Source organism: Gloeomargarita sp. SRBZ-1_bins_9 (assembly GCA_039794565.1).
Classification (GTDB): domain Bacteria; phylum Cyanobacteriota; class Cyanobacteriia; order Gloeomargaritales; family Gloeomargaritaceae; genus Gloeomargarita.
In genome coordinates, this window is sequence record JAUQVX010000001.1 from 275,788 (window position 1) to 331,022 (window position 55,235).

General features: G+C 60.7%; 62 protein-coding genes (2 of these 62 only partly in view). 29 read left to right on the forward strand and 33 right to left on the reverse strand.

Going from position 1 to position 55,235, the window contains the following annotated elements:
* On the reverse strand, positions 1 to 1,265 hold the 5' portion of the coding sequence (locus tag Q6L55_01535; protein ID MEN9257400.1) for a phosphodiester glycosidase family protein. Its footprint begins 340 nt before the window's first position; only the first 1,265 of its 1,605 coding nucleotides appear in the window; it begins with the start codon at positions 1,263 to 1,265; the stop codon falls past the left edge of the window.
* Between the two features lie 508 nt (positions 1,266 to 1,773).
* Here Q6L55_01535 and Q6L55_01540 point away from each other — a divergent pair.
* From Q6L55_01540 to Q6L55_01575, 8 genes are all read left to right on the forward strand, one after another.
* Entirely contained in the window at positions 1,774 to 2,037 is a 264-nt protein-coding gene (locus Q6L55_01540) for a tetratricopeptide repeat protein (protein ID MEN9257401.1), read from the forward strand.
* A 121-nt stretch (positions 2,038 to 2,158) separates the two neighbouring features.
* Complete coding sequence (locus tag Q6L55_01545) at positions 2,159 to 2,620, forward strand: GNAT family N-acetyltransferase (GenBank protein ID MEN9257402.1); 462 nt, start codon at positions 2,159 to 2,161, stop codon at positions 2,618 to 2,620.
* Positions 2,617 to 3,261, forward strand: a complete 645-nt coding sequence (locus Q6L55_01550; GenBank protein MEN9257403.1) for a YqiA/YcfP family alpha/beta fold hydrolase — start codon at positions 2,617 to 2,619, stop codon at positions 3,259 to 3,261. Before Q6L55_01545 ends, Q6L55_01550 begins: the two co-directional genes overlap by 4 nt.
* Positions 3,258 to 3,953 (forward strand): M15 family metallopeptidase, encoded by a 696-nt coding sequence (locus Q6L55_01555; GenBank protein ID MEN9257404.1) that lies wholly within the window; start codon positions 3,258 to 3,260, stop codon positions 3,951 to 3,953. The genes Q6L55_01550 and Q6L55_01555 overlap by 4 nt, the downstream gene beginning before the upstream one ends.
* Before the next feature lie 32 nt (positions 3,954 to 3,985).
* A complete protein-coding gene (locus Q6L55_01560; GenBank protein ID MEN9257405.1) occupies positions 3,986 to 4,807 on the forward strand; it encodes a cyanophycinase in 822 nt (273 codons plus the stop codon).
* Positions 4,808 to 4,817: 10 nt separating this feature from the next.
* Positions 4,818 to 7,442 carry a cyanophycin synthetase gene (gene cphA / locus Q6L55_01565; protein MEN9257406.1) on the forward strand — a complete coding sequence of 875 codons (2,625 nt, stop codon included), beginning with the start codon at positions 4,818 to 4,820 and terminating at the stop codon, positions 7,440 to 7,442.
* On the forward strand, positions 7,442 to 10,246 hold the full coding sequence (polA, locus tag Q6L55_01570) for a DNA polymerase I (protein MEN9257407.1): 2,805 nt from the start codon (positions 7,442 to 7,444) through the stop codon (positions 10,244 to 10,246). The genes cphA and polA overlap by 1 nt, the downstream gene beginning before the upstream one ends.
* A 208-nt stretch (positions 10,247 to 10,454) precedes the next feature.
* Complete coding sequence (locus tag Q6L55_01575; protein ID MEN9257408.1) at positions 10,455 to 10,997, forward strand: rubrerythrin family protein; 543 nt, start codon at positions 10,455 to 10,457, stop codon at positions 10,995 to 10,997.
* A 56-nt stretch (positions 10,998 to 11,053) separates the two neighbouring features.
* On the opposite strand, the gene Q6L55_01580 is transcribed toward Q6L55_01575, so the two are convergent.
* From Q6L55_01580 to Q6L55_01630, 11 genes are all read right to left on the reverse strand, one after another.
* Positions 11,054 to 11,806, reverse strand: coding sequence for a photosystem II S4 domain protein (locus tag Q6L55_01580; GenBank protein MEN9257409.1), 753 nt, complete (start codon positions 11,804 to 11,806; stop codon positions 11,054 to 11,056).
* A 1-nt stretch (position 11,807) separates the two neighbouring features.
* Positions 11,808 to 12,884, reverse strand: coding sequence for a pentapeptide repeat-containing protein (locus Q6L55_01585; protein ID MEN9257410.1), 1,077 nt, complete (start codon positions 12,882 to 12,884; stop codon positions 11,808 to 11,810).
* 134 nt (positions 12,885 to 13,018) lie between these two features.
* Positions 13,019 to 13,735 carry a pentapeptide repeat-containing protein gene (locus Q6L55_01590; GenBank protein MEN9257411.1) on the reverse strand — a complete coding sequence of 239 codons (717 nt, stop codon included), beginning with the start codon at positions 13,733 to 13,735 and terminating at the stop codon, positions 13,019 to 13,021.
* 3 nt (positions 13,736 to 13,738) lie between these two features.
* Positions 13,739 to 14,425, reverse strand: a complete 687-nt coding sequence (gene purQ / locus Q6L55_01595) for a phosphoribosylformylglycinamidine synthase subunit PurQ (GenBank protein MEN9257412.1) — start codon at positions 14,423 to 14,425, stop codon at positions 13,739 to 13,741.
* Complete coding sequence (gene purS / locus Q6L55_01600; GenBank protein ID MEN9257413.1) at positions 14,422 to 14,679, reverse strand: phosphoribosylformylglycinamidine synthase subunit PurS; 258 nt, start codon at positions 14,677 to 14,679, stop codon at positions 14,422 to 14,424. The genes purQ and purS overlap by 4 nt, the downstream gene beginning before the upstream one ends.
* A complete protein-coding gene (locus Q6L55_01605) occupies positions 14,676 to 14,909 on the reverse strand; it encodes a hypothetical protein (protein MEN9257414.1) in 234 nt (77 codons plus the stop codon). The genes purS and Q6L55_01605 overlap by 4 nt, the downstream gene beginning before the upstream one ends.
* Before the next feature lie 25 nt (positions 14,910 to 14,934).
* Positions 14,935 to 16,173, reverse strand: a complete 1,239-nt coding sequence (locus Q6L55_01610; protein MEN9257415.1) for an ABC transporter permease — start codon at positions 16,171 to 16,173, stop codon at positions 14,935 to 14,937.
* Positions 16,174 to 16,175: 2 nt separating this feature from the next.
* Positions 16,176 to 17,237 carry an ABC exporter membrane fusion protein gene (locus tag Q6L55_01615; protein ID MEN9257416.1) on the reverse strand — a complete coding sequence of 354 codons (1,062 nt, stop codon included), beginning with the start codon at positions 17,235 to 17,237 and terminating at the stop codon, positions 16,176 to 16,178.
* 141 nt (positions 17,238 to 17,378) lie between these two features.
* Positions 17,379 to 17,708, reverse strand: a complete 330-nt coding sequence (locus tag Q6L55_01620) for a ribulose bisphosphate carboxylase small subunit (GenBank protein MEN9257417.1) — start codon at positions 17,706 to 17,708, stop codon at positions 17,379 to 17,381.
* A 30-nt stretch (positions 17,709 to 17,738) separates the two neighbouring features.
* Entirely contained in the window at positions 17,739 to 18,116 is a 378-nt protein-coding gene (locus Q6L55_01625; GenBank protein MEN9257418.1) for a chaperonin family protein RbcX, read from the reverse strand.
* Between the two features lie 75 nt (positions 18,117 to 18,191).
* Positions 18,192 to 19,613, reverse strand: coding sequence for a form I ribulose bisphosphate carboxylase large subunit (locus Q6L55_01630; GenBank protein ID MEN9257419.1), 1,422 nt, complete (start codon positions 19,611 to 19,613; stop codon positions 18,192 to 18,194).
* Between the two features lie 362 nt (positions 19,614 to 19,975).
* Between Q6L55_01630 and Q6L55_01635 the strand changes: the two genes are divergently transcribed.
* Positions 19,976 to 20,620 (forward strand): ComF family protein, encoded by a 645-nt coding sequence (locus Q6L55_01635; GenBank protein MEN9257420.1) that lies wholly within the window; start codon positions 19,976 to 19,978, stop codon positions 20,618 to 20,620.
* Here Q6L55_01635 and Q6L55_01640 read toward each other — a convergent pair.
* Positions 20,564 to 21,580 (reverse strand): extracellular solute-binding protein, encoded by a 1,017-nt coding sequence (locus tag Q6L55_01640; GenBank protein ID MEN9257421.1) that lies wholly within the window; start codon positions 21,578 to 21,580, stop codon positions 20,564 to 20,566. The genes Q6L55_01635 and Q6L55_01640 overlap by 57 nt on opposite strands.
* A 98-nt stretch (positions 21,581 to 21,678) precedes the next feature.
* On the opposite strand from Q6L55_01640, the gene dctP reads away from it, so the two are divergent.
* The 8 genes from dctP (at position 21,679) to Q6L55_01680 (ending at position 31,259) form a co-directional block, all read left to right on the forward strand.
* Positions 21,679 to 22,770: a TRAP transporter substrate-binding protein DctP gene (gene dctP, locus Q6L55_01645; protein MEN9257422.1), complete on the forward strand. Its 1,092-nt coding sequence runs from the start codon at positions 21,679 to 21,681 to the stop codon at positions 22,768 to 22,770.
* A 113-nt stretch (positions 22,771 to 22,883) separates the two neighbouring features.
* Positions 22,884 to 23,237, forward strand: coding sequence for a DUF4189 domain-containing protein (locus Q6L55_01650; protein MEN9257423.1), 354 nt, complete (start codon positions 22,884 to 22,886; stop codon positions 23,235 to 23,237).
* Positions 23,237 to 23,932, forward strand: a complete 696-nt coding sequence (gene pyrF / locus Q6L55_01655; GenBank protein ID MEN9257424.1) for an orotidine-5'-phosphate decarboxylase — start codon at positions 23,237 to 23,239, stop codon at positions 23,930 to 23,932. Before Q6L55_01650 ends, pyrF begins: the two co-directional genes overlap by 1 nt.
* Before the next feature lie 258 nt (positions 23,933 to 24,190).
* Positions 24,191 to 25,315 carry a response regulator gene (locus tag Q6L55_01660; protein MEN9257425.1) on the forward strand — a complete coding sequence of 375 codons (1,125 nt, stop codon included), beginning with the start codon at positions 24,191 to 24,193 and terminating at the stop codon, positions 25,313 to 25,315.
* A 10-nt stretch (positions 25,316 to 25,325) separates the two neighbouring features.
* Complete coding sequence (locus tag Q6L55_01665) at positions 25,326 to 25,703, forward strand: response regulator (GenBank protein ID MEN9257426.1); 378 nt, start codon at positions 25,326 to 25,328, stop codon at positions 25,701 to 25,703.
* Complete coding sequence (locus tag Q6L55_01670; GenBank protein MEN9257427.1) at positions 25,693 to 26,160, forward strand: chemotaxis protein CheW; 468 nt, start codon at positions 25,693 to 25,695, stop codon at positions 26,158 to 26,160. Before Q6L55_01665 ends, Q6L55_01670 begins: the two co-directional genes overlap by 11 nt.
* 3 nt (positions 26,161 to 26,163) lie before the next feature.
* Positions 26,164 to 28,773: a methyl-accepting chemotaxis protein gene (locus Q6L55_01675; GenBank protein ID MEN9257428.1), complete on the forward strand. Its 2,610-nt coding sequence runs from the start codon at positions 26,164 to 26,166 to the stop codon at positions 28,771 to 28,773.
* Positions 28,770 to 31,259: a response regulator gene (locus Q6L55_01680; protein ID MEN9257429.1), complete on the forward strand. Its 2,490-nt coding sequence runs from the start codon at positions 28,770 to 28,772 to the stop codon at positions 31,257 to 31,259. The genes Q6L55_01675 and Q6L55_01680 overlap by 4 nt, the downstream gene beginning before the upstream one ends.
* Here Q6L55_01680 and Q6L55_01685 read toward each other — a convergent pair.
* Together Q6L55_01685 and Q6L55_01690 are read right to left on the reverse strand one after the other, a co-directional pair.
* Positions 31,228 to 32,694, reverse strand: a complete 1,467-nt coding sequence (locus Q6L55_01685) for a cobaltochelatase subunit CobN (GenBank protein MEN9257430.1) — start codon at positions 32,692 to 32,694, stop codon at positions 31,228 to 31,230. The two genes, Q6L55_01680 and Q6L55_01685, sit on opposite strands and share 32 nt — an antisense overlap.
* Complete coding sequence (locus Q6L55_01690; protein MEN9257431.1) at positions 32,681 to 33,112, reverse strand: hypothetical protein; 432 nt, start codon at positions 33,110 to 33,112, stop codon at positions 32,681 to 32,683. The genes Q6L55_01685 and Q6L55_01690 overlap by 14 nt, the downstream gene beginning before the upstream one ends.
* A 115-nt stretch (positions 33,113 to 33,227) precedes the next feature.
* On the opposite strand from Q6L55_01690, the gene Q6L55_01695 reads away from it, so the two are divergent.
* A complete protein-coding gene (locus Q6L55_01695; protein MEN9257432.1) occupies positions 33,228 to 34,523 on the forward strand; it encodes a S41 family peptidase in 1,296 nt (431 codons plus the stop codon).
* Here the strand turns inward: Q6L55_01695 and psb28 are convergent.
* The 4 genes from psb28 to Q6L55_01715 all read right to left on the reverse strand — a co-directional run bounded on the left by psb28 (position 34,520) and on the right by Q6L55_01715 (position 38,085).
* Positions 34,520 to 34,861: a photosystem II reaction center protein Psb28 gene (gene psb28, locus Q6L55_01700; protein ID MEN9257433.1), complete on the reverse strand. Its 342-nt coding sequence runs from the start codon at positions 34,859 to 34,861 to the stop codon at positions 34,520 to 34,522. The genes Q6L55_01695 and psb28 overlap by 4 nt on opposite strands.
* A gap of 24 nt (positions 34,862 to 34,885) precedes the next feature.
* Positions 34,886 to 35,362, reverse strand: coding sequence for a R3H domain-containing nucleic acid-binding protein (locus Q6L55_01705; protein ID MEN9257434.1), 477 nt, complete (start codon positions 35,360 to 35,362; stop codon positions 34,886 to 34,888).
* A 270-nt stretch (positions 35,363 to 35,632) separates the two neighbouring features.
* On the reverse strand, positions 35,633 to 37,786 hold the full coding sequence (locus tag Q6L55_01710; protein ID MEN9257435.1) for a glycosyltransferase: 2,154 nt from the start codon (positions 37,784 to 37,786) through the stop codon (positions 35,633 to 35,635).
* 89 nt (positions 37,787 to 37,875) lie between these two features.
* Positions 37,876 to 38,085, reverse strand: a complete 210-nt coding sequence (locus Q6L55_01715; GenBank protein MEN9257436.1) for a hypothetical protein — start codon at positions 38,083 to 38,085, stop codon at positions 37,876 to 37,878.
* Between the two features lie 128 nt (positions 38,086 to 38,213).
* Here Q6L55_01715 and Q6L55_01720 point away from each other — a divergent pair, with 128 nt between their 5' ends.
* The 5 genes from Q6L55_01720 to coaE all read left to right on the forward strand — a co-directional run bounded on the left by Q6L55_01720 (position 38,214) and on the right by coaE (position 41,894).
* Entirely contained in the window at positions 38,214 to 38,798 is a 585-nt protein-coding gene (locus tag Q6L55_01720) for an alpha/beta hydrolase (protein ID MEN9257437.1), read from the forward strand.
* Positions 38,799 to 38,801: 3 nt separating this feature from the next.
* Entirely contained in the window at positions 38,802 to 39,461 is a 660-nt protein-coding gene (locus Q6L55_01725) for a DNA integrity scanning protein DisA nucleotide-binding domain protein (protein ID MEN9257438.1), read from the forward strand.
* A 33-nt stretch (positions 39,462 to 39,494) separates the two neighbouring features.
* On the forward strand, positions 39,495 to 40,247 hold the full coding sequence (locus Q6L55_01730) for an isoprenyl transferase (GenBank protein MEN9257439.1): 753 nt from the start codon (positions 39,495 to 39,497) through the stop codon (positions 40,245 to 40,247).
* Positions 40,248 to 40,351: 104 nt separating this feature from the next.
* On the forward strand, positions 40,352 to 41,314 hold the full coding sequence (locus Q6L55_01735) for a LysR family transcriptional regulator (protein ID MEN9257440.1): 963 nt from the start codon (positions 40,352 to 40,354) through the stop codon (positions 41,312 to 41,314).
* A 4-nt stretch (positions 41,315 to 41,318) separates the two neighbouring features.
* Positions 41,319 to 41,894 (forward strand): dephospho-CoA kinase, encoded by a 576-nt coding sequence (gene coaE / locus Q6L55_01740; protein MEN9257441.1) that lies wholly within the window; start codon positions 41,319 to 41,321, stop codon positions 41,892 to 41,894.
* On the opposite strand, the gene Q6L55_01745 is transcribed toward coaE, so the two are convergent.
* From Q6L55_01745 to Q6L55_01765, 5 genes are all read right to left on the reverse strand, one after another.
* Entirely contained in the window at positions 41,895 to 42,320 is a 426-nt protein-coding gene (locus Q6L55_01745) for a hemerythrin family protein (protein MEN9257442.1), read from the reverse strand.
* Positions 42,321 to 42,344: 24 nt separating this feature from the next.
* Positions 42,345 to 42,743: a roadblock/LC7 domain-containing protein gene (locus tag Q6L55_01750; GenBank protein MEN9257443.1), complete on the reverse strand. Its 399-nt coding sequence runs from the start codon at positions 42,741 to 42,743 to the stop codon at positions 42,345 to 42,347.
* A 194-nt stretch (positions 42,744 to 42,937) separates the two neighbouring features.
* A complete protein-coding gene (locus Q6L55_01755) occupies positions 42,938 to 43,483 on the reverse strand; it encodes an ATP/GTP-binding protein (protein ID MEN9257444.1) in 546 nt (181 codons plus the stop codon).
* A gap of 15 nt (positions 43,484 to 43,498) precedes the next feature.
* Positions 43,499 to 44,275, reverse strand: a complete 777-nt coding sequence (locus tag Q6L55_01760) for a DUF4388 domain-containing protein (GenBank protein ID MEN9257445.1) — start codon at positions 44,273 to 44,275, stop codon at positions 43,499 to 43,501.
* 312 nt (positions 44,276 to 44,587) lie between these two features.
* A complete protein-coding gene (locus tag Q6L55_01765) occupies positions 44,588 to 45,286 on the reverse strand; it encodes an SDR family oxidoreductase (GenBank protein MEN9257446.1) in 699 nt (232 codons plus the stop codon).
* A gap of 78 nt (positions 45,287 to 45,364) precedes the next feature.
* Between Q6L55_01765 and Q6L55_01770 the strand changes: the two genes are divergently transcribed.
* Positions 45,365 to 46,564: an anion transporter gene (locus Q6L55_01770; GenBank protein MEN9257447.1), complete on the forward strand. Its 1,200-nt coding sequence runs from the start codon at positions 45,365 to 45,367 to the stop codon at positions 46,562 to 46,564.
* A 66-nt stretch (positions 46,565 to 46,630) separates the two neighbouring features.
* Here the strand turns inward: Q6L55_01770 and Q6L55_01775 are convergent, their stop codons facing one another.
* From Q6L55_01775 to Q6L55_01790, 4 genes are all read right to left on the reverse strand, one after another.
* A complete protein-coding gene (locus Q6L55_01775) occupies positions 46,631 to 47,269 on the reverse strand; it encodes an L-threonylcarbamoyladenylate synthase (protein ID MEN9257448.1) in 639 nt (212 codons plus the stop codon).
* Positions 47,270 to 47,333: 64 nt separating this feature from the next.
* Positions 47,334 to 48,269 (reverse strand): tyrosine-type recombinase/integrase, encoded by a 936-nt coding sequence (locus Q6L55_01780; GenBank protein MEN9257449.1) that lies wholly within the window; start codon positions 48,267 to 48,269, stop codon positions 47,334 to 47,336.
* Positions 48,270 to 48,452: a hypothetical protein gene (locus Q6L55_01785; GenBank protein MEN9257450.1), complete on the reverse strand. Its 183-nt coding sequence runs from the start codon at positions 48,450 to 48,452 to the stop codon at positions 48,270 to 48,272. It lies immediately after the preceding gene.
* A 121-nt stretch (positions 48,453 to 48,573) separates the two neighbouring features.
* On the reverse strand, positions 48,574 to 49,548 hold the full coding sequence (locus tag Q6L55_01790; GenBank protein MEN9257451.1) for an aspartate carbamoyltransferase catalytic subunit: 975 nt from the start codon (positions 49,546 to 49,548) through the stop codon (positions 48,574 to 48,576).
* Positions 49,549 to 49,586: 38 nt separating this feature from the next.
* Between Q6L55_01790 and Q6L55_01795 the strand changes: the two genes are divergently transcribed.
* Positions 49,587 to 49,871, forward strand: coding sequence for a glutaredoxin family protein (locus tag Q6L55_01795; GenBank protein ID MEN9257452.1), 285 nt, complete (start codon positions 49,587 to 49,589; stop codon positions 49,869 to 49,871).
* Here Q6L55_01795 and plsY read toward each other — a convergent pair.
* The 5 genes from plsY to Q6L55_01820 all read right to left on the reverse strand — a co-directional run bounded on the left by plsY (position 49,855) and on the right by Q6L55_01820 (position 51,821).
* Complete coding sequence (plsY, locus tag Q6L55_01800) at positions 49,855 to 50,484, reverse strand: glycerol-3-phosphate 1-O-acyltransferase PlsY (GenBank protein ID MEN9257453.1); 630 nt, start codon at positions 50,482 to 50,484, stop codon at positions 49,855 to 49,857. The two genes, Q6L55_01795 and plsY, sit on opposite strands and share 17 nt — an antisense overlap.
* Positions 50,484 to 50,744 carry a chlororespiratory reduction protein 7 gene (locus tag Q6L55_01805; GenBank protein MEN9257454.1) on the reverse strand — a complete coding sequence of 87 codons (261 nt, stop codon included), beginning with the start codon at positions 50,742 to 50,744 and terminating at the stop codon, positions 50,484 to 50,486. Before Q6L55_01805 ends, plsY begins: the two co-directional genes overlap by 1 nt.
* Before the next feature lie 7 nt (positions 50,745 to 50,751).
* Positions 50,752 to 51,285, reverse strand: a complete 534-nt coding sequence (locus Q6L55_01810) for a tetratricopeptide repeat protein (GenBank protein ID MEN9257455.1) — start codon at positions 51,283 to 51,285, stop codon at positions 50,752 to 50,754.
* Positions 51,286 to 51,567, reverse strand: coding sequence for a hypothetical protein (locus Q6L55_01815; protein MEN9257456.1), 282 nt, complete (start codon positions 51,565 to 51,567; stop codon positions 51,286 to 51,288).
* Positions 51,568 to 51,674: 107 nt separating this feature from the next.
* Positions 51,675 to 51,821 (reverse strand): chlorophyll a/b-binding protein, encoded by a 147-nt coding sequence (locus tag Q6L55_01820; GenBank protein MEN9257457.1) that lies wholly within the window; start codon positions 51,819 to 51,821, stop codon positions 51,675 to 51,677.
* 89 nt (positions 51,822 to 51,910) lie between these two features.
* Here Q6L55_01820 and Q6L55_01825 point away from each other — a divergent pair, with 89 nt between their 5' ends.
* The 4 genes in view from Q6L55_01825 to der are tightly spaced (at most 54 nt apart) and all read left to right on the forward strand, a layout consistent with a single transcriptional unit that may run on beyond the window.
* Positions 51,911 to 53,116, forward strand: a complete 1,206-nt coding sequence (locus Q6L55_01825; GenBank protein MEN9257458.1) for a GTP-binding protein — start codon at positions 51,911 to 51,913, stop codon at positions 53,114 to 53,116.
* Positions 53,117 to 53,136: 20 nt separating this feature from the next.
* Complete coding sequence (locus Q6L55_01830) at positions 53,137 to 53,442, forward strand: YtxH domain-containing protein (GenBank protein ID MEN9257459.1); 306 nt, start codon at positions 53,137 to 53,139, stop codon at positions 53,440 to 53,442.
* Complete coding sequence (locus tag Q6L55_01835; protein ID MEN9257460.1) at positions 53,435 to 53,872, forward strand: hypothetical protein; 438 nt, start codon at positions 53,435 to 53,437, stop codon at positions 53,870 to 53,872. The genes Q6L55_01830 and Q6L55_01835 overlap by 8 nt, the downstream gene beginning before the upstream one ends.
* Positions 53,873 to 53,926: 54 nt before the next feature.
* A protein-coding gene (gene der, locus Q6L55_01840) for a ribosome biogenesis GTPase Der (GenBank protein ID MEN9257461.1) crosses the window boundary here: on the forward strand, positions 53,927 to 55,235 show its 5' portion. The gene runs 56 nt beyond the window's last position; the window shows 1,309 of its 1,365 coding nt (coding positions 1-1,309); its start codon is at positions 53,927 to 53,929; its stop codon lies beyond the right edge, outside the window.

A 55,235-nucleotide genomic window follows, 5' to 3' on the forward strand; every position in this document is an offset into this window, starting at 1 on the left:
TGGGGATAGTCCTGCAAAAAGGGGGGCGTGACCTGTTGGCGCAGTTGCACCGTCGCCCCGGGGGGAAATTGCCCGGCCAGCCCGTCCCATCCCCGCCCCACCAGTAGGTAGCCGTTGAGGGGAATAGGAATCAACCCACCGCTGATGACGCCCATCACCCGGTCCTGTTCGATGCGAATCACCGTTTCGTTGGGGGTCAAGGGGGTGTAATAGGCGCCCCAGTGAGCCGTGTACCGCGCCAGTCCCCGCTGCACAAACCCCGAGTTCAAAGATTGCAGAGTCACGGGCGGCCCCTGGTTGACGCGGAGCTGTTCCTGGAGTTGCGCCCGGCCAAACACCATCTGTCCCCGGTCATTCCAGGCGGCTACCCCCCGTTGCAGGATGGGACTGCTAAACCACTGCCCTTCGACGCGCAGCGCTCCCAGGGGTAATTGGGTCTGGCGGTTAAAAAATCCCCCGTTGATGGCCGCCACTCCTCGGGCTTGCTGGGCTAGGGCGGGTAAAGAGGAAAGCCCCTGTTGCCCCTGGGTACTATCCCACCTTGGCCGCATGGTGTACCGCCGGGGGTCAATCTCTAGCCAGGTCACCGGAAACCCCTGCACCTGCCCCTGGCGCCACCATAAACCCTCGGCCCAGTGAATCTCTAGGGGTTCTGGGGTGCGGGGTTCGATGACCAAGCGGGGGGGGTTGGGCAAAGTGGTCACCTGCATGGGCCGGTCGAAGGTCAACACCGTTGCCTGGGCACTGAATCGCCCATCGGGAAAGTGTTGCCGCAGTTCGCTACGCCCCGGCGCTAGAATCCGTACCACCGTGCGTTGACCGCCGGTTTGTACCTGAAAGGGCGCCGGTTTATCCATCTCCACCACCAGCCGCCGGGCACTCTGGCGTATCTCCCGAATCTGGGGGACCGGGGCGGTAATGCTCAGCCGATTCCCCTCCACCTGGGTCTGCCAGCCCACAGCCGCCCACAGGTCCGTCACGTCCAAGTAACGCCACAGGTATTGGGGATGCCAGGATACCGCCAAAGACTGCACTGGACTGAACCAGACGACCGGTTGCTCCTCAGGACGCCGGTTAGACCGCAGCCGCACCCCTAGCCGCTGGGTCAAATCCTGGTCACTGACGGCCAAACGGAGACGCCCTTGCCCATCCCGCCAGCATCGCCAAGCTCCTACCCAAGTTTCCCCGTTCCACTGAATCTGCTGGATGCCGGAATCATGCTGGGGAGCCGGTAACGGTACTTGCGCCCAGAAAGCAAACCCCATACCCAAACCCCTATCAACTGTATGTCAATAATGATGGGAAAACAGGACTGAAAGTTGCTCGTCCCCCAGAACCGAGGATGGGAACTTTGCGCGGACAACCCTTAATCAAAACCCCAGTAACTTTACTGACATGCACCCAAACCGGCCTATTTTGAGCAAACACCCGATCTTAACGAAAACCCCTTTCCGTGTGATGACGGTCACCAGCAAACCTTAATACCAGAGGGTTGGGAACAGACGCACCCCAGGTGAACCGTCGCCCCAGATCCCCACCGATTTCTCCCTAGCCCAGCATACGGCTCCAAGCCGAAGGTTTTGACCACGCGGAAAGGCGGGGGATTAACCAAGGGCGCTACGGTTTTTCAGCCAGGCGGTGCAGTGTCAACCCCATTACGGCGCGGCCTATTACCGGTAGAGCTTGCTGCGTCTGCCAACCCATGACTACCAGGGGAGGCGCTGCGGTGGGAACCCCAGGGGGCATTGATTTGCGACCACCGGCGTTCGGGCCGTGACCGAGAAGCAAGCTCTACGGATCAACCCCAATTTCGCCTACATCCACGGCACGGCTTTGAACCCCAGCCGGCAGGACGCGGTGGGCAATGCTTATGACTGGCAGAGGGCGATGACCAACTATAACCAGGCGTTGCGTCTAGACCCTAACTTTGCTCTGGCCTACTGTCAACGGGGAGCTGTGGGAGACATCCGCCGGGCCTTGCTGCTGGATCTGACCCTGGAAATTCCGGCGTTTATGTTGCCCCAGGGGGAAAGTTAAAATGAAGCTGAACTTTTCAGGAAATGGTAGCCCTACGTAACCGATGAGTTGCCTACGACTGGGCTAGGTTAAAAATGGTGATTTTTGCTATGCTCAGTCAAGTTGACACTGTTTTTTGACCATGACCATCACCATTAGCACCGACCTGGCCCGGGTGGATGTGCAGCAATTGCAACACCTGTTGAACATAGGGGCGTTTTGGGCGGTAAATCGGACGGTGGAGGAGTTACAGACGGCCTTGGCCCACAGCGATCCGGTGGTGACGGTGTGGGATGGGGAGAAACTGATTGGCTTTGCCCGGGCGACGTCGGACCGAGTGTACCGGGCGGTATTGTGGGACGTGGTGATTCACCCGGAGTACCGGGGTCGAGGCCTGGGGCGACGCTTGGTGGAGACGGTGTTGGCCCATCCCAGCATCCGGTCGGTGGAGCGGGTGTATCTCATGACCAGCAGCCAGCAGGGGTTCTACGAACGCCTGGGGTTTGAGGAAAACCGGACCACCACCATGGTGCGCTATCACCGGCAGCCGGCAGTGACCTGGCCAACTCTAGAACCCCTGGTGGAACTGGTGCCCGCCCCATGAGACCCCAGCGCGCCGTTTATATCCATGGCTTTGGGTCAAGTCCCCGCTCCGGCAAGGCCCAGTATCTGCAAAAACAACTGGCCCGGGTGGGTATGCCCATGGCCATCCCCGATTTGAACCAGGGAGATTTTACCCATCTGACCTTGACGCGGCAAATCCAGCGGGTGGCGGAAACCCTAACCCCGGAACCGACGGTGTTGATTGGCTCCAGTTTTGGGGGGTTGACGGCGGTTTTTGTGGCGGAACGGTATCCCCAGGTGAGTCATTTGGTGTTGCTGGCGCCGGCTTTGCGGATGCGGGAGTACTGGTTGCAGCGCCTGACGCCTGCCCAATGGGAACAATGGCGCACCCAGGGGACAATCCCGGTCTATCACTACGGCGAAGGGAAGGAGTTGCTCTTGCACTACGGGTTTTGGACGGATTTGCAGACCTATGACGAGAGCCGGTTGCAGCGCCCTGTGCCCACCCTTATTGTGCATGGTCGTCAGGACGACGTGGTGCCGCTAGCGGTGAGCGAAGATTACGCCCATACCCGCCCCTGGGTGACCCTGATCTCGGTGGACGACGACCACACCTTGCACCGCAGCCTGGATTGGATCTGGGGGCAGTTGGTGGCCTTTCTAGGGGTAGCGCCGGCGTGACTTACCGCGACCTGCCGATTCACGAGTGCGGGGAACCCCTGGTGCCTGTGCCGGCGGACCGGTTGGCCCTGGTGCAGCCCCATCCCTACCTGGCCTTGGGGGCACCCTACGGGGAAACTTCACCCTTCTGGTTGCGGCGGGGGGTGATGGCGCGGTTACTCCAGGCCCAAGAGGTCCTGCAAACTCTGCGACCGGGCTGGCGTTTGTGCCTTTATGACGGCTACCGGCCCAACCGGGTGCAGGCGTTTATGGTGGACTATACCTACCGGCAATTGGCCCGCCAGTATCCTGACCAACCGGCCGAGGCGCTGTGGGCACAGGTGTACCAGGTGTGGGCCGTCCCCAGCGATGACCCCCAGCGACCACCCCCCCACAGTACCGGTGCGGCTGTGGATGTCACCCTGCTGGATGCCCAGGGACAGCCAGTGGATATGGGTTCCCCTATCGATGAACCGTCGCCCCGTTCCCACCCCCATTACTACCCGCCCCACAGCCTCTACGGGCAACACCGGCAGTTGCTTTTCCAGGTCATGACCCAGGCGGGATTGGTGCGCCATCCCCGGGAGTGGTGGCACTTTTCCTGGGGTGACCAGTTGTGGGCTTGGGTCAGCGGCGCCGGTATGGCCCATTACGGGCGGGTTGAAGGGCAAATTGCATCCTGGAACACCGTTTGTGGGAACGGCTATGATTAACTGAAGATTAAGAGACGAGCAAGCGACAAAACATGGAGCAAGCCCCAACGTTGGTGATTGGCGGTGCCGAGGATAAGGTGCATCAATTGGAAATTCTCCAGACGTTCTGGCGGCGGGCAGGGGGTTATCAGGCGCGGTTAGGGATTATTCCCTCGGCGTCGGGGGAACCGGCGGTCATCGGCAGTTTGTACCAACGGTTGTTTGAAAATATGGGCTGTCGCTGGGTGCAGGTGCTGGATGTGCGGGAACGGGAGCAGACCGAAGACCCCCGCTGGCACGAGCGGTTGCAGGATTTTACGGGAATTTTCCTCACTGGGGGTGACCAGTTGCGCCTGGCGACGTTGTTAGCGGATTCGGCCCTCCTGGCGGCCTTGCATTATTATCGGGAACGGGGGCAGTTGACTTTGGCCGGCACCAGTGCAGGGGCAGCGGCAATGGGCTATCACATGATTGCTGGCGGCGGCAGTGGGGAATCGCCCCACCCGGCTCTAGTGCACATGGCTGATGGCTTGGGGTTTTTGCCGGATGTGATCGTGGACCAGCATTTCCATAACCGCAATCGGGTGGCTCGGTTGTTCAGTGCGGTGGTGATGCACCCGGATTGTTTGGGGGTGGGGGTAGATGAGGATACCTGTGCCCTGTTTGAGCGGTCGGGGGAGTTGCAGGTGCTAGGGCGCGGTACGGTGATGATTCTGGATGCGGGGGAGGCGGCCTCCTTTTGTGAGTGCCATCCCCATAGTCGCACGCCGGTGAGCATTCACAATTTGCGGGTGCATCTGTTGCGGCGGGGGGACCGGTTTGACTACCGGCGGCGGCGCGTGCTCCCCCCGGTTTACCAGCACTGTCCGGTTTGAGGACGCGACCGTGGAGATCCTGCGCATCCTGACCCTCAACGGCCCGAATTACTGGAGCGTTGACCGTACTAAGTTAATCGTGCTGCGGTTGGACCTGGGCCGGTGGGCGATGGTGCGCACGACGGATATTCCCGGCTTTTATGAACGGTTGACCCGCCTGCTGCCGGGCCTGGCGGAGCACTACTGCGTGGCCCAGCGGTGGGGGGGCTTTTTGCAGGAGGTGCAGCAGGGGACGTCCCTGGCCCATGTGGTGGAACATACGGCCCTGGAGTTGCAGTACATTGCCGGGATGGGGGTGAGTTTTAGCCGCAGTCGCTGGACGAGCACGCCGGGGGTGGTGCAGGTGGTGTTTGAGTACGAACAGCCGGAGGCGGGACGGCTGGCCGGGCGGGCGGCGGTGCGGATTGTCCATACTTTGGCTCAGGAGCAGGACTATCCCCTGGAGGAGTTGATCGAGGATGTGGGAGAACTGCGGCACATCCGGGCGGAGGCGGCCCTGGGTCCTAGCACGGAGGCGATTGTGCGGGAGTGCGAGGCGCGGGGGATCCCCTGGCGGGAACGGGCGCGGGGGATTATTCAGTTGGGCTATGGCTGCTACCAGCGGCGGATTCAGGCAACCCAGACGGATAGCACCAGCATCCTGGGGGTGGAACTGGCCGGCGATAAGGAGAGCACCAAGCAGATGCTCCAGGAGGCGGGTATTCCTGTGCCCCGGGGAACGGTAATCCGACGGGAACGGGAACTGGCGGCGGCCATCCGGGAGGTGGGGGGCTATCCGGTGGTGCTCAAGCCGTTGGATGGCAATCACGGGCGGGGAATTACCTTGGATATCCGCACCTATGAGGAGGCCCTGGCGGCCTATGACCTGGCCATGGCGGAATCCCGGGCGGGACGGGTGATTGTGGAGCGGTTTCACCAAGGACATGACCACCGCATTTTGGTGATCAATGGCCAGGTGGTGGCGGTGGCCCAACGGGTGCCGGCCCACGTAGTCGGGGATGGGATGCATACGATTCAGGAGCTGGTGGACCAGGTCAATCGGGACCCCCGCCGGGGAGAAGGCCATGACAATGTGCTGACGCGGATCAGTTGGGACGAGACGACGGAGCAAATTCTGGCCCGGCAGGGGTACCACGCTCAGACGGTGCTGCCCAAGGGGGCCATAGCCTATCTGAGGCGCACGGCCAATCTCAGCACAGGGGGGACGGCGGTGGACCGCACGGATGATATTCACCCAGAGAATGCCTGGCTGGCGGTGCGGACGGCGGCGGCGGTGGGCTTGGATATTGCCGGGATTGATGTGGTGACGACAGATATTACCCAACCCCTGCGGCAAACGGACGGGGTGGTGGTGGAGGTGAACGCAGCGCCGGGGTTTCGCATGCATTATCGTCCCAGCGAGGGCCTGGCCCGCAATGTGGCGGCACCGGTGGTGGAGGCCCTGTTTCCCCCGGGTCGGCCTTGTCGCATCCCCATCATCGCCATCACAGGCACCAACGGCAAGACGACGACCACGCGCCTGACGGCCCACCTGTTGCGGCAGACGGGAAAGGTCGTGGGATTTACCACCACCGATGGGACCTATGTGGGGGATTACCTGGTGGAGCCGGGGGACAATACGGGACCCCAGAGCGCCCGGTTGATCCTCAACGACCCTCTGGTGGAGGTGGCGGTGCTGGAGTGCGCCCGGGGGGGAATTTTGCGCTCAGGGCTGGCCTTCCGGGAGTGTGATGTGGGGGTGGTGTTGAATGTGGCAGCGGACCACCTGGGCAGTTACGACATTGACACCCTGGAGGAGATGGCCAAGGTAAAAAGTGTGGTGGCGGAGGTGGTGGCGCCGGGTGGGGTGGCGGTGCTCAACGCCGAGGATGAGCGGGTGGCAGCCATGGCGGCGCGGGTCAAGGGGCGGGTGGCCTATTTTGCCTTGCGGGCGGACCATCCCCTGATCCAGGCGCACCGGCGGCGGGGGGGCTTGGCGGCGGTCTATGATCAGGGGGAGTTGTGGCTGTACCAGGGGGAATGGACGCTGCGCATCCTGCGGGCAGCGGAGGTGCCCTTGACCCTAGGGGGGCGGGTGCCGTTTATGATTGCCAATGTGCTGGCGGCGGTCTTGGCGGCCTACAGCCAGGGGGTGACCTTGGCCCAGATTCGCCAGGGGTTGCGGACCTTTAGCGCGTCCACCACCCAAACGCCGGGGCGGATGAATCTGTTGCCGGTGGGGTCCTTCCATGCCCTGGTGGATTACGCCCACAATCCCCACAGTTACGCGGCGGTGGCGGATTTTGTGCGGGCTTGGCAGGAGGGGTTACGCATTGGGGTGATTGGGGGTCCGGGGGACCGGCGGGACGAGGACTTGCGCCAGTTGGGGGAAATTGCCGGGCGGGTGTTCGATTGGGTGATTATTAAGGAGGACGACGATTTGCGGGGCCGGGCGCCGGGGGAGGTGGCCGAGCTAATCCGCCAGGGGCTGGTGCAAGCGGGTACGGCCTGCCGTTGGGAAATCATCCGGGACGAGACGACGGCGATTCGCACGGCCTTAGGTAAGGCCACGCCGGGGAGTCTGGTGGTGGTGTTCCCGGAGAAGGTGCAGCGGGCGCTAGAATTAATCCAACGGCACGGGATGCCCACCCCTTGATGACTGCCCCCTGTTTGTTGCTGGTGGATGGCCATTCCCTGGCGTTTCGGTCCTACTACGCCTTGGCCAAGGGACGGGAAGGGGGGCTGCGCACCAAAACGGGGATTCCCACCAGTGTCACCTACGGGTTTGTAAAAGCGCTGCTGGAGGTCTTAAACCGGCAAACGTTTACCCATTTGGCGGTGGCCTTTGACTGTCGGGAACCCACGTTTCGCCATGTGGCCGATGCCCGTTACAAAGAGGGGCGGGTAGAGGCCCCGGATGATTTCCATCCCGATGTGGCCAATCTCCAGCGACTGTTGCGGGCGTTGCGCATTCCGGTGGTCATGGCCCCGGGCTACGAGGCAGACGACATTTTGGGGACGTTGGCCAGGCGAGCGGAACGGGAGGGTTTTGTGGTGAAAATTCTCTCCGGCGACCAGGATTTGTTTCAGTTGGTGAATGACCGGATCCACGTGTTGCTGTTGTCTAACCAAAATGGGCCGCCGGTGGAGGTTGACCCAGCCGGTGTGGTGGAAAAATTAGGCATTCAACCGGCGCAGGTGGTGGATTTCAAAGCCCTGTGTGGCGACAGTGCCGATAACATTCCCGGGGTACGGGGGATTGGGGCGAAGACGGCGGTCGCTTTGTTGCAGAAATACCGGGATTTGGATGACCTGTACGCCCACCTGGAGGAGTTGCCCAAGGCCCAGCAACAAAAACTGACCGAGGGCAAGGCGTCGGCCTATCATTCCCGCTTTATGGCCACGATTCATGACGATGTGCCCCTGGAGGTCACCTGGGAGGATTGCCGATTGGTGGGGTTTGATATTTTTGAGGTTTTGCCCCTGCTGGAGGAGCTGGAATTGCAATCGTTTCAGCGTCACATTGACCAGCTTTACCGGCAGTTGGGGGGCACCCAGGCCGAGGAGTTGGATTTTTTTTCGGCGGAAGAGACGGCCCACCAGCGCTCCTGGACACCTCCCTTTACCGTCTGGACCATTGGCACCGCGGCTGAGTTGCAACAACTGGTGCAAACGCTCCAGGGCCTGACCACGCCGGTGGCCTGGGATACGGAAACCACGGCTTTGGACCCCCGGGATGCGCAATTGGTGGGGATCGGTTGCTGCTGGGCCGAAAACCAGGTGGCCTATATTCCCGTGGGGCATCATCAGGGGCAACAGTTGGATAGGGCGCTGGTGCTGCAACAGCTCAAACCCATCCTGGAAAGCCCCACCCACCCTAAGCTGTTCCAGAACGCCAAATTTGACCGCAATGTGCTGCGGGTGCAGGGGATTCACCTACAGGGGGTGGTGTTTGACACCCTGCTGGCCAGTTATGTGCTCGACCCGGAGGGCAACCACAAACTGGCGGATTTGGGGGCGAAGTACCTGGGGTTGCAGGCCCAGTCCTACCAGGATTTGGTGCCCAAGCAGCAAACTATCGCCGAATTGCCCATTCCCACCGTTGCGGCCTACTGCGGGATGGATGTATATCTGGTGTTTCGCCTGGCGCCCCTACTGGAGAAGGAGCTGCAAAAAATCCCCAGCCTGTACCGGGTGTTTCGGGAGATCGAGCTGCCTTTGGAACCGGTGTTAGCGGCGATGGAGTACCGGGGGATTGCCCTGGATGTGGCGGTTTTGCAGCAACTGTCCCGGGAATTTGACCGACAATTGCAGGTCCTGGAAAAGCAGGCCCATGCTCTGGTGGGACAGGAATTTAATCTCAACTCCCCCAAGCAGTTGAGCGCCCTGCTGTTTGACACTTTGGGACTGAACAAAAAGAAGGCCAAGAAAACCCAGTGGGGCTATGCCACGGACGCGGCGACCCTGGAGAAATTGCGGGGGGAACATCCGGTGATCGAGGTGATCCTGGAGTACCGGACCCTGGCCAAACTCAAGTCCACCTACGTCGATGCCCTGGCGCAACTATGCCGTAAAGATACCGGTCGGGTGCATACGGATTTCAACCAGACCATGACGGCGACGGGGCGTTTGTCCTCTTCCCACCCCAACCTGCAAAACATCCCGGTGCGCACAGAAATTGGCCGCCAGATTCGCCGGGCATTTATTCCCCAACCGGGCTGGCTGTTGGTCTCGGCGGATTACTCCCAAATTGAGCTGCGTATTTTGGCCCACCTAAGCCAGGAACCGGTGTTGATTGCCGCCTTTCAACGGGGGGAGGACATCCACCGATTAACGGCCCAATTGCTGCTCGAAAAAGAAACCATTACCCCGCAAGAACGCCGCCTGGCCAAGGTGATCAATTACGGGGTGATTTACGGCATGGGACCCCAGCGCCTGATGCGGGAAGCGGGGATTGGTTTTGCCGAAGCGAAAGACTTTATTGACCGCTTTTACCAACGCTACCCGGCGGTGTTTGCCTACCTGCAAAAAACGGAGCAACAGGCGGTGACCCAGGGCTACGTGGAAACCCTTACCGGGCGGCGGCGTTACTTTCGGTTCACCAGTCCTTGGCTGCAACAGTTACGGGGGAAACCCTTGAGCGACAGGGATTGGGCGATGGTGCAAAAGCGGCTCAATGCCGTGGATGCAGGTTTGTTGCGGGCAGCGGCCAATGCTCCCATCCAAGGTTCCAGCGCCGACATCATCAAAATCGCCATGATCCGCCTGCATGAATTCCTACAGGATTACCAGGCCCATCTCCTGCTCCAGGTCCACGACGAATTGGTGTTCGAGATGCCCCCGGACGAATGGCCCCACTTGGCATCTCCCATCCGGCAGATCATGGCCCAGGCCGTGCCCCTGGCAGTCCCCCTGGAGGTGGATATGCACGCGGGCCGCAATTGGCAGGAAGCAAAATAGCCCCCAAGTTCTGTAAAAGTTTGATAAAAATCTTTAGAGAACTTTACTTTGTAGAGTTTGCTGGCGGACGCGTAGTTTTGGGGAGCGGTCTTGTCAAGATTTCCGTAAAAAATTGCAGGATTAGTTGCAACAAAATGAAACGGATTTTCCCGTCGGTATAGGTCATAATGCTGGTGGCAACCTGTAATCCATGTGTAGGAGCGGGAACATGAGTTTGAGCCATTTTCAAGAAGATTTCATGGGGATTGACCGGTTCTTCCAGGAGGCGGTGTACCACGATGAGACGGATTTGAATGCCGCCTCGACGGTGGAAGTGGAGATGTACGAGCACGAGTGCATGTATCCCACCTTTGCGGAGATTGCTCGGCAGGCGGGTCATCCCGAAATCGGGGCGATGTTTGACGCCATTGCCCGGGAGGAAGGGGAACATGCGCAACTGGTGCGCCGGTTGTACCAGCAGTTGGAGGTGAAGGATTCGCCCCAAACCCAAGAGGCCAAGCGCCTGGTGGCGCAAATCCAAGCCCAGATGGAGGTGGTGGCCAAGGACCCTCGGGGGTTGCGGCGGGCATTGGAAACGGCCCTGGAAGTGGAAACCATTGAGAGCGAAAAGACCTATCCCGCGTTTGCGGAGTTGGCCCGGCGGCAGGGGAAGGAAGAAGTGGCCCGGGTGTTTGAAGAAATCGTCCGTTCGGAAACGCGCCATGCGGCTTGGGTGCGGCGGGCCTTGGAGTCCTTGCCGGCTCATGTCTAATCCGGGAAACGCCTGATGGCAGGAGCGGCCCCTGGGCAACCCCTGGGGGTTTTTTGTTAGGTCAAGCGGGTCAGGGCTACCCGGTAGCGGTCCTTTTTAGTCAGGGCAATTTCGCCCACCACCACCCGACCCTTGCCCTGGAGAGCAATCACATCGCCGGTTTTGAGGACATGGCTGGGCTGGGTTACCGTTTGCCAGTTCACCCGTACCTCCCCCTGCTTGATCAATTCCACCATCTTGGCCCGGGATAGCCCAAACCCCGCCGACGCCAGGGCATCCAACCGCAAGGAAGCCTCCACCGTGGTCAATTCCTTGGTGCGGGGGGGTGGGACCCGTAGTTCCGACCAGTCCAGGGGACGCACCGTGACCGGGACAGAGCGCACCTGGGTTAGGTGTAGGCAGAGAAAATCGGCTATCTCGGGGACCACAATTACCTGGGCGCCCCGTTCCCCTAACACCAAAATATCGCCCACCTTCTCCCGCACGATACCCGTGCTCAGGATCGCCCCCAAAAAATCCCGATGGCTGGCCGGGTCGAACAGGAAATTGCCCTCGATCCCCAGCAGCGCTAGAGGAATGTCAGCAGGGGTCAGGGGTATATCCACCGGTGCCAGGGCCACCCGGACCCGTTCCGCTTGGGGATAACCACCCCAACTTTGCCAATGCACCGTGCTTAAACGCCGGCAGTAGGTTTCCACCTGGTGAACTTCGGGGGGACTCAACAGGTCGCTCACCACCACTTGCCAGGTACGCTCAGCGCGGTCAATCCAGTCTTCTAGGCGGGCTTGCAGCAGGTGGGAATCGGCCATTTCAGGGGTTGGGCGCTGTATAGGTCACCACACCGTTGGGCAGGATGGTTCCCTTGAACACCGTATCGCGCAGAGAGGCTTCCTGCAGGCGGGCGTGGTTGAGGCTGGCTTCCGACAAATCCGCCCGTTCCAGGTTCGTGCGCAGCAGGTCGCTCCAGGTCAAATCCGCCGCCGTCAAGTTGGCCTGGGATAAGTTCGCATCGGTTAAATAGGCGCCGCTTAGGTTGGCCCGTGAAAGGTCCGCCTGCACCAGGAGCGCCTCTGTTAAATTGGCCTGGGACAAATCGGCCCGGCGCAAATCTACCCGCGTCAGGTCGGCACCGGCAAAATTGGCCCCAACAGCGACCACGCGGCTCATCGTGGCCTCCGTCAGTTGCGCTAGACGCACATCCGCCCGTTGCAAATTGGTGGCGCTGCGCAGTTCGCTGCTGAGAATGGCCCGGCTAAGGTTGGCCCGCACCAACCGCGCGTCGGCTAAATTGGCGCCCCGCAAGTTCGCCTGGGACAAATCCGCCTCCGTCAAGTCGCAGCCCCGCAGGTTCGCCTGGGATAAATCCGCCCCCCGCAAACAAACCTCCCGCAAATCCAAACCACTCAAATCCACGCCGCTGAGCTGGGCCTGGCGGAAATCCTTTTCCCCCCGCTGAAGCCGCTGGCGCATATCCGCTGTTATGGTTTCTGTGGGGACAGGTTGGGGTGGAACGGTTTGGGGACGGAGGGTGTCCATTTGCGCCCTGACCCGTTGCCCCCGTTGCGACTGCCGCTGGAGTGTTTCCCGCAGGCGAGCCAGCCGTTCCTGCACCGATTCGCCGCGCATAGCCGGTGTCACCGTCAAACTTTCGGCCCAGTGGGGAATCTCCTCCCCCTTGACCCGACCAAACACCAGCAACGAACGAATATCCATTCCCTTCAAGCGGGGCAGTCCCTCCCGCAGACAGGTCACGGTTTGGTTTAGTGGTGGCACCGTCGGCCCCTCTACCAGCACTCGCAACTGGCCATTTTCCACAATGCCCTTACCCGTACAGTCCAGGGGCGCCAGGGTTGTCCGCAGCCAATCCGCCAGATCCGGGGTCGTCATCACCACAAGCTCTAGCATAGGTTGAATGGGGGTTGAGATACGCTCATCAACGTAACCCATGACTGAGGGCCGTTTCCATGAGCGAAATCACTAGGGCTGGCCACCGAGAACCCGGCTAAATGGTAGCACGATTTTCAGGGCATCGCTGCCTCGAAGACCAGGCCATCGGGCAAGGTGGCGCCGGTCAAGTCCACATCCGTCAAAATGGCCCGTTGCCAATCCACCTCCAACAAGTAGGCCCCCTGCAAATTGGCCCCCTGGAGCACCGCCCCGTTTAAGCTGGCCCCCTGCAAATTGGCCCCCTGTAAATTCGCCCCCCGCAGGACCGCCCGGGACAAATCCACCTGCCGCAGGTTAGCCCCCTGTAAATTCGCCCCCCGCAGAATGGCCCGGCACAAATCCGCCTGCCAAAAATTCGCCCCCCGCCCATCCAACCGATACAGATAGGCGCCGCTCACATCCCCATTGGTGACATCCGCCTGCACCAGCAAAGCCCCACTTAAATCCGCCCGGCTCAAGTTCGCCCCATTCAAGTCCGCCCGCGTCAGGTCCGCCCCCGCCAGCACCGCCCCCACCAGCTTCGCCTGAACCAAATTGGCCTCCACCAACCGGCAGTCGCTCAAATCCGCCTCCCGCAACACCGCCTGCTTGAGTTTGGCCCCCTGCAAATTGGCCCCCGCCAGGTAGGCCCCCGTCAAGCGCGCCCCACTCAAATCCGCCCCGGCCAGATTGGCTTCGCTGAGATTCACCCCGTTTAAGCCGGCCCGGTACAAATCCACCCCCTGCAAATCCCAGCCGCTGAACTCCCGCTCCCCTGCCCGATAGCGCTCCAGCAGTTCCTCAGCGTTCATCCCTTAGCGACCCCAACCGGCAGTTTCAGCATACCACGCCAGCAAACCGGTAAACAGCCCCAGCCCATCGGTCGGACCCAAATCCGGGTCGCAGGCCCGCTCCGGGTGAGGCATCATCCCCAGCACATTCCCCCGGCGATTGCAAATCCCGGCAATATCCACCACCGACCCATTGGGATTGGGGGGCAAGTAGCGAAACACCACCTGCCGGTGTTGCTCCAGCTCCCGGATTACCGCCGGTTCCGCGTAGTAGCACCCCTCCCCATGGGCAATGGGCAACTGCAACACCTGCTGGGGTTGGTAGTGGCACGTCCAGGGCAAATCCACCCGTTCCACCCGCACCGGCACCCGGTCGCAAATAAACTGCAAATCCCGGTTGCGCATCAAGGTCCCCGGCAGCAGGCCCACCTCCGTCAGAATCTGAAACCCGTTGCACACCCCCAGCAGCCACTTCCCCGCCTCCGCATGGCGAATGACCGCCGGCATGACCGGAGAAAACCGCGCCAGCGCCCCACACCGCAAGTAATCCCCGTAGCTAAACCCCCCCGGCAGCACCAGCAAATCCACCTCCCCCACCTCCATCTCCTCATGCCAAATCAGGCGGGTCGGCCAGCCCAACACCTGCTGCGTCACCCAGGCCATATCCCGGTCGCAATTGGACCCCGGAAATACCACAATCCCGCACCTCACCCTTGCGCCTCCAGGCGGAAGCGGTAAGTTTCGATGACAGGATTGGTCAACACCTCCCGACAAATACGGTCCACCTGGGCCTGGGCCTGGGCCTGATCCGGAGCCATCAGGGTCAATTCGATCAACTTCCCCATGCGCACCTGCTGCACCCCGTCGTAGTGGTGTTGTTGTAGTACACGGGTCACCGCCGTTCCCGCCGGGTCCAGCACCCCCGGTTTCAGGGTGATGTGAATTTCCGCGTGGTAGGTCGTCATGGCTCCCCGAACACCTCGGCTTCCCGACCAACCCACCACTCCCCCAAAGCCATCACATCCCGGTGAATCCCCTGCAACCGCCATTCATACTCCTCTGGCGACAGGTGGGGACGTTCCTCCTGCAACTTCAACAAACGCAGTTGCGCCAACAACCAAGGCTGATGCAACCGTCCCGTCGCCGCCATGTACCTTGCCAGCGCCTCCGGCGTCATGGGTCCTTTTTGGTCCATGATTTGTATTGTACGCTGCCCCGTCCTAAAAAATATCCGCCGGGTCGGCTGCCTGGAGTCGCCGCACGGAAATCGCCCCCGCCACAAAACACATCACCACCGTCAGCACCAGTACCGTGACCGCCCGGTTGAGCGTCATGGCAATGGGCAAGCGCGTCGCCAGGCGGGTCAGTGCATACAAGCCCTCCGACACCAGATAGCCCGGGATGAAACCCAACACCGCCAAAATCATCGCCTCCTGCAACACCACCAGCAGCAAATACCGGTCCCGATAACCAATCGCCTTCAACGTCGCATACTCCGCCAGGTGGTCCGACACATCCGTATAGAGAATCTGATACACCACCACGATCCCCACCACAAACCCCATGGCCGTCCCCAGCCCAAAAATAAAGCCAATGGCCGTGCCCGTCGCCCAGTAATAGCGCTCCAGCTCCGCAAATTCCTCATGGGTCAAGATACAGACATCATTGGCAAACGCCGCCGACGGTTTAGCCCCCTGGCAGAGAAATCCCCCCGGCAACTTCAGTTGGGTATTGAGCAATTCCCGCAATCTCGCCCGCGCCTGTTCCACATCCGTACCCGGTTTTAGGCGAATCAACCCCACATCCACCTGGGCCAGCGTCCGCCCCGGAAACATACGCACGAAATTTAAATCGCTGGTGATCACATTCCCATCCGCCGAAAACGACGCCCCCAGCTCGAACAGGCCCCCCACCGTCACCCGTCGCCGGTTCACCTCCGCCTGTACCCTGCGCCCGGCCATCAATGCCTCCACGATGAACTCCGTCCCAAACTCCTCCCGCGACAGGCGGTCAAACAGCACCACATCCGGCTGGCGGATCTGGGCAAGCTGGGCCTCCACCGCCGGGAAATCCAACACCGACACCGCCGGGTCAAATCCCAAAACCAGGATCGAGCGGGTGCAACTGGTGGCCTGGGGCGTGGGCGGGCAAACCGGACTTTTCCAGGGCATCAAATCCACATACAGGGGAGCCACACTTTCGACCTCCGGCAGGCTCAAAGCCTGGTACAACCGGCGCCGGGGAAACCGCTGCATGGCAAAAAACGCCTGGGACTGGGGATTGACCAGCACCAAATCTGCCCGCAACCGCCGATGCACCAACACCGCCGCCTCGAACAACGCATCCTGAAACCCCAACTGCACAAACATCAACACATCGGCAAAGGTGATCCCCGCCAAGGCCACCAATAGCCGGATCGGTTCACGGGACAACTGCAGCCATGCCAGGGGAATCCCCATACCTACAACTCAATCCGCACGTTCACCACCATGTTCGTTAAGCGTTGTACCAGAGGCGTCGCTGCCGGGTCCAGGGCAATTTTTACCTCCACCACCCGCGCATCCACATCCGCCACCGGGTCCGTATTCAACACATCCTTTTTGGCCACCTTCCATCCCACGCTGGTCACCGTGCCTTGGACCGGTTGGGGCAGCGCCGTCGCCGTGATCACCGCCCGTTGACCCACCCGCACCAGGGGCAGGTCTGTCTCGTACACCTCCGCCACCACCATCATCCGGTCCGTGCGCCCCAAATCCAAAATCCCCGCGCTGCCGATGGTTTCCCCCACCCGGGCGTGAATTTTCAGCACCCGTCCCGCCACCGGCGCCCGGATCAAACTCAAATCCAACTCCACCTGAGCCAGGGCCAACCGCTGCTGGGCCTCCGCCAACTGCACCCTGGCCAGTTGCACATCCACCGGTCGCACCTCCTGGAGACTCGCCAGCACCCCCCGGGCCTGCTGCAACTGCTTTTGCAACGTCTCCACCCGCAGGCGAAACCGGTCCAAATCCGCCGCCGCAATCGCCCCCTCCTGAAACAATTGCTGGCTGCGCTGGAAATCCTTTTGGGCCAGTTGCCACTCCGCCTCCAGCCGGCCAATTTCCGCGCGCTGGGCCTGGATATCCCCGGCTTTTGCCCCCGCCAGGACCTGTTGCAACCGCGCCTGGGCAATCGCCACCTGGGCCTGGGCCAACTGCACCTCCACCTGCCGCTTACGCGTGGTATCTAACGTTGCCAACACCTGCCCTGCCTGCACCCTGTCCCCTTCCCGCACCCGCAACTCCGCCAGCCGCGCCCCCTCGATGGAACTCGGTGCCGATAGAGTGATAACCTCCCCCTCCGGTTGAATACGCCCCAACGCCGCCACCATCGGCCGGGGAGTTGGTGTGACAACGGCCACCTGTTGGGCGCGTTCTGGTCGCAGCCGTCCATACACCCAACGTCCCAAGACCACCAGACCGGCTATAGCCCCCATTCCCAAAACGAACCACAACCAGCGGGCTGACAGCCACTTGCGTCCCATGCACCCCGGTGTCCCTTTGCCTTATCAAATCTTAATCAATTTTGCCGGTGGCCGCAGGGAACCCTATCAGCAGTCCCCAACAAAAAACCACTAGAGCCTACTGGCGCCAGTGGTGGAAGTTCGCGGTGAGTTAAAACAGGACTAAATTTTCGCTGGTTTATGCACGATGAAACTGATCATCTGGCACTGTTTGATATTGTCAAACGCCACCACCTTGATATACGCATCCGGGTATTCGTAGCGGCAGGCCTGCACCTCGTTGAGCACATCCTGGGCCGTGGTGGCATTAAACAAAGGCAGCTTCCACAGGGTCCAGTAGTGATCCTCCGCCGAGGAAGTTTCGTTGAATTCCACCGCCGGGATATAGCCCTTGTCCAAGATGTACTGAATTTGCTTGGCGATTTGGGCATCCGTCAAAGGCGGTAGATAGGAAAGGGTTTCGTAACGCCGTTGTTTCGGTAAGGTTTTCATGGTGGTATACTCCTGAAACACATCAACAACTTAAGATTCCAGTTCTGGCCAATTGGCAGCTGCGTCGGGGGTAATTTGGGTCAGTCGTTCCAGGTGTCGCTGGCGCTGTTGGATATTGGCCTGGCGAATCCCTGTGCGCACCATCTCCGGCAAGCTGTCCAGGATGGTCTCTGCCAGGTGTTCCCGCACCGTCATCACCCGAAACGCCAGGTCCTGCCGTTCCCGCAACAGGTCTTGCAGGTAACGCTCCCCATCCTGAATCTTTTCCGTGGAGGAAAAGCGGCTCAGCCAAATGGCCAGAGGCGGGTTCGTCTGGGACAGTTGCGCCATCACGACCCGTACAGCCTGGTAGGTGAGATAGCTGCTCAGGACTTGACTGGTCTGGCGGGCAATCTGCGGGTAGTCCATAGCCATTGGGAGGGAAACCGGTTAACCCCATCCTGCCATAGATGCCGGTGCGGTCCGGTTCCCCCGTAACCTTTCCTACAGCGTGTCCACCGCCTGGAATTCGAACTTGATTTCCTTCCAGAGTTCGCAGGCGGCAGCCAACTCCGGCGACCACTTGGCCGCTTCCCGGATGATTTGGTTGCCCTCCCGGGCCAGGTCCCGACCCTCATTGCGGGCTTGCACGCAGGCCTCCAGCGCCACCCGGTTGGCCGTGGCTCCCGGCGCGTTCCCCCAGGGGTGCCCCAGCGTCCCACCACCAAACTGGAACACGGCATCGTCCCCAAAGATTTCCAGCAGCGCCGGCATGTGCCACACGTGGATCCCACCCGAGGCCACCGGCATCACCCCCGGCATGGAGGCCCAATCCTGGGTGAAGAAAATCCCCCGGGACCGGTCCTCCTCCACATAGTCTTCCCGCATCAGGTCCACAAAGCCCATGGTGATGTTCCGGTCCCCCTCCAGCTTGCCCACCACCGTCCCGGCGTGCAGGTGGTCGCCACCCGACATCCGCAGGCACTTGGCCAGCACCCGGAAGTGAATCCCATGAATCTTTTGCCGGTCAATCACCGCGTGCATCGCCCGGTGGATGTGCAACAGCAGCCCATGATCCCGGCAGAACTTGGCCAGGGTGGTGTTGGCCGTAAAGCCCGCCGTCAGGTAGTCGTGCATGATAATGGGCGTCTTCAGCTCCGCAGCAAACTGGGCCCGCTTGAGCATCTCTTCACAGGTGGGGGCGGTCACGTTCATGTAGTGCCCCTTGATTTCCCCCGTTTCCGCCTGGGCCTTGGCAATGGCCTCCTGCACAAACAGGAACCGGTCCCGCCAGCGCATAAACGGCTGGGAATTGATGTTTTCGTCGTCCTTGGTGAAGTCTAAGCCACCCCGCAGGGCTTCATAGACCGCCCGCCCGTAGTTTTTCGCCGACAACCCCAGCTTGGGCTTAATCGTGCACCCCAGCAGGGGACGACCGTACTTATTCAGCTTGTCCCGCTCCACCACAATCCCATGGGGTGGACCTTGGAACGTCTTGAGGTAAGCCACCGGCACCCGAATATCCTCCAACCGCAGGGCCTTGAGCGCCTTGAACCCAAACACGTTCCCCACGATGGAGGTGAGCATGTTGGTGACCGACCCTTCCTCGAATAGGTCCAGCGGGTAGGCCACAAAGCAGAAGTATTGGTTTTCTTCCCCCGGCACCGGCTCGATATCGTAGCACCGGCCCTTGTACCGCTCCAGGTCCGTTAGGTTATCCGTCCACACCGTGGTCCAGGTCCCGGTGGAGGACTCGGCGGCCACCGCTGCCCCAGCCTCCTCCGGCGGCACCCCCGGCTGCGGCGTCACCCGAAAACAAGCCAGCAAATCCGTGTCCTTCGGTGTGTAATCCGGCGTGTAGTAAGTCAGACGATACTCCTTCACCCCGGCCTCAAAACCGGCGCGGGTCTGCGTTCGTGGGGCCATATTCCCTAACTCCTTTCCTGCACAATAACCGCCCTCATCCCGCCCTTGAGATTGCCGTCGTCAGGGGATGAATGGGGATAAAGACGGGTTTAATTTCACGTTATCACGAGAATTGCCCACCGCAACTTTGAAAGCTTTTATGGCAGACATAATGAAAAATTATTTATTGACTTTTATAAAGAATTTTGTACCCCAGACGGCCCTTTTTGCGGTAATGTAATGGTTTGACCCAACTGTAATTGATACAAATTATCAGGGCCATCACAATTTTTAATAACTGGTTAAAATACGGCATTTTGTTTTACGGTCTTCCGCCGTTGGCCGGTGCTCCGGTTAAACTGGAGGGGGGGATGGGGGGTACCATGTGGCGGCCGTTGCTATCAACGGTCTTTCATCGGGCTTGTCCCCTGTGTAGGCGACCGGCGGCAGGAGCCTTTTGTCGGGATTGTCAGCGGCAGGTGACTGCTTTGCAGTTGCCTCAGCCCTGGCGCTTTTGGCAGGAGCCGTTGCCCATGGCGGCCTGGGGGTGCTACCGGGATGCCCTCAAGCGGGTGCTCGGGGCGCTCAAGTACCAGGGAAAGGCGGAACTGGCGCGACCGTTGGGGCACTATCTGGGGGACCTGTGGCTCACAGGGGAACATGGATTAGCGCTGAAGCCAGCGGTGGTGCCCATTCCCCTGCATGCGGCCAAGTTGCAAAAACGGGGCTACAACCAGGCGGAACTGTTGGCTCGACATTTTTGTCAGTACGTGGATTTGCCCCTGTACTCGGATCTACTGGTGCGTCAAACGGAGACCCAGGCCCAGCATCAGCTATCCCCTGTGGAACGGGAAGCCAACCTGGCGGCGGCCTTTGCCTGTAATGGCCGTTCCCATTACCCCCGGCGCCCTGTTCTTTTGCTGGATGACATTTACACCACAGGGGCGACGGCCCGGGCAGCCCAGCGGGTGCTACAGCAGGCGGGTTGGTCTGTTGTGGGCATCTTGGTGGTAGCCACGGGTCGCTAGGGGCAGTTGCCGCCACCATTGCCGCAGGGACTGGTAGGCCCGTTGGGCAGCGCTATCCAGGGGCGACCAAAACTCGTGGGGACCCAGAGGCTGCCCCAGGGGAGAAAAGGCCATGCCCTGGGTGTGTAGAGCTTGCACTTGTTCCGGTTCCCAGGCGAAATTCAGCCAGTCACGCGCAGCTAGAGAGAGGGGGCGCTGGGCGGGCACCACCCAACCGTCGGCCCAGATGGCGCTGCCGCTGGTGGGCACCACGACGGCGATGTGGGGATAGCGGCGGCTCACGGGCAGCAAATCGCTCGACCAGCCAATGGCCACCCACACATCCCCCACCACCAGGGGCTGGATGTAGTAGCGGTCGCTGTAGAAACGTATTTGCTGATGCAGGGCAGCCAGACGTTCCTTTAGTTCAGGGAGCGGCCAAGGCGGCGCCGGGTTGATAGACAGGCCCAGGCTTTTGCAGGCAATGCCAAGCAGTTCCCGAAACTGGGCGATGCTACTGACGCGCTGGCGCAATTCTGGTCGCCACAGGTCCGGCCAGTCCTGGGGTTGCCAAGGGAGCACATCCCGCCGGTAGGCTAGCACCGTCATGCCCCAGCGGTAGGGTAGCCAATCCGGTTGGCCCCGATGTTGGGCTATCCCCTGCCAGGGGGGCGGCAACTCCGACCAGCGCGCCGGCATGGGCAGAGGAGACAAACGCCCCTGCGTCCGTGCCTGGTCCAACCAGGCCAGCCCCAAACCCACCACATCCGGCGGTCGGGGAACGGTCAATTGCCGGTACAGGTCCGGGAGTTGGTCGTGGCTGCGCACCTGCAAAGGGTGACGACGGCGAAACCGACGCAACCACACCGGGGGCAAGCTGTTTTTCAACAGATGCACCTGCAACCCACTGGCCCGTTCGATGACTGTGCAACCGGTCAACCAGGCCATACCCCCCGCCAATAGCCACCGTCGCGTCCGCACCCTTGTTTCCAGCCCCAGGAGTGACTTCCTAACCATTATTGACAAATGGGAGTGACGACCGGATGATGGGTGGTGCAAACCCGGTCTGGTGAACAATTATGCGTAGGCGGGTTGGTTTAGCAGTGTTAGGGGCACTGGCGGTCACGGCCTGTCAGCGGCAGACAGCGCCCACCGTGATCACCCAACCCCGTATTCGCTGGCGGGTAGCGACCAGTTGGCCCACGTCCCTAGATACCTTGTTTGGCGGGGTGCGCTACCTGGCCGATCAGGTGAAACAACTTACCGACGGGCGTTTTACCCTGACCCCCTTTGCCGCCGGGGAGATCGTGCCGGGGTTGCAGGTGTTGGATGCGGTGCGGGCAGGAACCGTGGAAGCCGGTCATACTGCCAGTTACTACTACCTGGGTCAAAATTCGGCGCTGGTGTTCGGCACCGGGTTGCCCTTCGGGTTGACCGCCCAGCAACAAAACGCCTGGTGGTACGCCGGGGGGGGATTAGCCGCCATGCAGGAGTTATATCGGGATTTCGGCGTCATTACCTTTCCGGCAGGCAACACCGGTGCCCAGATGGGGGGGTGGTTTCGGCGCGAGGTCAACTCCCTCCAGGACTTGCAGGGCTTGAAGATGCGCCTGCCCGGCTTGGGAGGCAAAGTTATGGCCCAGATGGGGGTCAATGTGCAGGTCCTGCCCGGGAGTGAACTGTTTTTGGCCCTGGAGCGGGGGGCGCTGGATGCAGCAGAATGGGTGGGTCCTTACGATGACCGGCGTTTAGGCTTGCCCCGGGCAGCCCGTTACTATTACTACCCCGGCTGGTGGGAACCCGGTCCCTCCCTGGAACTGCTGGTGAACCTACGGGCTTGGCAACAACTGCCTTCCGCCTATCAGCAGGCTTTGGTTGCAGCGGCCCAAGCCACCAATGCCTACATCCTGGCCCAGTACGAAGCCCGTAACCAGCAGGCTTTGCAGCAACTGGTGACCGAGGGGGTGCAATTGCGCCGCTATAGCGACGACATCCTCCGGCGGGCCTGGCAAATCACCCAGGATTTACTGGCCGACCAAAGCCGCCGCGAACCCACCTTTCGCCAACTCTACGCGTCCTGGCAAATGTTCCGTCGCGAGGGCCTCCGCTGGGCCAATTTGGATTCCCTGCCTGTGATCATGGCTTTTGCCCAGCTCGACCGACCGACTTGAGCATCCACCTGCCATAATGGAGCGGAGCGGGGTTACCCCCTGATGCCTAGCCAGAAACCTGACCGCTAGGGGGAGCGTCTCTACAGGTGATGAGGTCGTCAAGGAAAGCTGGTATGAAGCCAAAGGTGTGGTGGGGTGCCGTGATACCGCTACTGTTGCTGGCGGGACCGGCTTACGCTAGGGAACCGGTTGGGGCCATTGCCATTGGCAGCCGGGGGCGCTTTGGCTATAGCTATGACTGGAGCAATGCTGTCCAGGCCAACCAGCGGGCCTTGCAGGAGTGCGGCAGTCCCGATTGCAGGGTAGTGTTGACCTTCAACGGCGGTTGTGGGGCCATCGCGGAAGGACAAGGACGGTTGGGTACAGGCACCGGCAAGACCCGGCAACTGGCGGAACAGGCAGCCCTTAAGATGTGCAACGACCCCACCTGTCAGGTAACCGTTTGGGCCTGTAATTCGCCCCGCTGATGACCCCTTCCCTGGCCCGGCGGATTATTGTGGCCCTGGATGTGGCCGACGGGGAGAGTGCCCTGGCCTGGGTGGACCGCCTGCCCCAGGTGCAGTGGTGGAAGGTGGGTTTGGAGTTATTTACCGCCGCCGGTCCGGGGATCCTCCGGGAACTGAAAGCCCGGCAAAAGTCCATCTTTCTCGACCTGAAGTACCACGACATTCCCCGCACCATCGCCCGGGCTTGTCGAGTGGCCGCCCACTACGGTGTGGATCTGCTGACTTTGCATGCCACTGCCGGTTCCGCCGCCTTGACCGCCGCCCAAGGTGCCATTGCCGGCTCTGGTCTCCGACTGATTGCCGTGACGTTGCTCACCAGCATCGACCAGGAGCAATTGCGCCGGGAATGGGCTACCCCCTGGACAACCACTGAGTACGTGTTGCACTGGGCGCGGCTGGCGCACCAGTCCGGGTTGGCGGGTGTGGTCTGCTCCCCCCAGGAGGTTGCCCAGGTGAAACAAACCTTGGGGCCGGATTTTTTATGTGTTTGTCCGGGAATTCGTTGGCTGGAGGAAGATGAGGATGACCAACGCCGCACCTGGACGCCCCAGGCTGCCCTGGCCGCTGGTGCTGACTTCCTGGTGATTGGCCGTCCCCTGCTCCAAGCGGCCCGCCCCGAACAGGTGTGGCAAAGGTTGATGCAGATGGAAACCTGACCCCTAATTTGGCTCTGGAATTAACTTTTTGCTTACCCCGACTTAATATGACCTTAATTTGGAAGGTTTAAGATAAAAATTTATGGTCAGCAAGCTACTGCTGGGGGTGTTGTGGATGGAGCTTATCGAGGGCAAATTTTTATCGCGGGATAGGCCGGAGGAACGGTGGTTTGAGGGGTTTAATTTCTCTTAAGTTTTTAGGGTTTACCCTCTGGGAATCTCTGGCTAGAATGAAGGTGGCCAGCTATTTTTAAACCTATGGAATCAGGGGTTGAGGTTCCCCATTGGCAGCGTCCGTTGGCGGGCCATGTCACGCTGTACGACCCGGCTGATCCCTCGGTGTCTTGGCATGCCTATTTGGGGCCAACAGGGACGCGTCTGCACTATGTCTGTAGTGGGGTGGGACGGGCGGAGCGGTTTCATTGTTTGATGCAGTTGTTGTTCCCGAAGCTGCGGGACTGGGTCTTGCCGCCGGATCAGGATGAATACAGCTTTCTTTACCAGCAGGCCCAGCGGGGCGGTATGACCCTGGCCGAGGTACGGCAGATTTTGTTGCGGTTGATGCAGGAGGCCTTGACCCATTTTCTGGTGTTGTGGCAGCACAAGTCGCAGCAGGTAAAACGGGAAGACCACCCCCGCCTTCCCCTTAATCCCATCCTGCTGGCGGTCAATTGGACGGATGTGGCCCAATCGGTGGAGAAGGAGGTGAAAATTTGGGCGAATGTGCGCTACCGGGTGCCGTCGCCTTTGGCGCGGTTCCATTTGCCGCCAGGAAAGGTGAATCAGTTATATGAGTTCTGGTCGGTCTGCCCCCGGGAGAGTTATTTGGCGAAGTTACCGTCGCTCCAAGTCCAGCGTTGTGTGGAGTTGTTCAGCCGGAATGCCTGTGGCTATGAGTTGGCGCAGGAGTTGCAGGTGAGTCCAGCCCAGGCGGTGCAGTGTGTGTTGCCCCTGTTGCAGGCGGGTATTGTGCTGGTGCGTCCGTTTCAAGTGCTGGAGCCACCGAAGAAATTGGGGCCAAAGGTGGCCTGTGTAGACGACAGCCCGGCGATTTTGTCCAGCGTGACTCAGATTTTGCAGCGCAGCGGCTATGAGGTGATTCCGATTGTCGATCCCCGGCAGGTGCTGCCGACTTTGGCGCAGGAGAAACCGGCGCTGGTGTTGCTGGATGTGCTGATGCCGGAGTTGAACGGTTATGAACTGTGTAAGTTGATCCGCCAGCACCCGGAATTGCGCCATATCCCTATCATCTTTCTGACGGGGAAAGATGGCCTGGTGGACAAGATGCGCGCCCGGCTGCTGGGGGTGCGGGAGTACTTGACGAAACCGGTGGATGCGGAACAGCTCCGCCAATGTGTACAGCAGGTCTTAGCCCAAGTGTGATGCGCCGGCGATGGAACCTTTGCCCCGGTTGGTGTTGGTGGTGGAAGATGGGATAGCCGAACAACGGTTGATGGTGGCCCTGTTGCAGCGGGCGGGGTACAAGGCGGTGGGGCAACCCTCAGCGGAGGCGGCCTGGGCCTGGTTGGAAACCCACGGGGCACCGGCGTTGGTGGTGGTGGATATTGGGTTGCCTGGGGAAAGTGGGCTGGAATTGTGCCGGCGCATTCGGGCGCACCCCGATTGGCGGACGTTACCGGTGGTGATTTGTAGCTGCCGGGACCGTGAGGCCGATAAGTTTTGGTCCAAGCGGCAAGGGGCCACCGATTATTTGACCAAACCCTACACACCGCAGCAGTTGGTGAACCTGGTGCAACGCTATGTCCCCTAAAACGCCTACGGAAACCTATGTGGTGGTGCGCCTGGGGGAAACGGTGCGCCTGGGATTACCGCAACGGGTGGTGCGGGAGGCCCTGGATATGGCGGGGATAGTGGTGTCCCCCATGCCGGGAGCGCCGCCGATTTTTCGGGGTATTACCAACCTGCGGGGGGCGTTTCTGTGGGTTCTGGATGCGGCGGCCTGGCTACGGCAGTTAGAACCGGCTTTGGCTTTGCCCCAGACGCCGGGCCGGGAAGGATTGGTGGTGACCGTGGGGGAGCGGACGTTCATCATGACCATTCAGGGCCGAGAGGGGTTTTTATCGGTTACACCGGCGGACCGACAGCCCTTGCCCCGTTTGCGCCACCACCACCTGTTCCCGGCCATGACCCGTTGGGAAGATAAGCCGGTTGTGTTGCTGGACCCCACGGCCTGGTTGCAGGCGTTGTATCAATCCGCGGAGAGGTGAACCATGACATCTTCCCCCACGCCGTCGCCTGAATGGATGACCCAACCCCCCGACGAGGTGCCTGTGACCTGGGAACAGCCGGAAACGTCGGTGGACTCTGACCCTTTACTGACGTTGTATTTGCAGGGGCAGGACGCCTGGGAACGGGGGGACGGCCAGGAGGCGCGGCGGTTGTGGCAACAGGTGGTGGAACGGGACCCCCAGGGCACCTACGGACAGGCTGCTCAAGCCGCGTTGCAGGAATTGCCGCCGCCTTTGGTGGTGGAACCCTGGCCGGTGCCGACTGCCCAGGCTGGCTGGCGGGTCTGGTGGCAGCGGTGGCCGTTTCGGCGGAAGTTGGCGACGATTCTCCTGGTCTGGACGACGGTGCCGGTGGTGCTTTTGACCCAACTGCAGGTACACTCGGTGCGCCAGACGGGGCGGGAGAAGTTTGCAACCAGCCTGCAGCAAGGGGTGACTACCCTGCAGGAAGAGTACGTGGAGTGGTTGTTGAGTGAATGTCAAGCCCAAGCGGAGACGGTGGCGCGGTTGTTGCGGCGGAACCCGCGGTTGATGACGGAACCGAGTCCGTTGGTGCAAATCCTCCTGACGGAGGGGCTGGCGACCAATGAGCAGGCTTTCCCGGAAATGACCAAGAACCTGCGGTTGGTTTTGGATGCCCAGGGGCGGGTGCGCCAACAGCAGGTGGTGGTGCTGACCGAGGCCCAGCGGGACTTGCCCCTATGGCCACCGGACCAGGAGTTGCCCGCCTACGGCCGCCGCTCGGTGACGTTGCCCCCTGAAACCAACTTGGCGGACCTGCCCTGGGTCCAACGGGCGCTCCAGGGACAGCCGGTGGCCAGTTTTGTCCTGGTGTCGGATGCCCAGGCGAGACGGCTCGGGCTGGAGGCCCAGATGCGGGGACTGGGGTTGTTGGCGGTGGCGGTGCAGCCGGTGATGCAGCAGCAGCGGGTCTTGGGGGCGGTGGTGGTGGGTAGCTTGCTCAACCGCAACCACTGGCTAGTGGACCATAGCCACCGGTTACACGATTTGCCCCTGGTGGCGGTTTACGGGGGTAGGGTGCAGGTGACCACCAATTTTCCGGACCCCAAGAACCCGACCCGGCGAGCGTTGGGGAAATTGGCACCGGGGGAGGTGGTGCAGGCGCTGGTGGAGGAGGGCCGGGACCGGTTCTTGACGGTGCAGAAGTTGGTCAATCCCGAGGGGCGGGAGCAGGCCTATTGGGTTTTGTTTACCCCCTTACAGGGTCTGGGTCTGGAGGGCCAACCCGGGGTGGTGGGTTTGCTGGCGGTCGGCCGGCCTTTGCAGGAACTGGAGCAACTGCTGGGGGACCGGACCCTGGCGACCTATGGGGTGGGGTTGATCATCCTGATGTTGGCCTGGGGGTTGGGCTGGTGGGCGGCAACGGTACTGGCAGAACCGGTGCAACGGTTGGGTGCCTATGCCAAGGCCCTGGGGGAAGGGCAATACCACCGGCGGTTGAGCTTGCCCAGCCAGGATGAATTTGCCCTGCTGGCCCGGGAAATGAGCCTGATGGCTGCGGCCATTGAGACCCAAGTGGCGACCCTGCAACGGCAACAGCGGGAGACGGAGGCGGCCCGGGCCCAATTCGAAGCCGATGTCATCCAACTGCTCACGGATATTGAGGGGGCGCAACAGGGGGATTTGACGGTACGGGCGCGGTCGGTTCACGGCCCCGTTGCTGCCATTGCCGATGCCTTTAACGTGACCCTGGCCAGCCTACGGACCCTGGTGGGAAATGTGCGGGCGACGACCGACCGGGTGACCACATTAGCCAGTCATGCGGAAACTGCCGTGGTGGACTTGGCCCAGGCCGCCCAATCCCAGGAATTGGAACTCACCCAGGCCCTGGCCCTGGTGGCAGACAACACCCAAGCGATTGAACGGATCGCCCAGAGTGCTGCCGAGGCGGCCACGACGGCCCAATCGTCCCTGGAGGCGGCCCGGCAGGGTCAACAGGCGATGGAGGCCACAGCCAACCTGTACAACAAGATCCGGGAGGCAGTGGGGAAAACCTCCAAGAAGGTGAAGCACCTGGTGGGGTCGAGCCAGCAAATCAGCCAGGTGTTGGCCATCATCCAGGAAATCAGCGTACAGACCAACCTGTTGTCGTTCAATGCTTCCCTGGAGGCGGACCGGGCTGGGGATCACGGCCAGGGATTCCGGCTGGTTGCCGACGAAATCGGCCAACTGGCCAACCTGGTGCGCAAGGAAACCGCCCGCATCGAGGCCCTGGTGCGCAACATCCAGCAGGATACGGCGGAGGTGTCCCACGCCATGGAAAGCAGTACCACCGCCGTGGCCGAGGGGTCGCTGTTGGTGCAAAAGACCCAGCAGGTGTTGCAGCGCCTGGGGGACCTGTCCGGTAAGATGACGGCCTATCAAGACGTGATTGCCCAGCAGACCCGGACCCATTTCCAGGTATCGGCCCAGGTGCACACCGCCATGGAAAATGTTGCTGCCCTGGCGGCCACCACGTCGAGCGCAGCCCAAGAGGTGGCAGTGGCCCTGCGGGAATTGGGGGAAGAGGTGCGTCAGTTGCACCAGTTTGTCCAACAATTTCGCCTACAGAGCGGGGGGGACAACCCATGAACGCCGCACCCCTGGACAACGACTTGCTGACCCAGTTGATGGCCGAAGCCCGGCAGGGGTTTCTGGAGGAGGAAGCGCCCCTGTACCTGGAAACCCTGCGCCAGGGCATTGCTGCTCCCCAGTGGGACTACGACCGGTTGATGCGGGCGGCCCATACCCTCAAAGGTGGCGCCGGTACGTTTCAACTGTGGGCCTTGCAAACCCTGGCCCATCACCTGGAGGACCTGCTCGAACTCATGGGTCAGGGCAATCTCCCGGAAGGGGAACCCTTAGTGCGCCGGGGTATCGAGGAGCTGGCCTGGTTGCTGGATAATGTTCACGACCCGAATGTCACCGCCGACCCCGAACTCCTAGGGGCCATTGCCGACCTGGTGGCCCGGGCCCAACCGGCAACCTCCAGCCTCGAAGAAGGGGTGCATCAGGCCTTGACGGGGGCGCTGGAAGATTGCCTCCAGGTGGCCGAAGCCCGTTTGCAGCAGGGGGATGGGTCAGTCATTCAGGAACTGTGGGGAAACTGCACTTTTTTGGCCCAGGAATTGCAACTGCCCTGGTTGGCTGCGGCTGTGGCGCCCCTGGAAAAGGAGTTGGACCCCGCCTTGGCGCAACGCATCATTGCCCAAATCCGCCGGGAACGGGACCATTATTTGGGTTTAGGCACCGCGCCGCTGCCGGGGTCGCTATCCGAAGCTGAACCGACTGCCGCTGTGACCCATGTCCGTTTGCCCTCGCAGACGGTGGAGTTGCTGGCCGATATCGGGGGGGACCTGCTGCTGTACCTGGAAAAACTCAGCGGTCAACAGGAGCAGTTGGAGGCGACGATTCGGCATCTGAAGGAGCTGGTCGCCGGATTCGAACCGGTGCGGGAACGGATGGATGAGGTGTATGAGCAATTGGCCCTGCAGTACCGCGCCGGCGAGGGCAGTGAATTTGACCCGCTGGAGATGGACCGTTTCAGCGCCCTGCACGAAACCCTGCAAGCCTGCCAGGAATTTGTCGCCCAGGTGAGTGAGAGCGCCGAAGATTTGGACCTGGTGACCCGCAGCACGGCCCGGGAGCTGGTGAGCCTGCGGCGGAATTTGAACCAGATTTACAGCGCCTCCACCCAGGCCCGGCTCAACCCCTTCCACACCCTGGCGGGTCCCTTTGCCCAAAAAATCCAACGCCTGGCGCAGCGCTACGGCAAGCAGGTGGAATGCCGGGTGGAGGGGGCGGAGGTGTTACTAGACCGCTTGCTGCTAGAGCAACTCAAAGGCCCCCTAACGCACCTGGTGAACAACGCCTTTGACCACGGTATCGAACCCCCAGAAGAACGGCTACAGCAGGGTAAACCAGCGATGGCCTGCATCATCCTCAAAGCGCACATCCAGGGGAACCAGACCCTGATCAGCATTGGGGATGATGGCCGGGGGGTGGACCTGGTGCGGGTGTACCAAAAAGCCCGGGAGCGGGGCTTGACCCAAGTTCCGTTCGACCAGCTCAGCCGGGAAGACATCTTGAATTTCCTGTTCCTCCCTGGGTTTTCCACCAGCGCTCAGGTATCGGAACTGTCGGGCCGGGGCGTGGGGTTGGACGCGGTGCGCACGGCTATCCGCCAACTGGGGGGTATGGTGGAACTGGTGTCCGAAGCCGGTCGGGGTACCCAAGTGACCCTGCGCTTGCCCCTGGCGGTCAGCCTTTTGCCCCTGTTGATCGTGCGCGCCCAGGGTCGGCTGTTGGGCTTCCTGGCCGACAGTGTTTTGGACATCCTGCGGGAAGTACCCCAAGGTCAGGATTTTCGCCAACCCTTCACCCTGCCCTGGCGCCAGCAGGACCTGCCGGTTTACCTACCGGAGCATCTGTTGGATTATTCCCAGCCTCTAGACCCCCCTTTAGCCCAGGCTATCCTGGTGCTGGCGGGTCCCCAGGGGCAACCCTTGGGTTTAGTGGTGGATGAACTGAGCGAGGTGCGGCAACGGATGGTGAAACGCATGGAAGAGGTGTTTCCCTTGCCCCCCTATCTGGTGGGTGCGGCGGTGTTGCCCTCGGGCGAATCCATCCCGGTCTTGTTACCCAGTCAACTGCGGCGGGTGGGGGTTCCATCCCTGGGGCGGCGGGAATTACCCTCCCCCAAACCGGCCATTTTGGTGGCGGAGGATTCGGTCTACACCCGGCGGGTGATTGGTCATGTGCTGGCCCAGGCCGGTTACGACATCCTGACCTGTCGGGACGGGCAAGAAGCTTGGGAAACCCTCCTGCACCACACCGACAGGGTGCGATTGGTGTTGACGGACCTGGAGATGCCCCGCCTTAACGGCTGGGAGTTGGTGCAACGCATCCGCCAGCATCCCCAAACTCGGGATTTACCGGTGGTCATGTTGACCTCCCGCACGGGGGACCGGCACCGGCAAAAGGCCGCGCAGTTGGGGGTCAGCGGTTACCTGGGCAAACCCTGCAACCCCCAAGAACTACTGGCGACTATCCGCCGGTGGGTGCCCGCGCCTCGATGAGGGCTTCTGCCTCATGGATCACCCGCCGGAGCTGTTCCAACAGGTCTGGGTCGGCCTGCTGCCACAACCCCCGCTGATGGGCTTCCCACAACCGTTCCGCCAGGCTGCGTAAGGCCCAGGGGTTGGTCTGCGCCAGAAATGCCCGCACCTTGGGGTCCAGGAGATAAGCCTGGGCAATACCCCCATACATGGCATCGGCAACCAGGCCCGTGGTGGCGTCATAGGCAAACAGATAGTCCACTGTGGCTGCCAATTCAAAGGCCCCCTTGTAGCCATGCTCCATCATGGCCCGAATCCACTTGGGGTTGACCACCCGGGTGCGATACACCCGCCACAGTTCCTCCGCCAGGGTGCGAATGCGCAGGGCAAAGGGACGGGCGTGGTCCCCGTGATAGACCACCGGCGTCTGGCCTGTCAGGGTGCGAATGGCCACCGTCAGGCCCCCCTGGAATTGGTAGTAGTCGTCCGAGTCGAGGATGTCATGTTCCCGGTTGTCCTGGTTATGCAGCACCACCTGGGTAGCCTGTAACCGCTGGCGCAGGGCCGCTGCTGCCGGAACTCCCCAACCCTCATCCGTGTAGGCATAGGCGCTCCAGTGGAGAAAGGCCGCGGCCAAGTCCGCAGGGGTTTCCCAGTTACCGGCAGCGAGCAACCCCTGGAGACCGGCGCCGTAACTGCCCGGTTGGGGGCCGAAAACTCGGATTAGGGCCTGATCGGGGGGCAGGTGCTGTTGGTCCTGGGCCACCTGGGCGGCTAAAGGGTTGGCCTCCGGCGATTCCGGGAGCGCCGCCACCGCCCGCACCGCTTGGCTAAACAGGTCCAACAGGTGGGGAAAGCTATCCCGAAAAAAACCCGACACCCGCAAGGTCACATCCACTCGGGGTCGGCCCAGGTAACTCACGGGTAATACTTCAAAATCCACCACCCGCCGGCTCGGTCCCGCCCAGACCGGTCGCACCCCTAGCAGGGCCAGGGCCTCGGCAAAGTCTTCCCCCCCATTGCGAATGGTCGCCGTACCCCAGATGGACAGGGCTAGGGTGCGGGGGTATTCCCCGTGGTCCTGAGTGTAGCGCTCAACCACCGCCTGGGCCGCCTGTTGTCCCACCTGCCACGCCGTTTCCGTCGGGATGGCCCGCAGGTCCACCCCGTAGAAATTGCGACCGGTGGGCAAGACCTCGGGCCGACCGCGACTGGGCGCTCCCGCCGGGCCACTGGGTACATATTCGCCCCCTAGCCCCCGCAACAGGTGGGTAATTTCCTGGGGCGTTTGCCGCAGTCGGGGCAGGAGGGTCGTAGCTATCCAGTCCAATACCCGCGCCGCTTGGGGACCTGGGGGTGGGTCATAGGGCAGCCCCCGCAGCAGTTGTTCCACCCAGACCGCCGCCTGGTTTTCCAGGGCTGCTATTTGTGCTCGCTGTGGCTCAGGTTTGTTCACTCTCCGGTGGGGGCAAGTCCGGGTCTTTTTCCAGCGTTTGGTTCAAGCGGCGGACATATTCCTCAAAGGCCTGTTTGACCAACCATTCTGGCGCGCTGGCGTCCCGCAGTTGTTGCCAAAAAGGGCGGTTCATCAACTGGATGAGATAGTCGCAGCGCCCCTGTAACCCATCCTGTTGGGAGTCAATATGTTTGAGTCCCTGTTCCAACCGGTCCCAGCGCCCCTCCAAATTGTCCCAAATTTCCCGAATCAGCTTAGAGAGTTCCCGGATGCATTGGTGGGCATCTTCCACCTGTTGAATAAGGGTTTCCACCTGGCGAGCTAGCATCTGGTTTTCGTGGGCCAGACGTTCAACCATGTCCAAAATTCGGCCCAAATTTTCCGGTGTCACCGCTAACGGTCGGGGTGCAGAACTCATAGATCAGCCAGGAAAACCCACTATCATTGTAACCCAAACCGCCCCTGACCTCTGGACAGATGGGTCTGGACAGATGGGTTACATTGAAAGGAACCACCCTGTATCCCGTGCATCCATGACAGCAGTGGATCACCATTGGTTGCGCCTGGGAGTGGGCCTTTTGATGCTGGGATGGGCACCGGCCCCGGCCCAGGTCCCCCTCGACAACAATCCCAAGGCCATCCTGGATGAAGCCTGGCAGATTATCAACACCCACTATGTGGACCCCCAGTTCAACCGCGTCAACTGGCAACAGGTGCGCCAGACCCTACTCGGTCGGGAGTACACCTCCCGGTCCCAAGCCTACGCGGCGCTGCGAGCCGAGATTGCCAAATTGGGGGACCCCTACACTCGTTTTCTCGACCCCCAGGAATTTCAAGCCCTGGTCAACCAAACCGCCGGTGAGTTTTCCGGGGTGGGGGTGCGCCTGCGGCTGGAGGACGACCAGGACCCCCCCCGCCTGACGATTGCCGATGTCATCGCCGATTCTCCCGCCGCCCAAGCCGGCATTCGCCCGGGGGATGAGCTGGTCTCCATTGCCGGGCGCAGCACCCGGGGCATGACCCTGGAGGACGCCAGCCGCCTGCTGCGGGGACCCGCCGGTACCGTTTTGCGCCTGGAAATTCGCCGGCCCGGCGATCTGGAAACCCTACCCCTGCAACTCACCCGCGCCTGGATCGAAACGCAAGTGGTGGATTATGCCCTCAAGCGGGAACAGGGACGGGCCATCGGCCTGATTCGGTTGCAGGGATTTAATGCCCACGCCGCCGAACAGATGCGCCAGGCCCTCCAGTCGCTCCAGCAACAGGGCGCCCAGGCCTATATCTTGGATTTGCGGGGCAACCCGGGTGGTTTGCTCAGCGCCAGTATCGAAATCGCCCGCCTGTGGCTGCCCCAGGGACGCATTGTGAGTACGGTGGGGCGGCAGGGGGAACGGGAGGTCTTTGAGGCCAACCGCACTGCCTTGGTGGAGGAACCCCTCGCTATTTTGGTGGACCACCGTTCCGCCAGCGCCAGCGAAATTGTTGCCGGAGCGCTCCAGGACCACAAACGGGCCGTGGTCATCGGCACCCCCACCTTTGGCAAGGGCGTGGTGCAGGCAGTCCACCGGCTCAGCGACGGGTCCGGGTTAACGGTAACAGTCGCCCACTACTACACGCCTTCCGGCCGGGACATCACCCGCAAGGGTATCCATCCCAATCTGGTGGTCGAGATGAGCCGGGCGGAACGGCAATCCTTACCCCAGCGCTCTGCCGATGTGACGACCCGCCGAGACCCGGTTTATGCACGGGCAGTGGAGTGGTTAAGCCAGGTCTTGGCCAACCGCCGTAGCCGGGGGAACCATAGTCGCGCACCCCTCCCCCGCAGTTAAGCCTTGGTAAACTCCAAGCCCATTTGTCGGGCGTAACGGTCCATAAAGCGCATAAACCGCTCCCACTCCTCCGGCGAGCGCATGATATAGCGGGCTTCGATGGCATGGGGTTTACCGTTGCGGAACTTGGCGTTGACCTCCCGTGTCACCAGCTCCCCTTCCTCATCCACCAGGTACATCCCGGTGATCTCGCCGAGACCGGCCTCTGACCGTTCCAGGACTTTGGGCTGCTCAAACCGGAAACGGGCTGTGCCGTTGGTTGCATCCCGGGAACGGGTGAGATAGACCTCGGGAACGGTTTCCTCGTCCACGCCGCGGATAAATTGAATGGATGCCATAGCCACCTACCATTAACCGTTGGTCTAGCTTAGCGCGTTTCGTCTGGGTAAGACCACTAGGTAACGGTCCGGTTCCTGGCCGCGGCTGAGGGTTTCCAGGTCGGGGTACTGCTGAAATAGGGTGTGCACCTGCCGCCGCTCCGCTGCCGAGAGATGGGGAATGGCCACCTCCTTGCCCGTCGCCCGTACCTGTTCCGCGATCCGGGCCACCAGGGCCGCCAGCTCCTTCTCCCGCTTGGCCCGGTAACCTGCCAACTCCAGCGTGAAGGGAAACTGCTCCTCCGGGGGCAAGTGCAGGTTCAGGTTCACGTTGGCCAGGTATTGTAGGGCATCCAGCACGGCCCCCTGGGGTCCCAACAGGATAGGGATGTGCGCCGGGTCCTGGGGTTCAATCACCAACCACTGCCGCTGGGGGTCTATCCGCACCACCGCCTGAATTCGCGCCATGGCAAAAATGGCCTGTAGCCACTGCTGCCCCCGCGTCAACTGATCTGCTGACATCCTTGCCGTTATCCTTATGCACCTTCCTTGTCCATTATGCCCATGGGCCTACCCCTTGGCTTAAGAAACCCTTAAAGATGGGTCATGCCGGAGGTGACTTATGGTCAAATAAAAGCCGTTTTGTGGGACAAACGGCTGCTATTACGTGACACATTTCCCCAAAGATTTATTGAGACCGACCACAAACCCATTAGATTTGTTTATGATGGGGATCAAGAATAAACGTTAATAAACCCGTTTTGAGAGGATTACCCAAAATGCAATCAGGCGTTATTCGTTGTCCCAATTGTGGTCAGTATGCCCAGCGTTTTCTCCACAGGGAATCGGGTTGGCTGGAAACCCAATGTCCCCATTGTGATTACCTAATGGTGCAACATCCCCACAGTGGCCAGGTGATCGAAGCCTATGCCCCCGGCCTGTACCCCTGACCAACGCCCGCAACAGCCAGCCCAGGGAACGCCATTCTCCTGGCACCTGTTGTTCCTGCCACTGGCCGGGTCGGCAAAACAGCAGGGGAATCAACTGCCGTTCCTGCTCCAGGGTGAGATGGGTCCAGGTCAGTTGCAGCTGTTGGTGGGGCTGGGGTTGCACGTGGGCGGTCAAGGTTAATCCGACTTCCGGAAGATGGACGGTCACCAGCCCAGCAGTCAACCCTCCCTGGGTCAGAGTCACCACCGCCCCGAGTTCTGAGACCTGTTTGCTAACTCCCCAAGCGACCGTCGTCCCCTGGCGTAATTGCACCAGTTGTCTGAGGCTGAACCAGGGATAGGGGGAGGGACGGGGGGCATCCACCAGGGCCAGACAGGCCAGGCAGAGCATGAGCAGTTGGTAAAGACTTCCCAGCCAAACCCACTGCCAGCCCTGGACGGTGAAGGACCAGAGCCAGCAGCCCAAGTTGATGGCCAGAAACACCAGCAACGGCCAGATGTAGGGCCAGTTCACCACATAGCGTTCGCTGCACAGGCCCTTGGGGGTGACCCGGAAGCCTTGGTCGAAGGGACGCCACAGGGTACGCCAGACCGTGACACTCAGGGGCCAGCAGGTCACCAGGGTGTACAGGTCGGAAAACACCACGGCCCGGCTCCGGCGGTTAAGCCAGGGCCAGACCAGGAATTGGGCCAGGTAGTAGGGCATGAAGAAATAGACCACCTCCGCTGGAGTTGCCCGCAGGGGCAGGGCTTGGAACAGCACCACCGCCAAGGGCAATACCAGAAAACCCAACCGCGCCCAGCAACCGAACCAGTGCAGCAAACCTTCTAAGTGGGCTAGGCGCTGTTGCCAATTCAAGCCGGGGATGGTCAAGGGGTTGCAGTCCAAAAATAACCCCTGCAAGGTCCCCCGCGCCCAACGCAGCCGTTGGTGGATATGAGCCGCGATGTTTTCCGCCGCCAGCCCGGCGCTGAGTTTTTCCTCCAGATAAATGACTTGGTAGCCCAAGGCCGCCAGCTTGACCCCGGTGAAATAGTCCTCGCACAGGGACCCGGTGACAAAACCGCCGATGGCCTCCAAAGGCGCCCGCCGCACCACAAACGACGTACCCGAGCAGGTTACCCCCTGCACCCCATCCCGCATGGGTTCCACCTGCCGGTAAAAGACCTCCTCCTCGGGCGTCAGCACCCCCGTCAGTCCCAGGTTATAGGCAATGGGGTCGGGGTTGTAGAAGGTCTGGGGAGTCTGCACCAGAGCGACTTGCGGGTCCTGGAAAAAGCCCACCGTGCGGGTCAAGAAATTGCGGGTCGGCACAAAGTCCGCATCAAACACGGCGATCAATTCCCCCTGGGTCAGGGCCAGGGCGTGGTTGAGGTTGCCGGCTTTGGCATGGCGGTTATCGGGCCGGGTGAGGTAGTGACAACCCAAGGCTTGGGCCAAGGCACGGATTTCTGGACGGCGGGTGTCATCCAGCAGATAGATGGTCTTGGGTTCGTAATCCAGGGCCTGGCAACCCAGGATGGTGCGCTTGAGGACAAATGCCGGTTCATTGTAGGTAGGGATAAAAATATCCACCCTAGGCCGGTAACGACCGCTGGTCACCGCTAGGCTGTACACATCCGCTTCCGGCCGCCGGTCCCGCGTCTGGACCATCAGAAGTAACTGAATCCATCCCCCCGCCGACCCCAATACCTCCAGCCCCAGCACCACCACCGAAAACAACCACAGCCCCGGCGTTTCCCACCGCAGCGTCGCCATGACCCGCCAAAGGAGATACCGCCCCACCAGCACCAGAAAAATCGCCAGCACCCAAAAACGGGACCATTTGCCGGGCCGGGGATAACAGCGGGTTATGACTCCACAAACGCCAACCATCCCCAGGGTAATGACCCACAGGGTCAAGGGGTCCTGCACCGGTACGGTTAACCCATCCCCCAGCCACGGCACCAGTGCCAGCAAAAACAACAGCAGCCATCCCCCTTTGCTCCGGCGCACCTTTGGCCGCGAACCTAACCGGACCGGCAGCATAGCCCACCCCCTCCGGTATCCCTGATGGCAATACGGCTAGTCGTTAACAGGGGTTCTTAGCGGGACGGAAAGTCTGGCAAATTTCCCTTCTCCAACTGCCGTAACATCCGCTGGGGCGCGCTCGCCTGGGCTACTTCCACCATCCGATCCAGGGGGGTTTCCGCCACGTACTTGAGGGCCGCCGCCAAATACTCTCGGTGCGGACAGGCATCCCCCAGCACACAGCCGTTGACGCAGGCTTCCGCACAGTTGACCGTCGGTTGCATAGGATTGTTAACAATTCTAAACGTTCTATACTCTAGCGATGGATGGGGACAGCTGGCAAATCGACGGAACCCCACGGGTCTAGGCAAGTCTTGGTAAAGTGCTAATGGATAGTTCAGGGAGCAAAGGCATGGTGGGTGCGATGCTGCGGCGGACGCTGGTGGGTGTAGGTTTGGTTTGGGGATTGTGGGCAGGACCGGGGTGGGCTGCCGAGCGGATCCTGGTCCGTTTTGGGCCGATCAGCACGCTGGTGGAGGTCAAGGATTTACAGACCCTGGCGACTACTGGGCAAGCCTCCGAGCGTCTGGCGGCGTTACTCGGTTTGATGGGGTTGAAACCGGCGGACGCCCAGCGATTTTTGTCCCAAACCGTGCCCCTGTCCCCCGCCAATCTCGACCGGATTATGAACAGTTTCATCGGCAATTTGGTCTTGACCCAGGTGGCGACCTTTGTACAACCGGCCAATGGGGGGGACGGGGTGGCAGCCCTCAAAACCGGTCTTGCCCAGGCGGGGCAAAACAATTCCCTCAGTTTGCTGAGTCTGATCCAGAGCTACCCAGGGGACATAGCCCTAGACGCCCAACGGGGTATGGCCATCTACCGACAAATTCAAGCCGACGCCCAAAACCTGCCCCAGGTGCTGGCGGCCTTGGACGAAATCCTGCCCCTGTTGGCGCCGGGGTTTAAATTCAGTGCAAGTTGTACCCCTCGGTAGAGGATGGAACGCTGGGATGCCCTACTGGCCACAGGGATACTGGCGTTGTTGCCCTTTATTTGGCAAATCAAAGGGTTAGTAGTGGCCTCCCTGGGGGTCCTAGCGCTCCTGGCCCAGGCGCACCATTTATTCTGGACAGCCCAGGCCTTGGGATTGTTGGCCCTGTTGGTCGGAGTTGGCCCGACTTGGCCATGGCGACGCTCCGGCTGGTCTCCCCCGGTCAGTGACATTGACCTCCTGGTACAAACCGTAGCGGAATGTACCCAACGACGATGGGGAGCATTGCTGGTGCTGCTGCCACCTCGGGCCACGATTCCCAGTACCCTGCCGGGTTTGTCCATTCAGGCGCAACTTTCGGTGGAATTGCTCTTGAGTTTGCTCTCCCCCTTGAGTCCCCTCCACGATGGGGCGGTGGTTATCGGCAATGGCCAGGTGGTGGCAGCAGGGGTGATTGTGCCCATTTCCACCCAACCCTTGGCCTTAGGACTGGGCACGCGCCACCGGGCAGCCCTGGGGGTGACCGAGGGGCAACCGGACTGTTGGGCTGTGGTGGTTTCCGAAGAAACGGGGCAAATTGCCTTGGCCTGGCGGGGACAACTGTGGCCGGATTTGACCCTGGAGCAACTGCGCCTCCATCTGGAAAAAGGGAAAAATCGCCTATGATGCTCATACAGTCCCTCTCAGCCGGTGACCAGTATGGTGACCCATTCGCAACCGCAGCCGTCGCTTGTGACCCTACCTGAGGATTTGGACCCCCAACGGCTCCCGCGCCATGTGGCGGTGATTATGGACGGCAATGGCCGTTGGGCGCAAAAACGGCACCTGCCCCGGGTGATGGGTCATCAACAGGGGGTGGCGGCCCTAAAGGAGCTGGTGCGCTGTTGCCGGGATTGGGGGATTCCCCATCTGACCTGCTATGCCTTTTCCACGGAAAATTGGGGGCGGCCGGCCCTGGAAGTGGAATTTCTCTTGACTTTGTTTGAGCGGGTGTTGCGCCAGGAACTGGACGAGCTGATCCGCGAGCAGGTGCGCCTGGAATTTGTCGGTCACCTGGCGGCCCTCCCCCCACGCCTGCAGGCCCAAATCGCCGAAGCGGTGGAATTGACCCGCCACCAGGAACGGGTTCGGCTAACGGTGGCCACCAACTACGGCGGGCGCCAAGAGATCGTCCAGGCCTGTCGTGCCCTGGCCCGGCGGGTGCAGCGGGGAGAGTTAGACCCCGAAGACATTGACGAAAACCAATTTGCTCAACACCTGTACACCGCCTGCGACCCGGATTTGCTGATCCGCACCAGCGGGGAAATGCGGTTGAGCAATTTTTTGCTTTGGCAGGTGGCCTATGCCGAACTCTACGTGACCGACACCCTGTGGCCGGATTTTGACCGCGCCTGTTTTCACCAAGCCCTGCGAGCCTTTCAGCAACGGCAGCGTCGGTTTGGCCGTCTTTAGCGCCCCCAAAAGCGCTTGCTGCCGATGGAATCGGGAAAAGGGGGTCGAAAAGAGGTATAAAAATAGTTAATTCATTAACAGCGCCTTGCCCGAGGGCCACGGTTATGAATGAATTACCTTTTACCCTGGACCAATTGCGCATCCTCAAGGCGATTGCCGCCGAGGGCAGCTTCAAGCGGGCTGCGGACAGTCTCTATGTCTCCCAACCGGCCGTGAGCCTACAGGTACAAAACCTCGAGCGCCAGTTAAACGTACCCTTATTTGACCGGGGTGGTCGGCGGGCGCAGTTGACCGAAGCCGGGCATTTGTTGCTCCACTACGGGGACAAAATTCTGGCCCTGTGTGAAGAGGCCTGTCGCGCTCTCGACGACTTGCAAAACCTCCAGGGGGGAACGCTGACCGTCGGCGCCTCCCAAACCACCGGCACTTACCTGATGCCCCGGTTGATTGGGCTGTTTCGCCAGCGCTATCCTCAGGTGTCGGTGAAATTACAAGTCCATTCCACCCGCCGTACCTGCTGGAGTGTGGCCAACGGGCAATTGGACCTAGCGATTATCGGGGGAGAAGTGCCGCCCGAGTTGCAGGATGCCCTGGATGTGCGGGCCTTTGCGGAAGACGAACTGGTGCTGATCTTGCCCCCCAAGCATCTGTGCAACTACGGTGACGTCATCAGCCGCGATGAACTCTACCAATTGCGCTTTATTACCCTGGAGACCCAATCCACCATCCGCAAAGTCATTGACAAGATTCTGAGCCAGTACAACATTGACACGGGGCGCTTCCGCATCGAAATGGAACTCAACTCCATCGAGGCCATCAAAAATGCGGTGCAGTCGGGCCTAGGAGCAGCCTTTGTCTCCAGTTCGGCTATCACCAAGGAACTGGAACTGGGCACTTTGCGGCGGGTGCGCATCGAAAACATCACCCTGCGGCGGATTCTGTGGTTGGTGTCTAACCCCAACCGCTACCAATCCCGGGCGGCGGAAACCTTCGTGCGGGAGATCCTGCCCCTGTTTCCCAACCTGCTCCCGGATGCATTGAAAATACCCATGGGGGTGCAGCCTTGATGGGGTGATCATCGGCCTGACGGGGGGCATCGCCAGCGGCAAGTCCACGGTCACCCACTACCTCCAGGACCGATATGCTATTCCCGTTTACGATGCCGATGTTTATGCCCGGCAGGCGCTGGCCCCAGGCACCTCCGCTTGGCAAGCCGTTGTGGGGCGCTATGGGGCAGCCGTACTCCAGGCCGATGGGCAGATCAATCGCCGCTGGTTAGGGGAGCGGGTGTTTACCCAACCGGCCGAGCGACGGTGGCTGGAGCAACTCATCCACCCCTGGGTCCGCCGGTGTTACACCCAAATCACCCTCCCCCCTGGGCCGGTGGTCTTCAGCATCCCCCTACTTTTTGAAGCCGCCATGACCGACCTGGTGCAGCAGATATGGGTGGTGTGGTGTACAACCCAGCAGCAGTACCAGCGCTTGATGCACCGCAACGGATTAACCCACGCCCAGGCCCATACCCGTATCCAGGCCCAACTGCCCCTAGCCCTAAAAATGCTCTGGGCCGACCGATTGTTGGATAACTCCGGAACGCTGGGCCATCTCTACCGACAAATTGACCGGTACGTAGCCGAGTTGAGCTGACTACCCCTGGGCCTGGTGGATCTCCTGGGCCAATCGGGTATCAATTTGGTAGATATGGTCCAGCAACCAGTCCCCAAGGGCTGCGTGAATTTTGCGAGCTTGTTCTTCACTGGCTCCACTCTCGGTATATTCCCGATGCCACTGGTTCAGCATCTCCAGGAAACGAGCATGGGCTTTTTGATTCGTCTCCGCTATGGGACACTGGTGGCGAGACGCACAGCTTTCCTCTTGACCGAAATGCCATTCAGCGTAACCCTTGAGAAAAGCGATGAGTTTTTTCACCGCCGCCGCCCCCTGTTGCTGTTCAATGGCATCGGCTAGGTCATTGATGGCTTCAATGAGCTCCCGGTGCTGGTTATCGATCAGCGGCAAACCCACCTTGATCCGTTCATCCCACACGTAGCGGGGTAAAGTTCCTAGAGCCATTGTGTGTCCTCCTCACCCCCGGATTTAAGCAATGGAGATCGTATTGCTGCTGGCCGTGAGAAATTCCTGCAACCGGCTGACGAGATTTTTGACCTCCAGGTTGATGACACCCAGTTTGGCCTGCCGGTCCGCCAGCACCACCAGTACAGCTTCCTCGGTGCAGTTGGTAATAATCGCCGAGCCTTGGTCCCCTTCCACCCACACCCGTTCAATCGCACCCCGGTTCAATTCCCGACCGATCCGTTCACTCAAAGACAGCAGGGCTGCCGCCATGGCCGACACCCGCTCCTCGTCCATCCCCGGCATCAAACAGGAAGCCAGCGCCAGACCATCGGGAGAAACCACCGTCGCCGCCTGAACATTGGCCACCGAACCGACAAATTGCTGCAACGTCGTCGTTAACTTCGCCACATTAATTGGCATAACTTTGCCGCCTCCAAACCCATCGAAATAGTGTACTCTTTTATTATAAAGATCAACGGTAGTCTTTATCCTATTTCTTTAGGATTTATTTATATCAAAAAATGGTCCAAATTTTCATGCCAACACCCCATTTTGACCCCTTTATTCAGGGGGCGTTAGGGTCAGGAATCTGGCTATTATAGGCTGCGATTTGTTTATGCCTTCGGCATCATCAACTGGCGATGATCGGTGTAACAAAGGCGCACCAGTTGCACCAAAGCAGCCACAACTGATGCCTTTTGGGTGGCATTTACCGGCAGCAGTAAGTTTGCATCAACCCCCAAAGCCATCCCCACATAGTCCAGCGGCCAGGCTTCGGGTAAATCCGTATGGGTGACACCGACCAGATAGGGTAGTTTTACTCGCTGCTGTACAAACGTTGCCATACGACGTGCTGCCCGAAATGCCGCCGGTTGATGCCCCTGGACCAAAAGGATGTAGGCGTGGGCGTGGCGCAACAAGATTTCCCACATAAAATCAAACCGCTCCTGTCCGGGGGTGCCGTACACATGAAGACTCATGTTGGGGCCAAATGTGATGCGTCCAAAATCCATAGCCACCGTCGTGGTGGGTTTCAGTAGCCCAGTTTCATCCGTAGCCCGGCGGTCGGTATCCACTGGGGCAATATCACTGACGGTCCGCACAAAGGTACTTTTTCCTGCCCCGACCGGACCGGTCACCACAATGCGCATGATGCCCATAGGAACGGGGTCCTCCTACCAATTACGCTGCAAAAACGTGAGGAGGTGCTGGAAAAAACTCTCCGGCAAGGGCGAAGAGGGCGCTACTGATGGAGTGAGATGGATATGGGGCAACTCCACCACCAGCCCTACCACCAGCAGGCGAAAGGCCAACTTCTGAACCGCCAACACGGGAACCTGCCATTTTTGGGCGATATCTGCCAGGCTCATTTGCCCGTTGCTGTACTCCCAGAGCCGCCATTCTTGGCGATTGAGATGATAACGGGGCTGGCCGCCGGTGCTGAGTAAACCCGAACTGGGTTCTGGCAATTTATCCAGCAAATGCTGCCAATCTTTTAAGGCCCGCAGCCCGGCCAGAACCACCTCCAGCGGTTGGGCCTGTAAACCCGTCAGGGCCAAGGGTGATAGTTGCACCTGGGGCTGAAAGTGGAATGGTGCATCGGGCAGGGCCAACAGCCGACAGATGGGGCGAATCACCTGCTGGCAGAACAACCAACGCTGTTGCGGCGCTTTTAAGAGTCCTTGTTCCACCAACCAGCGGCCAAAGGGCTGGGTAATCCCCTGGCGACTGTACCAATGGCGCAGATGCTCGAGGGTTTCCGGTCGGAACCAACCCTGGAGAGCCATCGCCTGGTGCCAATTCCACGCTGGCAGGGACGCGCCCACGATTTGTCCATGGCAAAAACCGATGTGCCAGTGGGCCACTTGCAGCAGACCGGTGGTTTTTTCTTCCCCTAATAGACGCAATAAATCCGCTAGGGGAAATTCCGCTAATTGCCCCTGAATAGCCATCACTTTACTCCTTTAATACCGCAATAGTTTTGTCGTCGGTATGCGCGCCAGGACGAACCAAAACTACGGCTGGTCACTGTACATTTTCACTCTAAAAATTTCCCCTCTTAAATGCCCACCGTGTTTCCACGGAAGTCCATTAACCCTTCACAATAATTTGCATTTGATCAAGTAACCATGGGAGTTCACAAAGATTTGTATCTTTCCATGGGGGCTAGGAAGGTATCCCTAGGGCAAAATACTCAGCAGAACAAGTAGGAATCATCAGGGCCGTTGGGCGCAGCCCCTGCTTGCCCGTTAGAGGGGAGGGGCTTAGAGAAAAACGTGACTCTCCGGTTGGATATTAATCTCGAGGGGGACGGCTGTCGGTTCAACTTGCAGAGCATACACGATAGCATCCGCAGCTGTTTCGGGCCGGAGCATTTTACTGCGGTCCACCTTCAGGGCAATGCCCTCCCAAAAGGGGGTATCCACACCGCCGAAATAAAACAGGGTGACTTTGATGTTGTAGCGGCGCAGCTCATCCGCCAGGACTTTGGTGGCCCCCACCGCCCCGAACTTGGAAGCACAGTAGGCCGCCGCCAAGGGCATAGTATGTTTCCCCAAAATGCCGATGACATTGCAAATGTGCCCGGCGCGCTGGGTTTTCATCACCTGGGCCGCCGCCTGCATGGCATAGAAATTCCCCTGGAGATTCACCGCCAATTGACCGGCGAAATCCTCGGGGGTGAGCTTGTCCCAGGATTTGAACACGCCGGCGCCGGCGGCATTAATAAGCACATCCACCCGGCCAAAGGTGGCTACCGCCTGGGCCAGCAATTGCTCCACCTGGGCCGGCACCGTAATGTCCGTGGGTACACACAGGGCCCCTGGCACCCCCAACGCCTGTAACCGGTCAGCTTGCCGGGCCGCCAAAACCAACTTGGCCCCCAAGGGCTGCAACCGGGAGACCACTGCGCGGCCAATGCCCCCCGTCGCCCCAATCACTACCACCACCTTGCCCTGGACCATCGTTACATTTCTTAAAACTTCTCCCACTATAGCAGAAGGGTGGGCGTGTCACAATGGGCGGAAAGGGGGGATAGGACGGTGGGGCGCGCAATTCTCACGCTGGGGATCCTGCTAGTGACCTATGGGGGGTTGGCGCTCGGGAAATGGCCGGGGCTGGGGTTAAACCGACCGACGATTGCCCTGGTGGGGGCAGCGGCCTTGGTGGGGGTAGGCGCGATTGACCTGCCCCAGGCCTGGCGGGCGATGGATGCCCGGACGATGGTGTTTTTGCTGGGCATGATGGTGGTCAACGGGGCGCTCAGCCAGGTGGGGGTGTTTACCTGGGTGTGGCAGGTCCTGGTGCGGCACAGTCGCCATCCCTGGGGGTTACTGCTGTGGGTAACGGGGGGAACGGGGGTGCTGTCGGCCTTTTTGCTCAACGACACGCTGGCGTTGGTGGCGACGCCTTTAGTGGTGCAGGTGACCCAGGCGTTGGGGTTGAACCCGGTGCCCTATCTGCTGGCGTTGGCGGCGGCTACCAATATCGGGTCTGTGGCGACGATTAGCGGCAACCCCCAGAACATCCTAGTGGGAGCGTTTTCCGGCATCGGTTACGGGGAATTTGCCCGGGTGATGACGCCGGTGGCGGTGGTGGGGTTGGGGATTGTGGTGGGGTTAATCGGGCTGTTTTACCCGGAGGTGCGTTCTCGCAAGCGGTTTCCTTTACCCCCCTGGACCCCTGCCGCAACCCCAACGCCGGAGTTTTGGGGGCACGTGCTGGTGACGGTGGGGTTATTGGGGGCGTTTGTAGCGGGGGTGCCCTTGGCGGAGGCAGCGCTGGTTACGGCGGCCATCTTCCTGTGTTGGCGGCGGGACCACCCCGAGGGATTGCTGGCCTGGGTAGATTGGGGTTTGTTGGTGTTGTTCGCCGGGCTGTTTATCTTGACCCAGACGACGCGCAACCTGGGCATTTTGCAGCCCTTGGCCCCTCTGGCCACCCAACCCTGGCAATTGATGGGCGTGGTCACCTTGCTGTCCAATCTCATTTCCAACGTCCCCACCGTGTTGTTGATGCATCCTCTGGTGCGGCCCGATGATACGCGGGGTTGGTTGATGCTGGCGGCGGCCTCCACCCTGGCGGGGAATTTGACCCTGTTTGGGGCGGTGGCCAATTTGATTACGGTGGAAGCGGCAAGGCGCGTTGGGTATGGCATTTCCTTTTGGACCCATTTGCGGTTGGGGGTGCCTTTAACCTTGCTTACCCTGGCGGTGGCCTATTGCGCCATTTACTGGCCCTAAAGGCTGCCCATCACGCCCAAAAGCATAATTGTTTACCGGGCGAGTTCCATCCCCCTGCATAACCCTTTACTTCATCAGATGGGACGGCAAAACCACATCCGGCAACAGGGGCCGCAAATCATCCACGGAAACCGCGCCATAGGTCAAGATGGTGGGCTGGGGCACGGTGAAATCCACCAAGGTACTCCGGTGTTGATAGGGACAGGTTCCCCCATTGACAATGGCAGCTACCTGGGACTTAAAGTAACGCTCGACTTGGGCAAAGGTGGTGAATAACGTTTCCCCTACTTGGGCGCTGATGGCCACCAGGAAAAAGGGCATGGCCTGCACCAGTTCTGCAATGAACCCATCGGGACAAGCCAAAAATACCGACGTAAACCCATCGGTGATGGTCGGGTCTACATGGGGCTTGGCCCGCACGATCAGGGTCACCGGATAGGGGAAATGGCACAGCATCTGCCGGGCTGCCGGGGTGAGTTCCGCCACTGTTTCTGCCTGGGCAACACCGCTGGTCAAGAGGGTCAGGGGTTGGGGGGCAGGCAAACGCCTGATTTGTCGCAACTTGCGTACTGCCACCGGTGAGGTCCCCCGCGTCACCAACCCGTAAACCGTCGCCATGGGCAAGGCCACAATCTCGTCCCGTTCCCACAACTCCCGCAGACGACCAAATGCCCGCCGCTCCGCCGGTAAAACTTCACAGGCCATAACCACCCTCCGCTGCCTTTAAAGCTTAGCCTATCTATCAGGCTATCTATCAAATTGATAGATATCAATGGGGAATCCGTAGGCGGGCGACGGCCTGACGTTGGGTGTGTTCTTCCCGCCGGTCGTAACGGATGGTGGTTTGCACCTGGGCGTGACCAGCCAACTTTTGCACGGTGGCGATGTCCACCCCGGCGTCCAGCAGGTTGGAAATAAAGGTGCGTCGCAGGTCGTGGGGGCTAAAAGCACTAACCCCTGCTTGGCAGCCCCGTTTGCGCAGGATGTGTAATACGGCCTGGTCGGTCATGGGGCGGATCACCACCTGGCCCCAGCGATTTACCGGACACAAAAGCGGCCCGGCCACCCGACCCCGCACCGCCAACCAGCGCCCTAACCACACCTCGGCCCCCGGCGCCAGGTACACCCAGCGGTCCCTGTTGCCCTTGCCGGAGCGCACGTGCAGGCGACCCAGGTCCGGTTCGTAGTCCGCCAGGGCCAGGCCGACCACCTCCGAGCGCCGCAACCCCGTGCCCACCAGCAGCGCCAGCAACGCCCCATCCCGATACCCCGCCGGGCTGTTTTCCTGCTGGCAACAGCTCAGCATGGCTTGGATTTCCTCATCCCTGACCAGTCGGCCCCGCAGTAAACTCTGCCCCTTGACGCTGGGCACATCTCCTGTCCGGTGATAGTCCTCCGCCGTGAGTAATCCCAAACGCCAACACTCCCGCAGGACACCTCGCAGGGCCGCCAAATGTTTATTCACCGTCGCCGGGGCGTAGCGTTCCGCCAACCAGGCGCGCAGAGCGGTTGTGTGGGGATAGCGCAGCTGCCACCAGGGAAAGTCCAGCGCCCCCCCCTTCCCCTGGCTCAGCCAGCGGGCCATCATCTCCAGGGCTTCCCGCAAAGTGCGCCGGGAACCCGGACTGACACGGGCCAGATACACCCACACCGGATGGGCCGTGGCCAGGGTTTCAGAAGGGGACGGAATGAGGGTGGACGACACTTATCCCCCTTTGAGGGCTTTGAAAAACTCCTGGCGATAGCGGCCACTAAAGGCAAAAAATACCGGCCACAGCGCCGTCAACCAGAAGCGATTGCTACTGTAAAAAGTCCTGTCGAAACCGGCTAGAAACCGCCAGGCCCCTAGGATATAAACCACCAGCAAAAGCAGGGTCACCAGGTTCATAGACCCTCCTTGCGTACCTCCAGCAGCTCACAATTAAACATTAAAACATTATAGGATGGGGCTTTCTCAAACTCAATTTTGCCGGTCGTCATGCTTATATCGGGGCAACAAAAAGAAGCCGTCAAGACACCTTAGCCGTACTCAACAAATACAAAACCGCCATGCGCACCGCCACTCCATTTTGCACCTGTCGGGGCACCAGACTGATCTGGGGGTCATCCACCAAATCCGACGTGACCTCCACCCCCCGATTAACCGGACCCGGGTGCAGCAGTTTCACCTGGGGATGACACAGGGACAGACGCTCCCGGGTAATGCCGTATTCCCGGTGATACTCCCGTAAAGAGGGCAAAAAGTTTTGTTGCATCCGTTCAGTTTGCAGTCGCAGGGCCATGACCACTTCGGCATCCTTGAGGGCCGGTTCCAGTTGCCAATGCACCTGCACCCCCAGATGGGTCAACTCCTGGGGCACCAGGGTAGGGGGACCCGCCAGATGCACATCAGCCCCTGCCGCCCGCAGGCTGTAGATATTGGAACGGGCCACCCGGGAATGGCGAATATCCCCCACAATCACCACCTTGCGGTGACGCAGCGCCGACAACTGGGGGGATGAGGGCGAAAACACCTGGCACAGGGTGAACAAATCCAAAAGCGCCTGGGTGGGATGCTCGTGTTGCCCGTCACCCGCATTGACCACCCCCACCGGCACCCCTAACCGGTCGCACTCCTGGGCAATTTGCTGGGGCACACCGCTGGCGGCATGGCGGATGACCATCAGGTTGGTGTTCATGGCCAGCAGGGTCTTGGCCGTATCGAAAATCGTTTCCCCTTTGTTCAGGGCGGAAGTACCGGGGGAAAAGTTCAACGTATCAGCCGACAGGCGCTTAGCGGCCAGCTCAAAGCTGTTGCGGGTGCGGGTGGAGGACTCAAAAAACATCAGGGCCACCACTTTACCTTGCAGGGTCGGCACTTTGGGGGTGGGGCGGGTTAACACCTCGGCAAAACTGGCGCTGGTCTGCAGGAGAATCTCATACTCCCAGGGGGCCAGGTCCGCCAGGGACAACAAATGCCGACGTTGCCATTGGGGAGCCGCCATCGGCACAATACTCCGGTAAAACCACTCACCTGCTTGCCATGACCTTACCCCATCTGGTGCTCTACAGCAAACCGGGCTGCCACCTGTGCGAGGGACTGCGGGAGAAATTGACGGCCATGGCCCCAGGGCAGTTTCACCTGGAGGAACGGGACATCACCACCCGCCCCGATTGGTGGCAGCGCTATCAGTATGAAATCCCCGTGCTGACCCTGCTGCACCAGGAGCAAGAAATTCCCCTGCCCCGCTTATCTCCCCGCCTATCGGTCGCCCAATGCCAAGCCCAACTCCAGCAGTGGCTGGCTCAGCTTACGCAGATGGCTTAGCTTCTCCCAAGCGGGGTTCCGTTCCCTGGCGCAACCGCTGAATATTGCTCCGATGACACCAGACGATATAGGCGCTTCCCAACAGTACATAGAGTCGGTAAGGCCAAGGTAACCGCCACAGCAGCGCCAGGACCACCGCCGCCCCACAGGCCGTCAGGGACCCAAGAGAAACAATCCGCGTTATGGCCACCACCAGGACGAAGACCCCCAAAGCCCCCAGGGCCACCGGCCAGGCCAAAAGCAGCAGCAACCCCAGCCCCGTGGCCACCGATTTGCCCCCCTGCCAATTGATCCAGACCGACTTGCTGTGGCCCACCAGCGCCAGTAGGGCATAGGCCAACTCCCACCAAGGGCGTCCGTCACCCGGGTCCACCCCCGGCCAAGTTTGCCACACCCAGCGGGCACAGAGCACTGCCGTCATCCCCTTGAGCAGGTCAACGGTAAACACCACCAGGGCCGGCCCCTTCCCCAAAGTGCGCAATACATTGGTGGCCCCCGTCGAACCCGACCCCACTTGGCGCAGGTCAATCCCCGCCAAGCGCCCTGCGATATACCCCGGCGGCAGCGACCCCCACAGATAGGCCAGCAGCAGCAACAGCCCGTTGATCCCCATCACCGCCGTTTCTCCAACCGCACCAGATACCACTCCATGAACGCCCCCTCCCCCCATTCCAACCGGCAGGCCCGGTCCAGCAAGTATTGCACCCGTTCCTCCACCGTGGCGTACACCGCCAGTTCCGGGGTGACCTCCGGCATTTGCTCCAGCGCCTGGCGCAACCGCTCCCGCAACTCTGCCTCGGTGCAAATGACCTCCGGCGCGGTGGGGGTCAACACCACGTAATGGTCGCCTTCGTAGAGCAAGGGGTTAGCCATGGAACGTTCAACTGGGAGTAGGGGCTAATCGCTTGCGCAATGAGGCCGCCCGCTGTTTGGCTGTGGGGTTATCCGGGGCAATCTGCAACACCTGCTCATACACCTCCAGCGCCTGGGCGGTCAAGTTTTTCTTTTCGTAGGCATGGCCCAGGTTATTCAACGCCGTGACGTAATCCGGTTGGAGCTTCAGGGCTTCCCGGTACTGGCGAATGGCCAAGTCATATTGTTCTTGGCTGAAGTAGGCAAACCCCAGGGCGTTATAGACCTTGGCTAGGCCCACCGGGTCGTTTTCATCCCACCCTTTCAAGGCCTTTTGCAAGTAGTTGACGCTCTGGACGTAGAGTTTTTTGCGCAGGTAAATGCTGCCCAGTTCGTAGTAGTCAGCAGCCGTGGCCTCCCCAGCCGTCACTTGGCGCTGGAGTTCGGTTAGGCGTTGTTCCGTCGCCCGCGTGCGCAGCACCTGCCGGGTCACCAGGACCGCCGATACCCCCAGCAGCGTCAACAGCCCCACCAAGTACGTAATCTGCAGCGCCAGGTCCACCTATGCCGCTCCCGTCGTCGCCTCTTGGGGTACGGTTAGGTCAATCACGTAATCCGGGCTGGTAAAAAAGCCCCGCAGCCTGTCCGCCTGCTCATTGTAAAAGGAATAGGACTGTAAGCCCCAATGACCACTCATGCCGTTGACATCGCCGTTGAATTCGCCAGCGCCTTCATCCACCAACAGCGTCACGCAGTTGTTGCTAAAGGAGTTGCTGTCGTACAGACGTACCCGCACGATGTAGTCCGTGTTGAACACCTGATTACCCACCCGAATCAGGGCCATGGTCCCTCCGCCAGCGCTCCACTTCCCAGCATAAAACAAGAAAAAGCCCAGGAAAACCCCAGGCCCCAACAACGGTGTCAATTAGGACGGGACTGACAGGATGGGGATTACATCAAACCCAACTGCGCCAAAATCCCCTTGCCGGTCAGCAATTCGGTCGCCACGCCAATCACAAACCCCAACATGGCCAACCGACCGTTCCAGGTTTCCGCAAAATTGGTAAAACCGAACTTAGGCGCTTGTTGCTCTTGCATAACCACCTCCAACAGGGCCGACATTAACAAATGTAACCAAGTGTCCGACAATTGGCAACAAAATTTTACATTTTGCCGGGGGGGAAGCGATGGGGACGGTGACGGCGGTCCAGGACTGGGTGGGGTTAAAGGGGGCGTGGTGTTATGCCCAGGCCCAGGCTTGCAGCAGTGGGGCTGCTCGGCGGCGGTTGACGCAGGGGTTGGTGCAGGTGGTGGCCCTGGGGCTGGTGGGGCGCGGGAAATCGAGTCTGTTGAACGCCCTGGTGGGGGAGCCGGTGTTTGCGACAGGGGCGGTGCATGGGGTGACCCGGGGGGCGCAGTCGGTGCGGTGGTCGGTGGGGGGGCTGACGGTGGAGCTGGTGGATACGCCGGGGTTAGATGAGGTGGGGCAGACCACAGCGGATCAGGTGTGGGCCTTGGCCCTGGGGGCGGAACTGGTGTTGTTGGTGCTCAGTGGCGACCCCAACCGGGAGGAATTGGGTATCCTCTCGCGGCTGGTGCGCTCCGGAAAACCGGTGCTGGTGGTGCTCAACAAAATGGACCAGTATCCCCCTGAGGCCCAGGCGCTGTTGTTGGCCCGCTGGCGGGAGGGAAAATTAGCCCGCTGGGTGGACCCCCAGGATGTGATTCCGGTGGCGGCGCAACCGACGGGCTGGCGGCGAACGCCCCAGGGTCAAGTGGTACGGCAACCCTTGACGCCCCAGGTGGAACCCCTCCGGCAGGCATTAGTGCGGCAATTGCCCCCCCTGGCCCCGGCCCTTCTGGCGTTGAATGCCCTACAGACCACAGCCCAATCCCCCCCTTTGGTGACGCCGCCGGCCCAGATTGAGGCATTGCTCTGGCGGGCCAGTGTCCACAAGGCTTTGGCGGTGGCGGTCAACCCCCTGTTTGGGGTAGATCTGTGCCTGGGGGCGGTGGTGGATGGGGCGTTGCTGGTGCGCTTGGCGCGACGGGCGGGGGTGACCCTGAGCACCTGGGAGGCGATGCAGTTGTTGCGGCTGATGGCTGGCAGTGTGGGGGGATTGGGACTGGGGAGCAGTTTGCTCAAAAGTGGCCTGGCGTTGGGGGGCGGGCTGGTTTACCTGACGGTGGCCGCGGGACAGGGTCTGCTGGCGGGCCTGGTGACCTATATGGTGGGTCGGTTGGGGTGGCAGTACCTGGTGCAGGGGAAAACCTGGGGGCCGGGCAGCCCGACGGCGCTCATCCAGCAATGGTTAGGGGAGATAGACCAGGGGGCGGTGCTCAGCCGTTTACGCCGCTATTTGCATTCCCCCCCCACCGATGGGCTACAGTAATGCCAAAGGGGGGCAGGACCATGCAGCGCAAGGCAACGGGAGCGTTTGTGGGCGGGTTGGTGATCGGCGGCCTAACGGGTTTGGTGACGGGGATGGTGTTGGCGCCCCGCTCGGGCCAGGAGACGCGGCGGCTCTTGCGCAAAGCAGCGGCGGCTCTCCCGGAACTCACTGCCGATGTCTCGGGGAACTTGCAACTCCAGGCCCAGCGGTGGACGGCGGCGCTCCAGCAACGGTGGCAGGACCAGTGGGTGCGCTTCCAACTGGCGGTGCAGGCAGGCTGGGAGGCCGGACGACAGGAACAGCGGCGACAACAAAACCGTGGCTGAGGCGATCTTTTTTCTGGGGCTATCTCTTCTGCTGGTGGCCGTGTCCCTGACAGCGGTGCTCATTGCCCTGATTCCGGCTGTGCAGGAGATTGCCCGCGCCGCCCGCAGCATCGAAAAACTGGCAGAGACCCTCAACCGGGATTTGCCCCCTACCCTGGATGCTATTCGCCTGACGGGGATGGAAATCAGCGATTTGACCGACGACGTCAGCCAGGGGGTGCAAAGCGCCAGCCGTCTGGTGGAACAGGTCAACCAGGGGGTGGAAAATACCAAGCAAAGCCTCCGGCGCACCCAGATAACTACGCGCAGCGTGTGGGTGGGGGTAAAGGCTGCTTGGCAAACCTGGCGACGAGCGCCCCAAACCCCTTACCGCTTACCGACGGATCGGCCATCCCTCCCGGAACCGGAATCTCCCCCACCCTCTGCCTGACCGACTCAGTATCCTGGAAATAGGGTTGTTCGTCAGGATTCCCCAGTACGAACCATGGCGTTACCGATTGTGGCGGTGGTGGGCCGTCCCAACGTGGGCAAATCTACCCTGGTGAACCGCATCGCCGGGGTCCGGGACGCCATCGTGTTTGACCAGCCAGGCTTGACCCGGGACCGTCTGTATCGGCCGGCGTTTTGGCGAGACCGGGAATTTTTGGTGGTGGATACGGGCGGCCTGGTTTTTGACGACGACACGGAATTTCTCCCCCAGATTCGCCAGCAGGCCATGACGGCGGTGCAGGAGGCCCAGGCGGTAATCTTTGTGGTGGACGGGCAAACGGGACCCACCGCCGGTGATGCGGAAATTGCCGCATGGTTGCGTCAGCAGCCCCGCCCGGTGATCCTGGCGGTGAACAAGTGTGAATCCGTGACCCAGGGGCTGATCCAGGCGGCCCAGTTTTGGGAGCTGGGGTTAGGGGAACCCTATGCGATTTCCGCTGGGCACGGGATTGGGGTGGGGGATTTGCTGGATGCCTTGATGCCCCACCTGCCCCCGGCCACCGCTGTCGAGACGGGGGAGGCGATTCACGTAGCCATCGTGGGTCGTCCCAACGTGGGCAAATCCAGCCTGCTGAACGCCCTGGTGGGGGAAGAACGGGCCATTGTCAGCCCTATTCCAGGTACCACCCGCGACAGTGTGGACACCTGGGTGGAACGGGAGGGCCAGCGCTATTGCCTGATTGATACGGCGGGCATCCGGCGCAAAAAATATGTGGACTATGGCCCGGAGTTTTTCAGCATCAACCGGGCGTTTAAGGCCATTCGCCGGGCGGATGTGGTGCTGCTGGTGCTGGACATCACCGAAGGGGTTACGGATCAGGACCTCAAGCTGGCCGGACGGGTTATTAAAGAGGGTCGCGCCTGTGTGGTGTTGGCCAACAAATGGGATGCCGTTCCCGACAAAGACAGCTACACCCTACCGCGTATGGAACAGGAACTGCGGCGGCGGATGTATTTTATGGATTGGGCGGATGTGTTGTTCATCAGCGCTAAGACCGGCCAGCGGGTGGAAAAAATCTGGGAGCTAGTGCAAACGGCGGCCCAATCCCACCGGCGGCGGGTGAGCACATCGGTCGTTAACGAGGTGATCCAGGAAGCGGTGGCTTGGCAATCCCCGCCGGCCAATCGCCAGGGACGTCAGGGGCGCATTTATTACGGGACCCAGGTGCAGACCCAGCCCCCCACCATTGCCCTGTTTGTCAACGACCCCAAATTGTTCAAGGAAAACTACCGGCGCTATCTGGACCACCAGTTCCGGCAGCATCTGGGGTTCCGGGGGACGCCGATTCAGTTCCTTTGGCGGG

Bases quoted from the DNA above. Each gene is read 5' to 3' on its own strand.
- Q6L55_01545 (MEN9257402.1), top strand. From the start codon at position 2,159: ATGACCATCACCATTAGCACCGACCTGGCCCGGGTGGATGTGCAGCAA.
- Q6L55_01550 (MEN9257403.1), top strand. From the start codon at position 2,617: ATGAGACCCCAGCGCGCCGTTTATATCCATGGCTTTGGGTCAAGTCCC.
- Q6L55_01560 (MEN9257405.1), top strand. From the start codon at position 3,986: ATGGAGCAAGCCCCAACGTTGGTGATTGGCGGTGCCGAGGATAAGGTG.
- polA (MEN9257407.1), top strand. From the start codon at position 7,442: ATGACTGCCCCCTGTTTGTTGCTGGTGGATGGCCATTCCCTGGCGTTT.
- Q6L55_01575 (MEN9257408.1), top strand. From the start codon at position 10,455: ATGAGTTTGAGCCATTTTCAAGAAGATTTCATGGGGATTGACCGGTTC.
- Q6L55_01580 (MEN9257409.1), bottom strand. From the start codon at position 11,806: ATGGCCGATTCCCACCTGCTGCAAGCCCGCCTAGAAGACTGGATTGAC.
- Q6L55_01585 (MEN9257410.1), bottom strand. From the start codon at position 12,884: ATGACGACCCCGGATCTGGCGGATTGGCTGCGGACAACCCTGGCGCCC.
- Q6L55_01590 (MEN9257411.1), bottom strand. From the start codon at position 13,735: ATGAACGCTGAGGAACTGCTGGAGCGCTATCGGGCAGGGGAGCGGGAG.
- purS (MEN9257413.1), bottom strand. From the start codon at position 14,679: ATGACGACCTACCACGCGGAAATTCACATCACCCTGAAACCGGGGGTG.
- Q6L55_01605 (MEN9257414.1), bottom strand. From the start codon at position 14,909: ATGGACCAAAAAGGACCCATGACGCCGGAGGCGCTGGCAAGGTACATG.
- Q6L55_01610 (MEN9257415.1), bottom strand. From the start codon at position 16,173: ATGGGGATTCCCCTGGCATGGCTGCAGTTGTCCCGTGAACCGATCCGG.
- Q6L55_01615 (MEN9257416.1), bottom strand. From the start codon at position 17,237: ATGGGACGCAAGTGGCTGTCAGCCCGCTGGTTGTGGTTCGTTTTGGGA.
- Q6L55_01620 (MEN9257417.1), bottom strand. From the start codon at position 17,708: ATGAAAACCTTACCGAAACAACGGCGTTACGAAACCCTTTCCTATCTA.
- Q6L55_01625 (MEN9257418.1), bottom strand. From the start codon at position 18,116: ATGGACTACCCGCAGATTGCCCGCCAGACCAGTCAAGTCCTGAGCAGC.
- Q6L55_01630 (MEN9257419.1), bottom strand. From the start codon at position 19,613: ATGGCCCCACGAACGCAGACCCGCGCCGGTTTTGAGGCCGGGGTGAAG.
- Q6L55_01635 (MEN9257420.1), top strand. From the start codon at position 19,976: ATGTGGCGGCCGTTGCTATCAACGGTCTTTCATCGGGCTTGTCCCCTG.
- dctP (MEN9257422.1), top strand. From the start codon at position 21,679: ATGCGTAGGCGGGTTGGTTTAGCAGTGTTAGGGGCACTGGCGGTCACG.
- Q6L55_01650 (MEN9257423.1), top strand. From the start codon at position 22,884: ATGAAGCCAAAGGTGTGGTGGGGTGCCGTGATACCGCTACTGTTGCTG.
- pyrF (MEN9257424.1), top strand. From the start codon at position 23,237: ATGACCCCTTCCCTGGCCCGGCGGATTATTGTGGCCCTGGATGTGGCC.
- Q6L55_01660 (MEN9257425.1), top strand. From the start codon at position 24,191: ATGGAATCAGGGGTTGAGGTTCCCCATTGGCAGCGTCCGTTGGCGGGC.
- Q6L55_01665 (MEN9257426.1), top strand. From the start codon at position 25,326: ATGGAACCTTTGCCCCGGTTGGTGTTGGTGGTGGAAGATGGGATAGCC.
- Q6L55_01670 (MEN9257427.1), top strand. From the start codon at position 25,693: ATGTCCCCTAAAACGCCTACGGAAACCTATGTGGTGGTGCGCCTGGGG.
- Q6L55_01675 (MEN9257428.1), top strand. From the start codon at position 26,164: ATGACATCTTCCCCCACGCCGTCGCCTGAATGGATGACCCAACCCCCC.
- Q6L55_01680 (MEN9257429.1), top strand. From the start codon at position 28,770: ATGAACGCCGCACCCCTGGACAACGACTTGCTGACCCAGTTGATGGCC.
- Q6L55_01690 (MEN9257431.1), bottom strand. From the start codon at position 33,112: ATGAGTTCTGCACCCCGACCGTTAGCGGTGACACCGGAAAATTTGGGC.
- Q6L55_01695 (MEN9257432.1), top strand. From the start codon at position 33,228: ATGACAGCAGTGGATCACCATTGGTTGCGCCTGGGAGTGGGCCTTTTG.
- psb28 (MEN9257433.1), bottom strand. From the start codon at position 34,861: ATGGCATCCATTCAATTTATCCGCGGCGTGGACGAGGAAACCGTTCCC.
- Q6L55_01705 (MEN9257434.1), bottom strand. From the start codon at position 35,362: ATGTCAGCAGATCAGTTGACGCGGGGGCAGCAGTGGCTACAGGCCATT.
- Q6L55_01715 (MEN9257436.1), bottom strand. From the start codon at position 38,085: ATGCAACCGACGGTCAACTGTGCGGAAGCCTGCGTCAACGGCTGTGTG.
- Q6L55_01720 (MEN9257437.1), top strand. From the start codon at position 38,214: ATGGTGGGTGCGATGCTGCGGCGGACGCTGGTGGGTGTAGGTTTGGTT.
- Q6L55_01725 (MEN9257438.1), top strand. From the start codon at position 38,802: ATGGAACGCTGGGATGCCCTACTGGCCACAGGGATACTGGCGTTGTTG.
- Q6L55_01730 (MEN9257439.1), top strand. From the start codon at position 39,495: ATGGTGACCCATTCGCAACCGCAGCCGTCGCTTGTGACCCTACCTGAG.
- Q6L55_01735 (MEN9257440.1), top strand. From the start codon at position 40,352: ATGAATGAATTACCTTTTACCCTGGACCAATTGCGCATCCTCAAGGCG.
- Q6L55_01745 (MEN9257442.1), bottom strand. From the start codon at position 42,320: ATGGCTCTAGGAACTTTACCCCGCTACGTGTGGGATGAACGGATCAAG.
- Q6L55_01750 (MEN9257443.1), bottom strand. From the start codon at position 42,743: ATGCCAATTAATGTGGCGAAGTTAACGACGACGTTGCAGCAATTTGTC.
- Q6L55_01755 (MEN9257444.1), bottom strand. From the start codon at position 43,483: ATGGGCATCATGCGCATTGTGGTGACCGGTCCGGTCGGGGCAGGAAAA.
- Q6L55_01760 (MEN9257445.1), bottom strand. From the start codon at position 44,275: ATGGCTATTCAGGGGCAATTAGCGGAATTTCCCCTAGCGGATTTATTG.
- Q6L55_01765 (MEN9257446.1), bottom strand. From the start codon at position 45,286: ATGGTCCAGGGCAAGGTGGTGGTAGTGATTGGGGCGACGGGGGGCATT.
- Q6L55_01775 (MEN9257448.1), bottom strand. From the start codon at position 47,269: ATGGCCTGTGAAGTTTTACCGGCGGAGCGGCGGGCATTTGGTCGTCTG.
- Q6L55_01785 (MEN9257450.1), bottom strand. From the start codon at position 48,452: ATGAACCTGGTGACCCTGCTTTTGCTGGTGGTTTATATCCTAGGGGCC.
- Q6L55_01790 (MEN9257451.1), bottom strand. From the start codon at position 49,548: ATGGCGGCTCCCCAATGGCAACGTCGGCATTTGTTGTCCCTGGCGGAC.
- Q6L55_01795 (MEN9257452.1), top strand. From the start codon at position 49,587: ATGACCTTACCCCATCTGGTGCTCTACAGCAAACCGGGCTGCCACCTG.
- plsY (MEN9257453.1), bottom strand. From the start codon at position 50,484: ATGGGGATCAACGGGCTGTTGCTGCTGCTGGCCTATCTGTGGGGGTCG.
- Q6L55_01805 (MEN9257454.1), bottom strand. From the start codon at position 50,744: ATGGCTAACCCCTTGCTCTACGAAGGCGACCATTACGTGGTGTTGACC.
- Q6L55_01815 (MEN9257456.1), bottom strand. From the start codon at position 51,567: ATGGCCCTGATTCGGGTGGGTAATCAGGTGTTCAACACGGACTACATC.
- Q6L55_01820 (MEN9257457.1), bottom strand. From the start codon at position 51,821: ATGCAAGAGCAACAAGCGCCTAAGTTCGGTTTTACCAATTTTGCGGAA.
- Q6L55_01825 (MEN9257458.1), top strand. From the start codon at position 51,911: ATGGGGACGGTGACGGCGGTCCAGGACTGGGTGGGGTTAAAGGGGGCG.
- Q6L55_01830 (MEN9257459.1), top strand. From the start codon at position 53,137: ATGCAGCGCAAGGCAACGGGAGCGTTTGTGGGCGGGTTGGTGATCGGC.